The organism is Rhodococcus sp. ARC_M6 (assembly GCF_022810305.1).
GTDB lineage: Bacteria > Actinomycetota > Actinomycetes > Mycobacteriales > Mycobacteriaceae > Rhodococcus_F.
Map to the genome: position 1 here is coordinate 1 of NZ_JALGQH010000008.1, position 55,791 is coordinate 55,791.

The window sequence follows — 55,791 nt, forward strand, 5'->3', positions numbered from 1 at the left end:
TGACGACGACCACGACGGATCCAGAGGTGACGACGACCACGACGGATCCAGAGGTGACGACGACCACGACGGATCCAGAGGTGACGACGACCACGACGGATCCAGAGGTGACGACGACCACGACGGATCCAGAGGTGACGACGACCACGACGGACGTTACGACGACAACCGAGGCTCCGATCGTGCCTCCGGTGACGAACGGCCCAGGTGACGCGTCTTCGACCAGTTCAACGCTCTCGTCGGAATCCGAGGCGTCGACAAGTTCGGAGCAATCCGATGAATCTTCCGCTGTAGTTGCGCCTGCTGGACCGGACAATCCGCAAGGTCCGTCCGCGAATGGTGGGGGACCTGCGCCGGCGCCTGCCGCCGGAGCTGCGTCAGCCTCGGGTGTGACTCTGGCGGCTCCCGTGGTTTTGGCTGCACCTGCACCGATCGTTGTTCCGCAGCAACCTGTTTCGCCGAATGTTGCGGTCTCAGTCGGCTCCGATCCCCAGGCTCTGCCCGTGGTCTTCACACACGGATTGCCTCCGATTCAGAATGCTGCCGCAGTGGTAGGTGGTGTCGTTGGAATGACGTTGGTTGCCGCCGGCGCGGGAGCATTGACGTTCCGAGGTGCGTCGGTACAGAAGGCGCGGTTGGTTCTTGCACGAGCTGAATTCTTGGCTCCTCGGTCCGGAAGAGGTGTCTGAGGCGTGCTGACACAAAGACGGTCGCATCGCCGAGTTCTTGCTGCAGTGGACGCTGTCTGTGATGCCGCTGCGTCCTCGGAAGCTGTGACGTTGTTGACTGTTGTGGAGGCCGTTGCTCTGGAACGTGAGCGACCCATCGAAATTGATTTGGATACTCCGCTCGCAACGGGCGTCTGCGGTCAGCGAAGAGCGTATGACGATCATGATGTGATTGTTCTCGCGCCCGGTCTGCCCAACGTCGAACGGACTCTTGCACATGAGTTGGGGCACATTGTATTTCGGCATGAAGGTGCGGAGATCGCGGAGGCGACGCTGGAAGCCAGTGACGATTTGATCGCTTACATGCTGAGTCAGCGATCCCTTCGCCGCAACGAGCCTGTTCCGATGGACGACATTGCTGAGTGGGAAGCGGAAACTTTTGCATCGATGCTGCTGATGCGACTGAAAACGATGAGTGGCCGGGGAACACCGCTGTCGGTTCTGCGGTATGACGAGGCGATCGGATGATCGCTTGGGCTATTGCCTTGGTGGTGTGGATTGCAGCTGGTGCAAGACTCGGTCGAGTGGTGGCGAGGGCGGCCACTCCGCTGCGCACGGCAATGGTGATCGTCGGCTTCTGTGTTGCCTTGATGGCTACTGTCTTGGTTCCCGGCGTGTGGGACATTGTCGAGCGAGTGGCCCCTGATCAGCATTTTTCGGCAATGGTTGTTGTCGTGCTGTGGGTTTTCTTGTCTGCGTCCAGTGCCGTCGGCGCAGTTTCTGCGTGGCCGGTGATGACGCGTTCGGCGATGGGAGGCATCGCGATCGTGTTGTATACGGTCGGCCTGTTGGTCTCCATCGCGGTGGGATTCGGCTATCCGGTCCCGGCTTTGGTCTTTGTGATCATCTCATTGTCGTTGGTGATCTCTACTGGACTCAGGCACGTGGCGTGGGCTCCGCTGGGTCGTGGAATCGCTTTGATCGTGCTGGGCTCGACAACGCTCTTGATTGTTGTTGTGGTCATGTTGGTCGAAGCGATTCGTGGAACGAATTCACTCGAATCAGGTGTCTGGACGGGTGCCGGCGTGGGATTTGTGTCGGCAGCGAGTTTGTTGATCGCATTGGGTATTACGTGGGTGTTGGCCGAGACCTGGGTGCGCGCACGGTTGGATCTGATGCGGCTGCGTCGTATGCACGAACTGCTGGTGAAGCGTTTTCCCGAGGTTGTTGATGCCGACAGCGCTGCCACTACTTCGGTTCTGCGAGCGTCTGATGTGATTGCGCAGATCATGGATGCGATGTACATCCAGGCAGGTGCCGGCATGTTCGACGTCGGCGGGCGTGAGCCTCCGCGGTCGATTGCATCGCATTCAGGGATTTTGGCAGGGTGGATCGAGGATCCGCTCGGCTCGGATGTTCTTGATACCCGGTGGATTGCACCCCCGGGCGGTATGTCCGCCCGGAGATGGCTCTTGGTTCTGGCTCGAGATCATGAGAAGTTTCGAAGTGATGTGAATACGACAAAAGCAGGTCGATAAGTACTGATCGACCTGCTCAGTGTCGTCCCGGAAGTTCCGAGCCCTCAGTCAGCGTGATGCGTCTGGTGGAACTTCAGGCAGTCCTTCGCTCGCGCGAAGCTTCTCGGCCATCGTTGTGAGAAGGTTCTGCGATTCTTCGGACAGGTCGAATGCTCGGCTCGACAGTCGACGCAGACCGTAGCCCTGGAGCTGCGCGAGCAGTTCGAGGTCATGATCGATCTTCGCGGCGTAGATGTCGTTGAAGAAGTAGTCCGGCTTCACCTTGAAGAAGCGCGCAAAAGCTGCGACAGTCTCGTCCGACGGGTTCGTGCGCTGTCCCGATCGGAGCTGTGAGATGTACGGCTTGGAAATCTGGTGGCCGTCCTCGATCAACGCGGAGGCGACCTCAGCGTTGGTGTGAGGCTTGCGCCCCGGAGGATGGACACTGTCGAACAGTTTGTTCAGTCGTTCTGCAAAGTCAGCCATTGTGAACCGCCCCGTTATCCTCTCTAGCCAGCAATTGTTCTTCCAGCGAATCCTACGATAACACGCGGATAACCGATTGGTAGCTCGCTGTAGTCCGTTTAGTGGACGAATTCTCGAAGGAGGGGCTGCTCGCTTTGTGAAGGTTGGTGTCGGTCCAGTTAGTGGCCGAGGCAATTCTTGTGGCAACTGCTATCGAATTTGGTCCGAGAAAGGGGACTTCTTTAACCTTCCCCATGCAGGGTATTGTCACCATAACAAACCATTTACCCGTTTTGGCCATAGTAGCTAATCGTTAACCCGGTTTTGTAATTCGCCCCAGGCTGAGAAACTGCAGTTCAGGCCACTGTCGGCTCATGTTCATGTGGCGACGCGGGCTAAATGGAGGGTTGACTTGCCGCTGGTCGTGACGTGCGCCACTTCGGGCAAGGTTTGCACGGTGTCAACTATGGCGCCGGTGCTGGCCAAGGCGTGCTGAGCGGTGCAGGATTGTGATATGAAACACACAGTGAGTGACGAGGAATTGCGCCGTGCCATCCGTGCCCTCCAGGACCGCGCACTCGATGCGCGCAAACGAGGTGACGGAGCTGCGGCGGAAGCGATCGAGCGCACCATGCGCGACTATCAAGAGCAGATGGCACAACGCCTGTAGTTGCACACTGCTGAAGTCGCCGGGGTTGTGTGCACTACCTTTTGGCGCTCTGCCTTTCCCTCCGGTACGCAGTTGTCCGTGCGTAGACTTCTCCCATGTCTACAGAGCTAGCGTGGGGGAGAGTCGGGCCATGCCGATAAGGTCGCTCGAAGGAAAGAAGTGCCTGATCACAGGTGCGGGTAGCGGAATCGGGCGGGCAACTGCTATTGCGGCGGGCGCGGCGGGCGCGGAATTGTTTCTGACCGATATCAATGAGTCGGGACTGGACGAGACCGTCGAAGCTATCAGCTCTGCCGGCGGCACGGTCAGCGTTGCGCAAACGTTCGACATTTCCGATTACGAAGCGGTGAAACAGTTCGGTGCGCAGGTGGCCGAGCAGTTCGGGTCGATGGATGTCGTGATGAATATTGCGGGCATCTCTGCGTGGGGAACTATCGAGAATCTCGAGCACCGGCATTGGCGGTCCATGGTGGAAGTCAACCTGATGGGCCCGATCCACATCATGGAGACGTTCATTCCGCCCATGATCAGTGCAGGTAGAGGTGGCCATCTGGTCAATGTCTCGTCGGCTGCCGGCTTGCTGGCGCTGCCCTGGCATGCGGCGTACAGCGCCAGCAAGTTCGGCCTGCGCGGTGTCTCGGAGGTCTTGCGGTTCGATCTGAAGCGCCATGGCATCGGGGTCAGTTTGGTTGTTCCGGGTGGAGTCAAGACGCCACTGGTCGGTACCGTCGAGATTGCTGGAATCGACCGTGACGACCCGCGCGTACGGCGACTGGTGCACCGCTTCGAGAAGCGTGCAGTCTCCCCGGAGAAGGTGGCGTCCTGCATCGTCGCGGGTGTTCAGAAGAATCGTTATCTGGTTTATACGTCGAATGACATTAGATTCGGCTATTGGTGGGCCCGTAAGTTTTCTCCGCCGTATGAATTTGTCATGCAGAAAGCGAACGATCAGTTTGGTAAATTGCTGCGGCGCCCATGATTTGCTACTCGGATAGGACTTTTGCGGATTTCCGCGGGGACTAAGGTCATTGTTATGTCCAAGGGATTTCGATACGACATCGAGTTTAGCTATCCGGTGGCGAAAGTTCACTCGACATTGACTGATCCAAGCTATTGGAAGGTCCGGCTCGGTGAGCTGTATCCGAGCGCAGGCATCGAGGTTGGCGACGGTTCGATCACCGTGTCGGTTGCCGAAGACCTCGACTCGTCGGCGCTTCCCGGATTGGTGTCGAAACTGGCGCCTGATCGGCTCGGCGTCGAGCGAGTCGATCAGTGGGGACCGTTGTCGGGAGGCCGAGCGGATGGTTCCGTGACGGGAACCGCTCACGGCCTGCCGATTCGGATCGAAGCGAGCCTCGAACTGGCGGAAACGGCGCCGTCACACGCAGTCCTCAACGTCGTGGGCAGCGCCGAGGTGAAGATTCCCGTCCTCGGTGGCCAGATCGAGAAGCTCGTGAAAAAGATGGTCGAGGACCTTCTCCATCGGGATCGTGACGCGGTGGAGGCATTTCTCGCCGATCAGCGTGACTTCGACGAGCATGACTCGGAGCAGGTCGACTGAGCGGGACGCTCGGTGCTATTCCTCCGTCACGCGTTGCAACTCGGCGTGCAGGTGATGCGTGAGCGGTGTCTGATCGTGAGCCATCCACACGTCGTACGTCAGTGTGTCGTTGTGTACACGCAGAACCCGGCGTACGTCGAGTACAGGCTTGGCATCCGGTGAGGCCGCCAATGTAAGCAACGTCAATGAGAGTGTGCCGTCGGCCTCGATCAGGCCTCGGTGGATCTCGACGAAGCCGGTGGGCTGTGTGACCAGCAATTCGACGTCACCGCCGGCGACCGGACGCAGATATCCCGATTCCATGTGGAGGGGGCGACCGTCCGGAAGCCCGCGAGTTCGCGAGGTATAGGTCAGAAACGGTTTGGGTGTCGGGGCGAACTCGATTTCTTCGGAATACTCGAAATCGTCGATGGTGGGGAAATGTCCGCTGCCGGTTCCGGCCCAACGGCCACGCAGCATCTCCACTCCTCTTGGTTCACCTTCGGGTCGCTGCTGCTGGGTAGTCATCAATTGTTCCTCTCGCCGGTGTCGGCCATCAGATTACGCATCGACGGGAATACTGTTTGTCCATGAACGGTTCTGGATCCGTCCCGCTCGGTGTCGACTCCGAGGTTGGCAGGCTGCGGTCGGTCATTCTTCATCGCCCCGGCGACGAATTGAAACGGTTGACCCCGCGGAACAACGATCAACTGCTGTTCGACGGTTTGCCGTGGGTGGATCGAGCGCAAGACGAGCATGACCAGTTCGCGGCGGTGTTGCGGGAACGTGGCGTCGAAGTGCTGCTGCTCGCAGAACTGCTCACCGAGGCATTGTCCGTCAGCGGTGCGGCCCGGATCCAAGGCATTGCTGCCGCAGTCGATACGCGCAGGATCGGGCACGCTCTGGGGCAGCATCTGTCGTCGTATCTACGTAGCGTTCCGCCGGCCGAGTTGTCATCGATATTGACGGCAGGCATGACGTTCGACGAGTTGCCGGTCGATACGACGTCGACCTCGCTGGTACGGCGGATGCATCATGGTGGGGATTTTGTGATTGACCCCTTGCCGAATCTCTTGTTCACCCGAGACTCGTCGTTCTGGATCCGCTCGCGAGTGGTCATCACGTCCCTCGCGCTCTCGGCCAGAGCGCGGGAGTCCTCGATCACGGACCTTGTGTACGCGCACCACCCGAGGTTCCGCGGCGTGCGACGGGCGTACGAATCACATACGGCTCCGGTCGAAGGTGGTGACGTCCTGCTGCTTTCACCCGGTGTGATTGCCGTCGGTGTCGGGGAGCGTACTTCGCCGGCCGGCGCGGAAGCATTGGCGCGCAGCGTGTTCGACGACGAACTGGCGCATACGGTGCTGGTGGTTCCGATTGAGCAGCGTCGCGCGTCGATGCATCTCGACACCGTGTGCACCATGGTGGAGGCCGATGCTGTGGTTATGTATCCGGCAATTCAGGATACGTTGTCGGCCTTCACTATTCGACGCGAAGACGACGGTGTCAGTATTCGTGGTGCGGACCCGTTCCTCGAGGCGGCCGCTGACGCCATGGGGATCGGAAAGCTGCGGGTCATCGATACCGGGCTCGACACGGTGACTGCGGAACGTGAGCAGTGGGACGACGGAAACAACACTCTGGCAATCGAACCGGGTGTAGTGGTCGCGTACGAGCGGAACGTGGAAACCAACGCGCGTTTGGAGGCGTCGGGGATCGAGGTCCTGCGGATCGCGGGTTCGGAGCTGGGATCAGGTCGGGGCGGTCCCCGGTGTATGTCCTGCCCGATCGCCCGCGATCCGTTGTGACGGGGTTGCGACCGTTCGGCAATTCGGACGGTTTCGTTGTTCAGTGCAGTTCCAGATAGTTGACAGTCAAGGATCAAACAGCACGGAACGGCCAGAATGTGTCGGACAGTATTGGCTCGGATCCGTGCGGCGACGCGTCAGAGAGTGCCGACCATGGCAATCCGGGTCGGGTGCGAATGCGCCGCATCGTTCGTGTCGGTATGTCGTTGTATCTTGTCGGTTGTCGGGCGATGACCGGCAACAGCACTGACTCTGGGGGGAGTTGACGATCGGATGCCGGACACAACATTTGATGCGAGACCAATCGCCGAAATCGCCGACCCACCGCCGGATCGAACGGTGATCCGGGCGTTCGTGTACGTCCTCGATCCCACCTCCGCCCAGGCCGAGATTAATCAACACTCAAAATGAACGGACACTCAGAGGAGTGCTTCGACCTTGTCGGCCGGCCGGGCGAGGACGGTGCCCTTGTCAGTGACGACAAAGGGGCGTTCGATGAGAATCGGGTGTTCGATCATCGCGTCGAGGATCTCGGACTCGGATGCGTCGGCGAGTTCGAGTTCCTTGTACTCGGTTTCGCGCTTGCGAACTGCGCTGCTGGGGGTGAGTCCGGCGTCGGAGAGGAGTTTTTCCAGCTCTGCGCGGGTAGGCGGGTTATCGAGGTACATGACGACGGTCGGTTCGATGCCGCGTTCGCGCAGGAGTGCAAGGACGGTGCGCGAGGTGTTGCACCGGTTGTTGTGAAAAATCGTTGCGGAGGACATGTTTGTCATTGTGCCTGGTGTGAATGCGCCTGAAGTATCGACATACCTGAAGTATCGAAGTGAGCGGAGAAGATGATGACGGAACATCGGAGTGTCGACGAACGACGAGTTGCGATTGCCGGGGGTCACGGCAAGATTGCGCAACACCTGACGTTTCTGCTGGCAGGGCATGGCGATCGGCCGGTTGCGTTGATCCGCAACCCCGCGCATGAAGGTGCCGTGCGGACATTGGGTGCGTTTCCGATCGTCGTCGATTTGGAATCCGCAACGGTCGACGAGGTGGCAAAGGTGCTTGCCGGGGCCGATGTCGCTGTGTTTGCTGCAGGTGCCGGTCCGGGTAGCGGGATTTCACGTAAGGACACCGTTGATCGTGCGGCTGCAATCCTCTTTGCCGACGCAGCGGAAAAGGCCGGCGTCCGTAGATTCATTCAGATCAGTGCGATGGGCGCTGGTGAACCAGCTCCGGCCGGGACCGACGACGTATTTGCGGCGTATCTCGAGGCGAAGACGGCGGCCGAGGAAGACTTGCGAGGCCGCACGGAACTGGATTGGACAATACTTCGGCCGGGGTTGCTCACCGACGACGATCCGAGTGGCGAGGTAACGCTGGCGGAGCCGCCGAGCTCACGCGGAGCGGTTACGCGGGCCGATGTGGCTGCGGTGATCGAGGCGTTGATCGATGCGCCCGCGAGTATCGGCAAGACGTTGGTTCTGACGTCCGGTCCGGATCTGATTCGTGATGCGGTTGATGCGCTGTGATCACGAATATCGCAATCGATCACAGTTCGTCTGTTGCCCCGTACGACCAACTGCGGCAACAGATTATCGAGGAAGTTCAGTCCGGAGGGTTGATTGCCGGGGCCAAGATCCCGACGGTTCGGGCCTTGGCGTCGGACTTGGGTTTGGCGGCCAATACCGTCGCGAAGGCGTATCGAGTGCTCGGCGAGCAAGGAGTGATCGAGACCCGGGGGAAGCAGGGCACGTTTATCGCTTCGGGGACGGACCCCGTGCGGGCTCGGGCGGAGCAAGAAGCGACGTCTTTCGCGAAAAGTGTGCGGGCGCTCGGGTATTCGAACAACGAGATTGTGGAAATGGTTGAGGCGGCATTGAGGGGTGCGTGAAATCGAGCAAGTTGACGCTTCAACCTAAAGCTGTCAGGCTTGCGCCATGAATTCGTCGATTGCTCGTGACCTCGGAACGCTGATCGCCCGTGTCGGCCTCGGCATCATCTTCATTGCCCACGGCTGGCAGAAGTTCTTCACCTACAAGATCGCCGGAACCCAGGCGGCATTCGAAGGCATGGGTGCGCCGCTGCCCAAGGTGTCCGCGATAGTTGCGGCCACTGTCGAACTCGGTGGGGGAATCCTCCTCATTGCCGGTGTCCTGACCCCGCTCGTCGGCGCACTCCTGTTTCTCGATATGGTGGGAGCGTTCTTCATCGTCCATTCGGGCAACGGCATTTTTGTCGACCAGGGTGGCTACGAACTGGTGCTCGCATTGGGCGTCGGAACGCTCTTGATCGCGACGATCGGGGCCGGACGCATCAGCGTCGACGGATTGATCGGCAAAGGCGACGGCTGGCTGAAACCTGCAGCATAAGAGGGGTGTGGACGCGGGTTCGGCAGGCACCGAGCCCGCTTCTCAGCTTGCTTTTGGCGATTGAAGTGAGCAACGTAGTGACGTATGGTGACGAAATCTGATCGATCCGAACAGAGTTCCGGTGCCAACGAGGAGCAACCCCAAACCGGGTTCGCTCGAGTAGGCGTACGGACCGACTACGTGGTGTTTTCCGTAGCGGCATTAGCAGTGTCGGCAATTGTCGTGTGGGGCCTCGTTGCTCCCGACAATCTGAACTCGGTAACGGGGAGTGTCCTCGACTGGCTGGTGGTCAACATCGGTTGGCTGTTCGTTCTCGCAGCGTCGGCGTTTGTACTGTTCTCCATTTATCTAGCGGTCAGTCGGTTCGGCGACATCCCCCTCGGCAAGGACGGCGAGAAGCCGGAATTCCGAACTGTCAGTTGGATCGCGATGATGTTCAGTGCCGGAATGGGAATCGGCCTGATGTTCTTCGGCGTCTCGGAACCGTTGGCGCACTACGTCAGTCCGCCGCCCGGCACCGACGGCGGAGTGGGAACCGCCATGGCCACCACCATGTTCCACTGGGGATTACATCCGTGGGCGATGTATGCCGTTGTGGGCCTTGCGATTGCGTACGGATCGTACCGGCGTGGCCGCAAGCAGTTGTTCAGTTCGGCATTCATTCCGCTGCTCGGACGCAAAGCGGAAGGCCCCATCGGCAAGATCATCGACATCCTGGCAATTTTTGCCACTCTCTTCGGTACGGCAGCATCTCTGGGCCTCGGGGCGCTGCAGATCGGTTCAGGTTTCGAGGTGGTCGGTTGGATGGAAGAGGCCAGTGTCTTCCTGCTCGTCGCGATTGTCGCCGTGCTGACCTTGGCATTTGTCGCATCGGCAGTATCGGGCGTTTCCAAGGGAATTCAGTGGTTGTCCAACATCAACATGGTGCTCGCCTTGATTCTGGCGCTCTTCGTGTTCGTTCTCGGGCCCACAGTCCTCATTCTCAACCTTCTGCCCACCACAATCGGCGCTTATGTGTCGGACCTGGCGCAGATGTCGGCTCGCACAGGAGCGTCGTCGAATCCGGAGACCGGGGCATGGCTGTCGTCGTGGACGATTTTCTACTGGGCGTGGTGGGTGTCCTGGACGCCGTTTGTCGGAATGTTCTTGGCGCGCATCAGTCGTGGGCGGACGATCCGTCAGTTCATCATCGGTGTCATCGCCGTTCCCACCACCGTGAGCCTGTTGTGGTTCGCGATCTTCGGCGGCGCCGGAATCGGTGAAGAACGCGATGGAATCGACTTGGCGAATCGTGGTTCCGAGGAAGCTCAACTGTTCGGGATGCTCGACAATCTCCCGCTCGCCGGGGTCACGACAATTCTGGTGATGCTGTTGGTGGCCGTGTTCTTCGTTTCCGGAGCCGACGCCGCCTCCATGGTGATGGGCACGCTGTCGCAGCGGGGGACTCTCGAGCCGAGTCGGTGGGTAGTCGTGTTCTGGGGCTTGCTGACCGGCGGTGTCGCGGCATTGCTGCTCTGGACCGGTGGTTCCGAAGCTCTCGACGGTTTGCAGACGATGACGATCATCGCTGCTGCGCCGTTTGTGCTGGTGATGATCGGCCTGTGTTTCTCGCTGTACAAGGATCTTTCGCACGATCCGATCATCGTTGCAGCGCGGGAACAGAAGCGGGCATTGCTGCGGCCGATGAAGGTCAGACGGGGCACAAGACGAGAGTCTTGAGAAGTTACTTCCAACTCGGTAACCACAGATGGCTCTGCCAGGATTCGGGCGTGATCGGCATGGCTGTGAGAATCGGCCACAGATACACGAAGTTTGCGACTACAAGCCCGACGTACAGGCTGACCGCCAGTAGCCCGGTGGTGCGTCGCTCGACGGAGTCAGTCGCCTTGCCGAGTACATCGCCGAGCACCAGCGCAAATCCAATCACCATGAACGGGGCGAGCGCGACGGCGTAGAAGAAGTACATCTGGCGGTCCATCGTCGCGAACCAGGGGAGGTAGGCGGCGCCGTAGGCAGTAAGGACGACGGCGTAGCGCCAGTCGCGTCGTACAAATGTCTTCCAGATCGCCCAGGCCAGCATAGGCAAGGCCAGCCACCACATGGCCGGCGTGCCGATCAGCATGATCGCCTTGACGCAACTGGCGGCGCCGCAGCCTGTCACCTGCTCGCCATCGGCATAGTAATAGAGCATCGGACGCAGACCCATGGGCCAAGTCCAGGGCTTCGATTCCCAGGGGTGATGGTTTCCGGCGGAGTTGGTCAGGCTGGAGTGGAACGTGAGTACGTTTCCGCTGTAGTACCAGAGGGACCGAAGGGCGGACGGAATGAAACTCCAGGTTCCACCTTCGCCGATCTCGTTGCCGACGGCATGGCGGTCGACGCCGGTCTCGCTGGCAAACCAGGCCCAGTAGCTGGCCAGGTAGACGCCGATCGGGATGATGACCAGCGCGTAGAGAGCGGGTCCGATATCGCGGATGGCGGTGCCGAACCACGGCCGCTCGACGCGGTAGGCGCGGCGCGCGGACAAGTCGAAAGCGACGCTGAGGAGTCCGAAGAAGAGAATGAAATACATCCCGGACCATTTTGTGCCGCAGGCCAGTCCGAGCAGAATGCCGGCGCCGAAACGCCACCACCTAAACCCCAGACGGGGACCCCAGGCGGAATCGCCGATCCGGCCCTCGTTGTAAGCCTTCGCCAGTCGCTCACGTACCTGGTCACGGTCCACGATGAGGCAACCGAGCGCCGCGAGAACGAAAAAGGCCAGGAAAATGTCGAGCATGCCCAACCGCGACGAGACAAACGTAACTCCGTCGGCGATCAGCAGAATGCCCGCGAGCGCCCCGATCAATGTGGACCGCGTCATCCGACGGACGATCCGGACGATCAACAACACCATCAGCGTGCCGACAAATGCCGACGCGAAGCGCCATCCCCAGCCGTTGTAGCCGAAAAGTGCTTCACCGATCGCGATCATCTGCTTGCCGATCGGCGGATGAACCACCAATCCGTATCCCGGGTTGTCTTCGATCCCGCCGCCGGTCAAGACCTGCCAGCCCTGCGGTGCGTAATGCTTTTCGTCGAAGACGGGAGTGCCGGCATCCGTCGGATACGCGAGCATCGTGAAACGTGTGATGGCGGCGATAGCGGTAATGACGGCGGTGACTATCCAGCCACGAAATCTATCGGTCGGACCGAAGTCAGGGTCCGGAACGAGCGGTGCCGGACTACGCACTACCCGATCGCCCGTGGCGGGCGTTGGCCGCTCGTCCGTCTGCACAGTCACTCGGCAATCGTAGGCTGTCAGGTATGACTGGTCGCTTGGTACTCGCCGCAACACCCATGGGAGATGTCGGTGACGCGTCTCCGCGCCTACGCGCCGCACTCGCAACCGCCGACGTCGTGGCAGCAGAGGACACCCGACGAACCAAGTCGTTGGCCGCCTCGCTCGACGTGTCGATCACCGGGAAAGTAGTCAGTTTCTACGACCAGGTGGAGGTCGCCCGTCTGCCGGGGTTGGTTGCGGCCGTCGCCGAAGGTAAAACCGTCTTGCTCGTGACCGATGCCGGTATGCCGTCGGTGAGCGATCCCGGATACCGACTGGTCGCGGCGTGCGTTGCCGAGGATCTGAAAGTCACCTGCCTTCCCGGGCCCTCTGCCGTCACCACTGCACTTGCGCTGTCCGGACTGCATGTCGAGCGGTTCTGCTTCGACGGATTCCCCCCGCGCAAGGGTGGGCAACGCAAAACCTGGTTCGCTGGACTCGCCACCGAGCAACGCGCCTGCGTGTTCTTCGAGGCACCGCACCGCCTGGCCGATTGTCTGGCCGACGCCGTCGAGGTACTCGGTTCGGAGCGTCGCGCTGCTGTCTGCCGCGAATTGACCAAGACCTACGAGGAAGTGAAGCGCGGAACGCTCGGCGAATTGGCCGTGTGGGCAGCAGAAGGTGTGCGCGGCGAAATCACCGTGGTTCTCGAAGGCGCCGTTCTGGTGGCGTCGGATCCGGTCGATCTAGTTGACGAGGTGGAACGCCTGGTTGAGGGCGGAGCCGGTCTGAAAGACGCGTGCGCCCTCGTAGCCACGGCCGGGGTGTCCAAGCGGGAACTGTACGAAACGGTGCTCGCCGCTCGTAAGGCCTAGCGGCGCACTGCCGGCGCTGTATTAACGGCGCACTGCCGGCGCACCGGGCCGGAGGTTGGCGTCGTCGGCTGCAGCCTGGCCGGCATGCCAGCCTTCGGCGTCGACAGAGCGTCCGCGCGCTTTTCGGGTTCGCGGAAACATTCGCTCGAATTCGGTGTCGACTGCTGCCGACGTCGTCGCCAGAATCGGCAGGAGGTCGGCGACGTCCATCGATTCTGCGTCGGCGGCCTCAGCGGTGGCTTTGGTGCCGGCGTAGCGCAGACGCTGCCCGATCCGATTGGCGAAACCAGTCAGAAAGCCCTTGCGGAATGACGTTGTGCGGGAGCCGCCGCGGTTGCTGGTATCGGCGAATTGCATTGCGCGAGTGGCTTGCACCAGCAATGAGGTGAACAGCATGTCGACCTGTTGGAGGTCGACGGGGGTGCCGATGACTGTAGCGATGCAGATGTCGCTGAACCACACCGCGCGTACTCGGTTGGCGTCGCCGATTGCTGTGAGGAGATGGACTTTTTCCTTGACGTACGGGTTGTCCAGGTGGATACGCCGGCCGTCGACCGTGGTGTCGGTGACGCCGGTACGTGAGTGCAGGAGCGCGGAATCGATGGCGTATCGCGTCATCAATTCCTGGGCCTTCTCAGTGAAGACCTCGGCTTCTTCAGCGAAGTTGGTGGCCTCGGCTTTGGCGAGGAGGCCACGAATTCTCTTGAGTACTTTGGCATCTACTTCGGTAGCCGCGCCAGAGTAGCTGTTCTCGGTGCGCTGCACCGGCCACGTCGACGGCATGGGAAGCAGGAGGTTCCAGGGAGCGAGGCGCGTCCAGCTCAGGGCCACTTCGGCGACCTGTGAGACGAGGAAGTAGGGGTCCTCGAACAGCAGTCCGGCAGCAAGGGATCGAAAGAGGCTGTCGTCCAAAGTTATTCGGGACGCAATGCGGTGTGAATTGGGGTACTGCTCGCGAATGGACTGAAGTTGACCGACCCATTCGAGCGGTGCGCGATCGTCTGCCTTGGTGGTTGCAGCCTCCAGCAGGACGGTCGTAGCGGCGAGATCCGCGTTCGAGGAATCTTTGCTACGGCGTGCCAGGTGGATGATGTCGGCGGGTTGCCACCCTCGCTCGTAGCTGCCGGTGAGCTCGACCATCAGGGCCCGGGCGGCTGCGACGGACTGAGGGCTGACTTCGTGGGAGGACACGTGGGCTCCGTTCCAGGGCAGTGTCTGCGCCGATGCGGTAGATCGAAAGTATGTTCTATTCGTCGTCATGGACGCAGTGTGCACGTGGGGTCCGACACACTTGATTTCAATCAGGCGTATCGGACCCCACGTGGTGCGTCACTCTTCTACGAAGCGCGGAAAAACAGGTGCCGGAGCCGGCAGAGCCTGGTTCGCGACGATGCGAACGGCAACGTCGGTGAACTGGCGGTGCTCTTCGTCCTGGCCCAGCAGGTCCAGGATCCGCGACGCCGCGTCAGGCATGATCGGCTGCACCAGAATGCCCACGATGCGCACCACTTCGAGCGTCACGTAGAGAACTGTCGCCATCCGCGCCGGATCGGTCTTGCGCAGAACCCAGGGCTCCTGCTTGGAGAAGTAGCGGTTGGTCTCACCCAGGACGGCCCACATGGCTTCGAGAGCCAGATGCAGAGCCTGCACGTCGAACTCTTTGCGGCATTTGGCCAAGAGCGCGTCGGCGGAGGCCAGCATCGCCAGATCGTCCGCGGTGAATTCGCCGGGAGTGGGGACCTGCGCGTCGCAGTTCTTCGCGACCATTGTCAGCGAACGCTGTGCGAGGTTGCCCAGTTCGTTGGACAGATCGGCATTCATACGCGTCACGATCGCCTCGTGGCTGTAGCTGCCGTCCTGGCCGTACGAGATCTCACGGAGCAGGAAGAAGCGGACCGCGTCGAGGCCGTACTGGTCGACCATCGCGATGGGGTCGACGACGTTGCCGACGGACTTCGACATCTTCTCGCCCTTGTTGTACAAGAAGCCGTGGACGAAGACCCGCTCGGGCAGTTCGATGCCGGCGGACATCAGGAATGCCGGCCAGTACACGGTGTGGAACCGGGTGATGTCCTTGCCGATGATGTGCAGGCTGGCCGGCCAGAACTTCTTGAACTCGGCGGTGTCGACGTTCGGGTAACCCACGCCCGTCAGGTAATTGGTGAGGGCGTCGACCCACACGTACATGACGTGATCGGGGTCGCCGGGAACCGGGACACCCCAGTCGAAGGTGGTGCGTGAGATCGACAGATCCTTGAGACCGCCCTTGACGAAACTGACGATCTCGTTGCGACGCGTCACCGGGGCGATGAACTCGGGGTGCTCTTCGTAGAGAGCGAGCAGACGATCCTCGTACGCCGAGAGCTTGAAGGTGTAGTTGGCCTCCTCGGTCCACTCCACCGGGGTGCCGGTCTCGGTGGAGTGGCGGGTGCCGTCGGCCTGAAGCGTGGTCTCGGCTTCGGTGTAGAAAGCCTCGTCACGAACCGAGTACCAGCCCGAGTACGTGTCGAGGTAGATGTCGCCCGATGCGGCCATCTTCTCCCAGATCGCCTTGCTGGCCAGCTGGTGATCGGCGTCCGTCGTGCGGATGAAGCGGTCGTACGAGATGTTCAGGACCTTGTCGAGGTTCTGGAACACGTCGGAGTTGCGGGCAGCGAGGTCGCGGACGTCGATGCCCTCTTTGATCGCTGTCTGCTGCATCTTCAGACCGTGCTCGTCGGTGCCGGTCATGAAGAACACTTCATAACCGTCCAACCGCTTGAAGCGGGCGAGCGCGTCCGAGGAGATGTACTCGTAGGCGTGGCCGATGTGCGGTGCACCGTTGGGATACGCGATCGCGGTCGTGATGTAGAACGGCGATCGATCCGCGCCTTCCTTGGCAGCGGAGTCCGGGCGCGTGGTCTGGGAGGGTGAGGCAGGCACAGTCATGGTGGGCTTACTCTATCGGGCGTGAGCAAAGACCGTCCCGCCCCCGATGCCCCTGAGCCCTTGTCGCCTCTGATCGACGCCCATACGCACCTCGATGCGTGTGGTGCGCACGACGCGGCCACCGTTGCTGCGATAGTCGACAAAGCCGAGGCTGTCGGCGTCGGACGGGTGGTGACCGTGGCCGACGACCTTGATGCTGCGCAGTTTGCCGTCGACGCGGCGAACTGGGATTCTCGTGTGTACGCTGCCGTCGCGATCCATCCGACCAGGGCCAATGTGCTCGACAGTGAGACGAAGGCGGAGATCGAACGGTTGGCTTCGGATCCGCGCGTCGTCGCCGTGGGGGAGACGGGACTCGATCTTTACTGGCCCGGCAAGCTCGAGGGCTGCGCCACCATCGAGGAGCAGGTCGACGGCTTCCGCTGGCACATCGACCTCGCGAAGCGTCTGGGCAAGACGCTGATGATCCACAACCGCGAAGCAGACCAGGACTTGCTGCGGGTGCTGAATGAAGAAGGCGCTCCCGAGACCGTCGTGTTCCACTGCTTCTCATCGGATTCGGAGATGGCGCGGGCGTGCATCGACGCCGGCTACGTGTTGAGTTTCTCCGGCACGGTCAGTTTCAAGAATGCGAAGGCGTTGCGTGAGGCCGCGCTGTTGGTGCCGTCGGATCAGTTGATCGTCGAGACCGACGCACCGTTCCTGACGCCGCATCCGTTCCGCGGCGCGCCCAACGAGTCGTACTGCCTGCCCTACACAGTGCGCGCGTTGGCCGACATTCGCGGCGAGGACCCGCAGGTCTTGGCTGCGGCGTCGACTGCGACAGCGGAGCGCGTCTACAAGCTCTGAGGGCTATTCTGGGTGCACAGGTAGCTCCGCGCCCGGGACCGTCGTGTCCTGGTTCGTCGATTGCGCGGAGTCTTGAAGATGCACAACTTCACCGAGTCGACGCCGGTCGACTCTTCGGTCAAAATCATCATCGTCCACATAGAAACGTGGGAATTCGAGTGCTGTGCGCCGCTGCCGATCGTCGGCGAGCAATCGGCGTGGATGTTGAGTCCGGTTGCAGGCTCGACTTGGTATTCAGGTTCGCGGCACGGTTACGAAAACATCGACGTCACAGCGGGCACGGTTCTGTCGATTCGTCTCGAGCGTGGCGAATTCGTCGAACATGGGACCGGTAATTGGGGCCAGGTGCCGGGCAGTACGGACTACGTGCGGGTTGAAATGTGTCCCCGACACTTTCGTGACACGCGATCGCTGGTTGCCGGTCATCGCGGCTGGATGGAGATTGCGGTAGTCGTCGAACTGGCAATCACGACCACCCCCTGTGCGCCTTTTCGGTAGTGCTGACTACCAAAAAGGCGCACAGGGCCGAAGGCTCTAGAGGACCTTGCCCAGGAAGTCCTGGGTGCGCTTCTGCTGCGGATTACCGAACAGGTCTTCCGGCTTTCCTTCTTCGACGATGTAGCCCTCGGCCATGAAGATGACCCGATCGGACACCTCGCGGGCGAAGCCCATCTCGTGGGTGACGACGACCATCGTCATGCCCTGCTGCGCGAGGTCACGCAGGACCTGCAGAACCTCGCCCACCATTTCGGGGTCGAGGGCGCTGGTGGCCTCGTCGAACAGCATGATGTCCGGGCTCATTGCGAGTGCGCGGGCGATGGCGACACGCTGCTTCTGGCCACCGGACAAGCTGGCGGGCTTGGCGTCGGCCTTTTCTGCGAGACCGACCTGCGCAAGCAGTTTTACCGCAATCTCCCGAGCCTGTTCCTTGGTGGAACGGCCCGTTTGGACGGGTGCGAGCATCACGTTCTCGACGACGCTCATGTGCGGGAACAGGTTGAAGTGCTGGAACACCATGCCGATGTGTTGGCGCACCTTGTCGATGTCGACCTCTTTGTCGGTGAGGTCGAAATGGTCGACGCGAACCGTACCCGCAGTGATGTCTTCGAGGCGGTTGAGGCAGCGCAGGAAGGTGGATTTACCGGAACCCGAAGGCCCGATGACACACACCACTTCACCGTTCTTGATGTCGACGTCGAGGCCTTTGAGGACTTCGTTGTCGCCGAACGACTTCTTCAATCCCTTGACTTCGATTTTGATCTCGGTGTCGGGCTTGCTTGTGTTGACAGCTGTTTCGGTCACTTGTTGATCCTCTTTTCGAGGCGGTTCGAGAACTTGGTGAGCGCCATGATGATGATGAAGTACATGACGCCGATGATCAGCCACATGTTGAAGGACTGGAAGTTGCGCGCGATGATGATGCGCCCGGTCTGAGTGAGCTCGGCGAGCCCGATGACCGACAGGATCGACGTGTCCTTGAGGGTGATGACGAACTGGTTGATGTATGACGGGATCATCGTGCGAATTGCCTGCGGCATAATGACTTTCCGCATGGTCTTCATGTAGCTGATACCGAGGCTGCGAGATGCTTCCATCTGACCCTTGTCGACGGAAAGGACTCCGCCGCGGACGATTTCGGCCATGTAGGCGCCGGCATTCAGCGAGAGCGTGATGACACCGGCAGTGAAGGCTGACATCTGGAAGCCCAGTGCTGCCGGGATGCCGAAGTAGATGAAGAAAGCCTGCACCAATAGTGGTGTGCCACGGAATATATCGACGTACGTCGTGCCTATCCCGCGCACGAAGATGTTGGTTGATACCCGGCAGAGTCCGAAGATGCCGCCGAGGACCAAGGCGATGGCGATCGAGACCACAGATAGGACGATCGTCAGCCAAAGGCCTTTGAGCAGTTGGGGGTACGTGCTCTTGATCAATCCGATGATGGAGTTGTCGGTTTCTGTTGCACCCTGTCCGAGGAACTGCGAGAGGATGTCGTCGTACTGGCCACTGTCACGCAGGTTCTGCAGACCGGCGTTGAACATTGACAGCAGTTCCGCGTTCTGGCCCTTGTTGACGGCGAAGCCGTAGCTCGCGCCGTCTTCCTTCTCGGTCACGGTCTTGAGGCCGTTGCCCTGGGTGATGCCGTAGGCCAGCACGGGATAGTCATCGAAGACTGCGACGGAGTTTCCGGTCTTGACTTCGTCGTACATGCTGGAGGAGTCAGCGAAGTAGACCGTCGTGAATCCGTATTTGTCCTTGATGGATTCGGCGAAGGCGGCGCCTTCGGTGCCGTTCTTGACAGCGACGCGTTTGCCCTTCAAGTCCTCGTAGGACTTGACGTCGTTGTTCGATTCGAGCACAGCCATCTGCACGCCCGACGAGAAGTACGGGTCGGAGAAGTCGAAGACCTGTTTACGGGCCTCGGTGATCGACATGCCGGCGATGACACCGTCGGCTTGGCCGGACGTGACCGCTTGCAATGCCGCGTCGAATCCGAGCGGTTTGATCTCGACGTTGAAGCCCTGGTCCTTCGCGATGGCTCGCAGGAGTTCCATGTCGATGCCGGTGAGATTGCCGTTCGCGTCTTCGAATTCGAATGGAGCAAATGTCGTATCGGTTGCGATCGTGTACGTGCGTCCCGGCTGCGCGGCGGCAATGCCGGGAGCGAACAGCGCTGCGAGGAGCGCGAGCAGGACGGCCAGGATCGGCCACCTCGGGTTACGTAGTCTGTCGAATTTTTTTCGCACTCTCGCCCAGCTTTCGTCTGTCACGCCCGGGATCGCCGGACTACTTATGACCAGACGAGAACATACTGCGTGCCGGCCTGAATCGATACACGGGTAACTGTCCGAGATAGTTACGAATATGCGACACGCCGTTGTCAATCCGTGACAAAGGTCGCAGTTCGTTGCGTTTTGGTTGCCGATACGGTGCTAGGCCGTTACCGTATTGTGACCGAACGTCCGACTGCCTTGGGATTTATTGTGTCGCCTTTTGTCAAGATCAACTCCGCGAAGTCACCGCTTCTTTATTCCATGGTGGCCGCGCTGCTTCTGACGCTGATCGTCGGCGGCACGCTCGCGGTGGTCCAGCACAAGAACATCACCCTTGACGTCGACGGCGAGATGATCTCGCTGTCCACGATGTCGAGCAGTGTCGGTGGCGCTATGGACAAGGCCGGATACGCCGTCGACTCCAAGGACGCTCTCGCACCCAGCGCAGACGCTTCCCTTGCAGACGGTGACACCGTAGTTCTCCGTCGTGCACGTGAGTTGCAGTTGAACGTCGACGGAACGCCTCAGACGGTCTGGACGACAGCGCTGACAGTTGACGAAGCGTTGAAGCAGTTCGACGTGGCCGACGATTTTGCTGTTTCGGCGTCCCGCTCGCATCGTCTCCCGCTCGAACGAACCGAACTTGACGTCATCAGCCCCAAGGTCGTCAAAGTTGCCGACGGCGGCGCACCGGCCACCGAAATCAAGCTTGCAGCCGCAACCGTCGGAGAGCTTCTCGCCGCACGCAATGCGCCGCTCGAGCAAGCCGACACCGTCGTACCGGCCGTGGACACTCCGGTTACCGAGGGTTTGACCATCGAAATTACCCGCGACCGCACCGATACCCGGGTCGAGACTCAACCGATCGCGGCACCGGAGAACAAGATCGAAGATCCTTCGCTGGAGAAGGACAAGACTGTCGTCGAGAATCCGGGTGTTCCCGGTGAGCGCACCGCAACACTCGAGGTCAAGACCGTCAACGGCGTTGAAGCCGGCCGTACCGAAGTTGCTGCCACAGTGGTCAAGGAACCTGTTGCGGCAGTGATCAAGGTCGGCACCAAAGAACCTGCAGTACCGGCCATTTCCAATGCGTCGACGTGGGACGCGCTCGCACAGTGCGAGGCCACGGGCAACTGGGCGATCAACACCGGCAACGGTTTCTACGGTGGTTTGCAGTTCACCCAGAGCACGTGGCAAGCCTTCGGCGGTGGCGAGTATGCATCGCGCGCCGACCTCGCGACACGCGAACAGCAGATCGCGATCGGTGAGAAGGTTCGCGCCGGTCAGGGCTGGGGAGCTTGGCCCTCCTGCACAGGCAAATTGGGCCTTCGCTGATGTCGCCGCTGAGCAAGATCAACGCGACCCGATCGCCGTTGCTCTACTCGATGATCGCCGCGCTGCTCGTGACGCTGGTAGCCGGCGGACTACTGGCGTTGGTCAACCACAAGACGATCACCCTCGACGTCGACGGTGAACAGATCCAGCTCAGCACCATGGCAAGCAAAGTCGACGGCATCCTGGCCGATGCCGGCTACCCGATCGGTGACAAAGACGCAGTCGCACCGGCATCCGATGCGTCGCTGTCCGACGGCGACACAGTTGTTCTACGACGAGCTCGTGAAATCACGTTGACTGTCGACGGTCAGCCTCAGCAATTGTGGACAACAGCTCTCACGGTCGACGACGCCTTGAAGCAGTTGGATGTCGCTGCCGACGTTCATGTTTCAGCTTCACGCTCGCAGCGTCTGCCGCTCGACGGTGCGGCGCTGGACGTTCTGACGCCCGTCGTCGCAAAGCTGGTCGACGGAGCGCAGCCTGTTGCCGACGTCCGGATTGCCGCGCCCACCGTCGGTGAGTTCTTGACCGCCAACGGAACTCCGCTGGAACCGACCGACACGGTAGTTCCCGCGGTGGATGCGCCGTTGACCGAAGGCCTCGAAATCACGGTGACGCGCAATCGCACCGAGAGCAAGATGGAGACGTTGCCGCTCGATCCGCCGGATCAGCGCGTCGAGGATCCCACTATGAATCAGAGCCGCACGATTGTCGAAAATCCGGGCGTGCCCGGAGTTCGCGACGTTACTTTTGCCGTCAATCTGGTCAACGGTGTCGAAACCGGCCGCACTCCGGTTGCCGAGACGATCACCACACCGGCGCAGCCCAAGGTTGTCCGTGTCGGCACCAAGCCGGGCACTGAAGTTCCGCCGGTTCAAAACGGCAGCACCTGGGACGCTCTCGCGCAGTGCGAGGCCACCGGCAACTGGGCTATCAACACCGGCAACGGTTTTTACGGCGGCGTGCAGTTCGACCAGAACACCTGGGAGCGTCAGGGCGGCCTCAAGTACGCAGCCCGCGCAGACCTCGCCTCCCGTGAGGAGCAGATCGCGATTGCGACGCAAACCCAGCGCACCCAGGGCTGGGGCGCATGGCCGTCGTGCTCGGGCCGCCTCGGACTGGGTTAAGTTCTTACCTGTGTCAGACGTCGAATCGAACCAACCCATCGCCACCCCTCGCGGGCAGGCAGCGCTGCTCGGCCCGGCCGAGGTGCGCGCGCTCGCCGAGGAATTCGGTGTGCGCCCCACAAAGCAGTTGGGGCAGAACTTCGTTCACGACGCCAACACCGTGCGACGCATCGTCAATGTCGCCGGGGTCACCCGCGATGACGTCGTTCTCGAAGTCGGGCCGGGCCTCGGCTCGCTGACGATGGCTCTGATGGACGTCGTCGAGCAGGTCATTGCGGTCGAGATCGATCCGAATCTCGCAGCTCGTCTGCCCAAGACTGTTGCCGAGCGTGCGCCTGAACTGGCTGACCGGCTGACGGTCGTGGAGGCCGACGCGATGCGCGTGCTGCCTTCTCAGATTCCGGGGGAGCCGACGGCCCTGGTCGCAAACCTTCCGTACAACGTGGCCGTGCCGGTGTTGTTGCACCTCTTTGCTTCGCTCCCGAGCCTGCGCACTGCGCTGGTGATGGTGCAGGCTGAGGTCGCCGATCGTTTGGCGGCTGATCCGGGTAGCAAGATTTACGGTGTTCCCAGCGTCAAAGCCAACTTCTTCGGTGAGGTGCGCCGCGCGGGAGCCGTCGGGCGCAACGTGTTCTGGCCGGTGCCCAAGGTGGAATCCGGACTGGTGCGAGTCGACCGCTACGCCGAGCCGCCGTGGCCGATGGACGAGCAGCATCGCAAACGAGTATTTGCGGTAGTCGATGCCGCGTTCGCGCAGCGCCGAAAGACGTTGCGGGCAGCGCTGAGTGGTTGGGCAGGCTCGCCCGCTGAAGCTGAGCGTCGGCTCCTTGCCGCGGGTATCGAGCCGCAGTTGCGTGGCGAAATGCTCGACGCCGCAACATTTGTTCGACTGGCTGCAGTAGAGGCGTAGCGCCCTGTGCGCCGTTTTGGTAGTAACCACTACCAAAACGGCGCACAGGGGCGAAGCCCCTACTTGAACCGGCGCAGCCTCAGGCTGTTGCTGACGACGAACACACTGCTGAATGCCATTGCGGCACCGGCAAGCATCGGGTTCAGCAGGCCGGCAGCGGCCAGGGGGATTGCCGCCGCGTTGTAGGCAAAGGCCCAGAACAAGTTGCCCTTGATGGTCTTCAAGGTCTTACGTGAGAGCCGAATCGCGTCGGCTGCCGAGCGCAGGTCGCCGCGGACCAGCGTGATGTCGCTCGCTTCGATCGCGACGTCGGTACCCGTGCCCATAGCCAACCCGAGATCGGCTTGAGCCAGCGCGGCTGCGTCGTTGACGCCGTCGCCGACCATTGCAACGATGCGGCCCTCAGCTTGCAGTTTCTTGATTGCATCGACCTTGTCGGCGGGCATGACCTCGGCAAATACTGTGGTGATCCCGACCTGATCGGCCACGGTGCGGGCGACGGTCTTGTTGTCGCCGGTCAGCAGAACCGGTTCGAGGCCGAGTTCCTTGAGCTGGCGGATGGCCTCGGCGCTGGTGTCCTTGACGGCGTCGGCGATTACGAGAACACCGCGTGCCGCTCCGTCCCAGCCGACGGCGATGGCCGTGCGTCCGGCTTCTTCTGCAGCGGCCTTGGCGGCCCGCAGATTTTCGGGAAGCGTCATCGACCAGTCGGTGAGGAGTGCCTCTCGGCCGGCAACGACGGCGTATCCGTCGACGATGCCCTGCACTCCGAGACCTGCGATGTTTGCGAAATCTTCGACGGGGGGAAGCTCGCCCACCTTTTCGGCGGCGCCCTTGGCAATTGCGGCGGCAATGGGGTGTTCGGAGCGATGTTCGAGTGCTCCGGCCAACCGCAGAACTTCTTCGGGGGATGTCCCTTCTGCCACGACGGTGTCGAGCAGTGTCATCTGCCCGGTGGTGACGGTTCCGGTCTTGTCGAGGACGACGGTGTCCACTGCGCGAGTCGATTCCAGTACTTCCGGTCCCTTGATCAGGATGCCCATTTGAGCGCCCCGTCCGGTACCGACCAGCAATGCCGTGGGCGTTGCCAATCCGAGCGCGCAGGGGCAGGCGATGATCAGGACAGCGACTGCGGCGGTGAAGGCCATCTCGATGGGGCTTCCCGTACCGAGCCAATAGCCCAGGGTGGCAACGGCAATCGCGATGACGATCGGTACGAAGATCCCGGAAATCCGGTCGGCAAGGCGCTGAACTTCAGCCTTGCCGTTCTGGGCATCCTCGACCAGTGCGGCCATTTGTGCGAGCTGTGTGTCACTGCCGATGCGAGTGGCTTCGACGGTGAGTGTGCCGCCCACGTTGACGGTTGCTCCGACGACACTGTCGCCGACGCCGACTTCCTCGGGTACCGATTCGCCGGTCAGCATGCTCATGTCGACGGCGGATCGGCCCTCGGTGATGACACCGTCGGTGGCGATCTTCTCGCCGGGACGGACGATAAAGATATCGCCGGCCACGAGGTCTTCAGCGGGAATACGTACTTCGGTGCCGTCCCGCAGCACGGCGACGTCTTTTGCGCCGAGTTCCATGAGTGCGCGCAGTGCGGCGCCGGAGGTGCGCTTGGATTTGTGCTCGAAGTAGCGTCCGGCCAGTACGAAGGTGACGACGCCGGCAGCGACCTCGAGATAGATGTTGGCGCTACCGTCCATCCTGTCGACGGTGAAGCTGAACGCGTGCTTCATCCCGGCTTCGCCGGCAGTTCCGAAGAACAGTGCGTACAGAGACCACAGGAACGCCGAGATGGTGCCCAAGGAGATGAGTGTGTCCATCGTGGCGGCGCCGTGACGCAGGTTGACCCAGGCAGCCCGGTGGAAAGGCAGTGCCGCCCAGACGATGACCGGTGCGGCCAGCGTCAGGGAGAGCCACTGCCAGTTGGTGAACTGGATGGCGGGGATCATCGCCATGGCGATGACAGGCACGGACAGGACTGTCGAGACGATCAGCCGATTGCGCAGCTCGCGAAGGTCGCGGTCCTGAGTGGTTTCGGTGTCGTCGTCGACGGAGGCTGCTGATGTCCGCGGCTTGGGTAGCGCAGCGGAATAGCCGGCGTTTGCGACGGTGGCCAGCAACTCGTCAGTGGATACCGTGTCGGGGTAGGTGACCTTCGCCTTCTCGGTGGCGTAGTTGACTGTTGCCGTCACACCGTCGATCTTGTTGAGCTTCTTCTCGATTCGGGCCGCGCAGGAGGCGCAGGTCATTCCCGTGATCGCGAGCTCAACGCTGTCTACAGCGGTAGGCGTAGTCATCAGTGACCTCCGGTGTGATTCTCGGGTGCTACAGGTGTTTCTGCGGGTGTTCCTGCGGTGACCGTGAATTCGGCTGTGCGGACGACGCCCCCATGTTGGAAGTCGAGGAAGAAGCGGTAGGTGCCTTCGCTCGGTGCCTGCGCGTGGAAGGAGATGTCGGGACCGGCGGCTGTGACGCCGTCGCCCGGCTCGCCTTCGGGATGAACGTGCAGGTAAGCGAGGTCTCCGGTGCGCAGCGCCACGAGGTGGCCGTAGGCGCCGAGGTACGGGTCGAGATCGGTGACCGGGACGCCGTCCCTCGCGACGTTCAGCGTGATCGGGCCTCCGGTGGTGGTGAGATCACCGTCGAGGGTGACGGTGTAGCCGTCGACCGACGCGGTTGTGGATACCGGAGGTAGGGGAGCCGGTGTGAATTCGCCTGCCACGTCGATGTTTCGGCCAAGCGTCAGCTGGGTGCCGTCGGTGGGGTCGAAGTCCGCGAAGACTCGGTAGGTACCCGCGCTGGGCCAGGTCCAGTCGATGGACCAGGTGCCGTCGGCGGCGAGAACCGGGTGTACGTGGCGGAACTCGGTGGTGTCGCTGCGAACGACGATCAGGTGGAGTTTCTTCTCGTGCAGGGTATCGAAGTCGACTACCGGCTGGTTGTGGCTGTCTAGGATGCGAAAGCTCAGAGTTCCTGCCGCGCCCGACCTTTCGGGGGCAGTGACATCACTGAGTGTGTATCCGCCGGAGGAGACTTCGAGTCCGGCAGGTGTTGCGGCGTCTGCGCCGGGCATGGATTCGTGGGTGCTGTGCGAGGTGGTGGACATGTCTATCGGGCTTCCGATTACGGCCCCCACGCCGAGGGCGGCGCCGAATACGGCGACCAGCCCTACAGCGTAGGTGGCAAGTGTTGTGGAGGTGCGCACGGCTGACTCAGCTTGGTACGACGGAGTAGCCGGCTTCGTCGACTGCTGCGACGATATCGGCTGCGGGGACGGGTGCGTCACTGATGACGGTGACTCGTCCGCTCGCCAGGTCGACGTCCACTGCGGTTACGCCCGCAATGTTGCCGACTTCTTCCTTGACGGATCCGACGCAGTGTCCACAGGTCATCCCGGAAACGGTGTATTCGGCGGTGGTCATGGCGAGCCCCTTCGGTTGATTAACTCTATTGTACGGATACCCGGTGTGGGTATCGCTTCGAGATTTAAGGTACCCCCGGGGGGTATGCCTGTCAATGGGGCGGGTGGTGATCTGGGACTCAAACGAGACAAAGCTGCAGATCTGTGATCTACTTGTGTTGGTCGTAAGTGTTTGTGTTTGTGGTTCCACGCTCGCAAATGGTTAAGTTGCGGACGTTTGGACATCCTCCACGGATTTGTCTCAGAACGGTCGTAGTAAGTGGCCCGGGCGGTCGCAGTGACTGCCTGTAGACACTGTGTTAGAGGAGATTTACATGGCAGAGGGCATCGTGAAGTGGTTCAACTCCGAGAAGGGGTTCGGCTTCATCGCTCCCGAAGACGGCAGTGCTGACGTCTTCGTTCACTACTCCGAAATCCAGAGTGGCGGCTTCCGCACGCTCGAGGAGAATCAGCGCGTAGCGTTCGAGATCGGTCAGGGCAACAAGGGCCCGCAGGCCACCGGCGTTACCCTGATCTAAGACGCACATGACCTTCGGGTAAAACCGAAACATGACGTATATCAAGAAGGCCCCAACTCTTCGGAGTTGGGGCCTTCTTGTTTGGAGATTTTGCAGCATCTTCGAAAGATGTTCTCACGCTTCAAGATAGCGCTGCACGACCACTCGTTGTTCGTCCGCGATTGCGCGGCACTCGTCGCGCAACTCGGGTGGGCTCACGATCGTGAAGTCGACATCGAAGGCTCGTAGCCAGTGCGCGATCGAGCGCAGTGAAGTGCCGGAAAGTGCTACTACACAACGACCTTCGTCAGAAGACTCGACTGATCCCCACTGCTCGCCGACCATCGGTGCGACCTCTTCGATCGGGGCATGAAGCAAAACTGTTGCGCGCGTAGATGTGTACGCACGATTAACGCCGGCCGATACGTATTCCGCAGCTCCGCCTGCCGGTAGTTCTCGCGGTGCAAAGCGCGGGCCCGTCGGAATTTTGGGCTCCAGGCGGTCGACGCGGAACGAGCGCCAGTCGTCGCGGCTCAGATCCCAGGCAACCAGATACCATCGCAATCCCGAACGCACCAGTCGATAAGGTTCCACCTCGCGTCGGCTGGTGGCGCCGCCGTGCGCGGTGTAGTCGAATCTCAGACGCTCATGGTTGTGACAGACGGACGCGATCGCGGTCAGCACTCCGGCGTCCACGGCACTCGCTGCCGGAGGCGTGGAAACAACGTCGATCTGCAGGGATTCGAGTCGGTGACGCAACCGCGACGGCATGATCTGACGCAGTTTTGTCAGTGCGCGCATCGAGGCCTCGCCGATACCGACTACTGATCCGGTGGCACCGGACTGCAATGACAGCGCTACGGCTAGTACTTCCTCGTCGTCGAGTTGAAGCGGCGGCATCTCGGCACCGGCGCTGAGGCGGTAGCCGCCGCCCACTCCGACGCTGGCGTCGACGGGATACCCCAGGTCGCGGAGCCGATCGATGTCGCGGCGAACTGTGCGAGGGGTGATGGCGAGCCGATCCGCAAGCTCGGCACCGGACCAGTCCCGCCGGGTTTGAAGCAGGGACAGCAACCGCAGTAGGCGAGCCGACGTCTCTTTCATGAATCCCAGTTTTGCAGAGATTGAGGACCGTAATGGTCCGCAATTGATTTTACGCTGAACTCCCACCGGGCCAATCGAGAGAAAGCGGGGCCGACATCGTGAGTTACAGCGGGCCGATGATCGAGACGAAGGCGCTGACCAAGCACTTCGCGCAGGGAAAGAAGCTGGTCGAAGCGGTGAAAGGGGTCACCCTCGATGTTGCCGAGGGAGAGTTGGTGGCGTTACTTGGACCTAATGGGGCTGGTAAATCGACAACCCTACGGATGTTGACGACGCTGCTCGAGCCTACTTCCGGCACGGCAAAGGTTGCAGGTTTCGACGTGTCCGACGCTCGTAGCGAGGTGCGATCGAGGCTCGGCTACGTCGGGCAGGGAAACGGAGCCGGTCACAACCAGCGCGTTCGGGACGAGTTGGTGACGCAGGGGCTTTGCTACGGAATGACGAAGCCGAATTCGCAGGTCCGCGCCGACGAATTGCTCGGCGACCTCGAACTCGAGGAATTGGCGACTCGTAAGGTCAGCACCCTTTCGGGCGGGCAGCGGCGGCGGCTCGATATCGCCTTGGGCTTGGTGCATCGTCCACCGCTCCTTTTTCTCGACGAGCCGACGACGGGGATGGACCCGCAGAGTCGGGCAAATCTGTGGGAGCACATTCTGCGGTTGCGCCGCGAGATGGGCACGACGATTGTGCTGACGACGCACTATTTGGAAGAAGCGGATTCGATGGCCGAGCGAGTCATCGTGATCGATGAGGGAACGGTAATCGCGGACAATACGGCGTCTGCACTCAAGGCGGATTTGGCCGGAGATCATCTTGTCGTGACCTTCGAGACCGAGGAAGAAGCCAAGATTGCGGCGTCGGCAGCGCAGCAGCTCGTCACGGTTCGCGAGATCGAAGTTGAAGGATCACGTTTGAGTATCCGTGCAAGCCAGGGAGATTCGACTCTTCCTGTACTTTTGCGTGAATCCGAATCCCGCGGAGCTCAGGTACTGACCGCCGATATCACGCGTCCAACACTTGACGACGTGTTCCTTACCCTCACCGGCCGTAGCTTGCGCGAGAGCGCTGCAGCGGCTGCGTCCTGAATGTCGACGACAAAGGATATGACGATGACTATTGCTCTTGATGATCCAGCTGTAGTGCGCGGCAACATTGTTCGGGACAGTGCCATTGTAATGGGTCGCGAGTTGCGACCGATGCTGCGTGACCCTGTCAGTATCATTTTCAGCCTGATTCAACCGCTGATCTTGCTTGCCCTGTTCGGTCCGCTACTCAAGGGTGTTCCGGGAACCGGTGACGGCGTGTGGAATTGGTTCATCCCCGGTGTTCTGGTGATGATCGCGATCTTCGGAACGACTATGACCGGATCGAACCTGCTCCTGGAAATGCAACAGGGATCTCACGAACGCATGCTGGTGACGCCGCTGCGACGTTCGTCGTTGTTGATCGGTCGGGCGTGTAAGGAGATGGTTCCGCTTGCAGCACAGGCGATTCTCATCATTCTTGTTGCCCTGCCACTCGGCCTGGACGTGAATGCGGCCGGTGCAGCTGTCGGCATCGTTCTTCTCGGAGTATTCGGCGTCGGTCTCGGAGCCTTGTCTTACGCTTTGGCTTTGGCTGTGCGTGAGCAGGATTGGATGTTCTGGGTGGTGCAGCAGACGCTGATGTTCCCGCTTCTGATTCTGTCGGGAACCATGCTTCCGCTCGACGACGCGCCAGGTTGGATGAAGGTTCTCGTGAACATCAATCCACTGGGTTACGTCGTTGATGCGGAGCGCGCGCTGTTTGCCGGCGACTTTGCATCGGGAAGTGTGCTCGCCGGAGTGGTTGCTGCAGTCACTGTGGCAATTGTCGGAATTGGGGTTGGGGTGCGCGCAGTGAAGTAGAGAATTGCCGGTCAGTCGGTATGCGTTCGCAACGTGAATGGGTACTGACCTCTCGTTAACTGATTGTTCGCTCTACACTGTTGCGTGGATGAAATCAACGGTTGACGAAAGTGCTGTGCTTGGGATTACATCTAAGCCCTAAGTGATTGAGCGCTTAGGTAATTTCATTCATTCGCGGAGGAAACTTATGACCATGGCCTCGCAGAGCACCGCGCGAGCTGCAGAACTGATCAGCGCCCGCCTCGAGCGGTTACCGATGAGCAGATGGCATGTGAAGGCCCGCGTGATCGTCGGCGCGGTCACCTTCTTCGACGGATTCGACCAGTTGATGATTGCCTACTCGCTTCCGCAGCTCGCGCCGAAGTGGGACCTCAGCGCGACGGACATCGCTTGGGTCATTGCAATCGGCGGCATCGGAATGCTCATCGGCGCGCTCGCTGGCGGGTGGCTGGCCGACCGTGTCGGACGCCTCAACGTGATCGTCTATTCGCTCGCTTTGTACGCAGCGATGAGCCTGGGCATGGCACTGACGGACAGTCTGGAGTTATTCCTCGTTTTCCGATTCATCCAAGGAATCGGCCTCGGTGCCGAGGTGCCGGTGGCGGCGAGCTACATCGGTGAGATCACCAAGGCGCACGGCCGTGGACGATTCGTACTGATGTACGAGGTCATTTTCCCGATCGGCCTGGTTGCGTCGGCTGTCGTGTCTGCGTGGATGGTCCCCAACTTCGGCTACAAGTGGTTGTTCGCCCTCGGTGCGGTTCCCATCGTTCTCCTGCCCTTGTTGAAGCAACTTCCGGAATCCCCGCGATGGCTGGCATCACGAGGCCGAATGGACGACGCCGAGCGCGCGATGGCGCAGATCGAACACGATGTCAGCGTCAAGTACGGAAAGACGCTTCCTGAGCCGGAGCCGATTGTCGGTGCTGATCTGCAGCTCAAGCGCGCTCGATTCGTCGAACTGTTCCAGGGCATCTATCTTCGACGGACGCTGATGTTGGCGACGATCTGGCTGACCGCATACTTCGTCAACTACGGCATTGCGTCATGGCTACCGACGCTCTACCGCAAGTCCTTCAATGTCAGCGTGGACACGGCATTGCACTACAGCATCCTGACATCGGTGGCAGGTTTGATCGGCTGCGTCATGGTCGCTCTGCTGATCGACAACGTCGGGCGTCGAATCTGCATCTCAGTATCGATGGTTCTGTGCAGCACCATGCTGTTCATGCTCGCATCCACCGGCGCGGATACCGCTACCAAGGTTCTGTTCTGGTCCGCCGGCTCAGCTCTCTTCGTCTTCGCGGTCAATATGGCCCTGTACGTCTACACCGCTGAGCTGTACCCCACCAGGATGCGCGCTCTCGGTTGTGCTTTCGGTGGCGCCGCCGGCCGTCTCGGAATTGTTGTCGGACCCCTCGTCGTCGGGTTCATCATCGATCGCGGCAACTCGTTGAGCTTCCTGTTCACAATGTTCGGAATCGTGTCACTGGTCGGAGCTGTCGTCGTTGCGATCTTTGCAGTCGAGACCAAGCAGAAGACGCTCGAGGAGATCTCACAGTGAGCGGCGAATTCGAATCGGTTCCCAACGAAATCTTTCTTGGTGGAATCTGGAAGCGCGGCAGCGGTACAACAACATCGGTGATCGATCCGAGCGACGGTCGGGTCCTGCAAGAGATTGACAACGCAGTGGTCGCCGACGTTGACGAGGCCGTTCTACGCGGCAGCGCTGCCGCGTCGGACCCGCAGTGGCGAGACATGTTGCCTCACAACCGTGCGCGATACCTCCACAGAATTGCCGACTCGATCGAAAGCAATGCTGCGCGTTTGGCATTGCTGCAGAGTTTCAACACGGGAAAGTCGTTGGCCGAGACGGCGGGCTTGGTCGCCAGTGCGGCTGGGACCTTCCGATACTTTGCTGCCGTGCTGGAAACTGCGGACGCAGATCTGACGACACCGCGCGGCAACTACCTGACGATGAGTGTGTACGAACCGATCGGCGTGGTCGGCGCCATTGCGCCCTGGAACTCACCCATCGCCAGTGATGCGCAGAAGATTGCGCCGGCTCTCGCTGCCGGCAACGCCGTGATCCTCAAGCCGGCAGAGTGGACTCCGCTGGTTTCGCTGGCTCTGGCTCGCTTGATCGACGAGTCGGGTCTGCCGGCGGGCCTGTTCTCGGTGCTGCCGGGGAGGGGTTCGGTAGTGGGGGGCGCGATTGTGCGTCATCCCGCGGTGGGCAAGGTGACGTTTACCGGAGGTACGACGACGGGGCGCGCACTTGCGCACCTGGCAGCGGAGAAGTTGATGCCGATTTCTCTCGAACTCGGAGGCAAGTCGCCGACGATCGTCCTCGACGATGCGGATATTGAACTAGCTGTCAATGGTGTTGCCTACGGAGTCTTTTCGTCGACCGGACAGAGTTGCGTTGCTGGTTCGCGCTTGTTCGTGGACGCGTCGATCTACGACGTGTTTGTGGAGAAGTTGGTAGCCAAGACCCGTTCGTTGACGGTCGGCCCCGGGCGTACGCCCGGAACGCAGGTTGCATCGATGGTGCATCATCGCCACCGTGACTCGGTTGCGCAGTTCGTCGATCTGGCACGTGAGGAGGGCGGACAGGTCCTGTGCGGCGGCGGCATCCCGCAGGATCCGGCGTTAGCTGACGGCGCATACTATCTCCCGACCATTATTTCCGGATTGAGCAACGACGCGAAAGTTTGTCAAGAAGAGATCTTCGGACCGGTACTCGTTGTGCTGCCGTTTCGGGGCGAGGAAGACCTTGTCGCGCAGGCGAATGACTCGGTCTACGGGTTAGCATCGGGCATCTGGACTCGAGACTACAAGCGGGCGTGGTCGCTGGCTAGACGCTTGCAGGCGGGCACTGTGTGGATCAATACGTACAAGCAGTTCAGCATTTCTACGCCCTTCGGCGGGGTGAAGCAGAGCGGACTCGGGGTTGAGAAGGGTCGGGCCGGTATTGCGGCCTACTCGCGTCAAAAGAGCATCTACTGGGGTCTGGACGAGCAGCCCAATCCTTGGGCGGACTGAACCGGCCTGAAGAGGAATCATCTTCGAACCTCTTGCGCTCATTTATTTGAGCGCTAAGATACTGATATATCAAGCATAAGGAGTGGGCATGAATGAACCGATTGCACGACTGCGCGCGTTGCGGTCAGTCGAACTCCGTACGACTGCCTGCGTGGACTCCGTAAATTTCTATTCCGAGGTTTGGGGTCTTCAGGTCGTGGAAGCCGGGGCTGATCGTGCGTGGCTTCGGGGGACAGGGGACCAACATCACGCAGTGCAGTTGACTGCAGCTGAGCGAAACGGTTTGGGACGGATCACGTTTGCCGTCAGCACTCCGCGTGAGATCGACGAGGCAGCTCGGCGACTCGAAGCCCGCGGAATCGCCATCGTCGGCGGTCCGGGGCAGGTCGACGCAGTGGGCGGCGGATATGGACTGCAGTTCGTGGACCTTGAAGGCCGGGTCATCGAATTGCTGGCAGACACCTTCGCCGTCGCGAAGATCGCCACCAGCGACGCAGTTCCTGTCGGTGTCACCCACGTCGTACTCAACACGATCGATATCGACGCAGCCGTCGAATTCTACAGTGACGTACTGGGAATGCGGGTCTCCGATTGGTCCGAACACCAGATGGCGTTCTTGCGGTGCAACACCGATCACCACAGCATCGCGTTCAACCAGGCGCCGTGGACTTCGGTCAATCATGTGGCCTATGAGATGTCGACGGTCGACAATTTCATGCGCGGCATCGGGCGGTTGCGTCACCACGGTGTCCTGCCGCTGTGGGGTCCGGGCAAGCACGGGCCGGGAGACAACACGTTCTCTTACTTCGGCGACCCGGCAGGACTGGTGTGCGAGTACACCTCCGGAATCGCTCAGGTCGAAGAGGACCGCTGGTTGTGCAAGGTGTGGCGGCGCGTGCCGGAGCTATCCGACCTCTGGGGGACAGCCGGTCCGCCGTCGGCCGAAGTGCGCGAACGTATGGCCGGTATCGCGGATCCGGGTGCATTCGAACGCTTTCCGGCATCGAACGCGACGCTCTCATGAGTCCCGACATCCGGGTCAGCGTTATCGGACATGGCAGTATCGGACGGACAGTTGCAGATCGACTGTTTTCCGGCGCCATGCCGGGAGTTACGCTGGTATCCATCGTGGACAGTGCCCCGGTCACGAATGCACCGGTACCGCAGGTTGATCTGGACAAGGCAATCGAAATCAGTGACGTTCTGATCGAATGCGCCGGCCAGTCCGTCGTTTTCGACCATGCTGAGGCAATTCTCGGGGCGGGGCGCGGTCTGGTGATCTCGTCTGCCGGCGCATTGTCCGATCCGGCCTTCGTGGCTCGGTTGCAGGCTTGTCCAGGCCGAATGCTCTGCACCACAGGCGCAGTCGGTGGGCTTGATCTGCTGGGCGCAGCTTCCGATGCAGCACCGTTCGACTCGGTGGCGGTGCAGACGACCAAGCTGCCCGGATCGCTTGTGCAGTCTTGGATGTCGGAAGAACGAGCAGATGAGGTTCGGTCGACACAATCGGCTCTGACCGTCTTCGAAGGCGGCGCCGAGGAAGCGTCGCGGCTGTTTCCACGTTCACTGAACGTGGCAACCGCAGTGTCGTTTGCAGTGTCCGACCGTGATCTCGTTCAGGTGAAGCTGATAGCCGATCCGGCAGCGACGTTGACGAGGCACGAGGTGATCGCGCGGGGACCCGTCGGAAACTATCAATTCACACTCGAAAACCTTCCCAGCCCGGAGAACCCCAGGACCAGCGCGATTGTGCCCTTCGCTGTGCTACGTACCTTGGGAGTTCTCCTGGGGCGCACCGGATTGATCGGATAGCGGCGATGACCATGCCCCTCGAAAAGCTTCATATCCGTGACGAAGGTACGGGACCTGCCGTGATGATGCTGCACGGAATCGGTGGTAGTTCGGATTCTTTCGCCCCGCAATTCGAGGAACTCGCCGGTGAGCTCAGAATGCTCGCCTGGGATGCTCCGGGATACGCCCGATCGGCTGATCCGGGTCACGAGAACACCCTCGACGATTATGCAGATCTTGTTGCCGCCGTTGTTGCGGAGCGTTGCGGTGAGCGAGGTGCGCATCTCCTCGGAATGTCCTGGGGCGGTGTGATTGCTACCCGAGTGGCGCTTCGCCATCCCGAGTTGGTGCGCAGTCTCGTTCTCGGCAGTTCGACGGTCGGGTCCGGTGCAACCGAGGAGGGTGCCACCGGGATGCGTGCGAGAGTTGACCAGCTGAACGCACTCGGTGCGTCGGCTTTCGCTCAGGCACGCGCACCGAAACTTCTTTCTGCGCAGGCTGGTCCGGAAGAAATACAGTCTGCCGTGGATCTCATGGGCCGTTCGATTCGGCCCACCGGGTACAGCGGGGCGGCAGCCTCCATGGCTGCAACCGATCACACATCGGTGCTCGACCGGATCAAAGTTCCCACGCTTGTCCTGTGCGGAGATGAGGACACCATCACCGGAATGCCGGCCAGCCAGAAGTTGGCCGGCGGTATCGAAAGCGCGGTGTTCGTCACGGTCAACGGTGCGGGCCATCTGGCAAATCAGGAACGGCCACAAGCTTTTAATGCCTGGTTCTATTCCTTCGTCTTCATCGCCGAACAGCTACGCAATCACTGATACTGCGAGACCGCTACAACCACTTGATCAAAGGAGACCAACATGGACTACGACACCGCTGACCTTGCGGCATACACTAATTCGCTGATCCTGACCAAGGACAGCCGTCATGAGGACTGGGACACCCTCGGATTTCAGGCCAAAGCCGGAGATCAGTTCAAGCGTGCGCAGATTCGCTATGTAGGTTCCGGAGCCACCGGCAACCACGAGTCCGACAACCGCACCATTGCATCGCAGGGATTCACCTTCTCGAACATGCTGCTTCCTCCCGGCGCCGAGGGGCCAGAGCACACGCACCATGACGTCGAAGAGGCTTTCTTCGTGTTGGAAGGTGAGGTGGAGGTCGGAATCCATCGCGACGGTACCGTCGAGAAGCGGACTCTGGGTTACCGCGACATGATCGTTGTTCCCGCCGGTGTGCCGCGCAGCCTCAAGAACAACGGTGAAATCAACGCCCTGTTCTGCGTCATCATCGGCGCGCAGAAGCCGCAGATTCCGACGTACCCGGAAACGTCTGCGATGCACGGAATCACGCGCGACTGATGGCACTTCACGGAAGGTCGATCCTCGTCACCGGCGCCGGGCGAGGACTGGGCCTGGCCATTGCTGCCAGGCTCGGAGTCGATGGCGCCACACTCTGGCTTGCTGACATCCGTGTGGACTGGGGTGAGGCCGCTGTCGAGAAACTGCGTGCCGACGGTGTGGATGCGCGGTTCGTACAGGTTGACCTCCGTGACGAAACGTCGGTAGCGGCAATGGCAACGGCCGTCACTGCCGATGGCCCGCTCTACGGCCTTGTCAACAACGCAGCGTTGGCAGACGGGGTGGGAGGCAAAGCGATACACGAGCTTTCCGTTGAGGAATGGGATCGTGTTCTCGGGGTGAACCTCCGTGGCACATTCTTGGTATCCCGCGCCGTAATCCCTTCTCTGATCGAGAACGGAAGCGGACGGGTGATAACAATCGGATCCGACGCGGCCCTGTACGGCTCGCCCAAATTGGCGCATTACATCGCATCGAAAGGTGGCGTCTCGGCTCTCACCCGAGCAATGGCGCGCGACCTCGGGCCGTACGGGATCACAGTCAACACAGTCTCTCCGGGGCTCACGGAATCCGAATCGGCTGAGAAGGTGCCCGGTCACCGGCACGAACTCTACCGACTCAACAGGGCATTGGAGAGGCCACAGCAACCATCGGATCTGGTTGGCGCCGTCGCGTTCTTGATGGGGGACGAGGCGTCGTACATCACGGGTCAACAACTGGTGGTCAACGGCGGGTTCGTCCTGCACTAGTACGAACCACTGAGATCAACTGCACGCGAAGGGGTTTGCTCGATGGATTTACAGATGAAGGACCGCACGTACTTGGTGACCGGTGGAAGTTCGGGAGTCGGACTTGCCACGGTGCAATCGCTACTCGAGGAGGGTGCCAACGTCGTCACCTGCGCTCGGGACGAAGAGCGGTTGCGCGGTGTCATTGCAGGATTGCCGGGGGGCGAGCGAGTTCTGGGACTTGCTGCCGACGTACGGAATCCGGAATCTGTGACCGCTTTGGCTCGCGCTGCCGAAGCTCGGTTCGGCGGGATCGACGGCGTAGTCAACAACGCCGGAAACTCGCGTATGAAGCCTCGCAATGAAGCGACTCTCGACGACTGGCGGGACGAGATGGATCTCAAGTTCTCCAGCGTCCTGAACACCGTCGATGCAACCCTTCCGATGCTACGACGCTCCGGCGTCGGGTCCATCGTCAACATCAGTGCGGTGTTGGCGCGCCAGCCCGAGGTCCGCCTCGTCACCACGAGCGCGGCCCGGGCCGGCCTACTGAACTTGAGCAAGTCGCTCTCGATAGAGCTTGCACCCGAAGGTATTCGAGTAAATTCTGTTTCTCTTGGACTCGTCGATACCGGTCAATGGCGTCGACGCTACGAGGAGTCGGGCACCTCCGAAACTTTCGCAGAATGGGAAGCGGAAATTGCCGCCGACCGCGGAATTGGCCTCGGCCGATTCGGCCACGCCGAAGAGGTGGCCGCAATGATCGTGACCTTGCTTTCGCCGCGCTCGTCCTATGTGACGGGTACCAGTCTCGACGTCTGTGGCGGCGTCGCACGTTATGTCTGAGAGGACTTGCTATGTCTGAGAAAAATGGTGGAGACCTGCTGGTCCAGGTACTTCGTGAAGCCGGCGTCGACACCGTGTTCGGCATCGTCAGCGTGCACAACCTCCCGTTGGTGGAAGCTGTGTGCCGCGAGTTGCGCTTCGTCCCCGTTCGGCACGAGGCGACTGCTGTCAGTGCTGCCGACGGATATGCCCGGGCTACCGGGGGACTCGGCTGCGCGTTGACAAGCACCGGAACCGGCGCCGGCAATGCTGCTGGTTCGTTGATCGAATCGCTCAGTGCCGGAACATCGGTCCTGCATATCACCGGTCAGGTGGAGAGCCAGTACCTCGGCTCCGGGCGTGGATTCATCCACGAGACCAAGGATCAGTTGTCGATGTTGCGCGCGGTATCCGCGTCGGCGGAGACCATTCTCGACGCCGACAGCGCCGGGAAAGTACTGCGAGAGAGTGTTGCTCGCGCTTTGGCCGTTCCCGGCGGCCCGGCCAGCGTCGAGTGGCCGATCGATCTTCAGTACGCAGCGCACACGGTCGATGTGGCTGAACCGATTGCTGCGGTGCCGTCGGTTCTCGTCGCCGAGCAGATGGAAGCTGCGCGAGAAGCAATTCTGGCTGCACGCCGTCCGGTGATCTGGGCAGGCGGCGGAGTCGCACGGGCAGGCGCCGAACTCACGGCGTTGGTGGAGCAGTTGGGCGCGCCGCTGATCAGCAGCAACTCGGGTCGAGGCGCGGTCCGTGAGGATCACCCGTTGTGCGTCGGAAACTACGCCACTTCCCCGGTCGCTCGAGCCCTGCTTGCGGACGCAGACTTGTTGATCTCGTTGGGAACTCACTTCCGTTCCAACGAGACGGGCGACTACGCCATCACCGTCCCGGATGCTCACGTTCAGATTGATCTGGATCCGGCTGCGCCGGGTCGTGTCTACTCCGCAAGTGTTGGTGTCGTCGGTGAAATCGGTCAGTTCGTCAAGGCGTTGCTGGAATCGGATTCGCTCGGTGACGCGGTTGAGGACGGCTGGACAGATCGAGCCCGCGCTACCCGCGACGAGGTCCGTGCAAAGCAGCGGGCGGGGCTCGGCGATCATGCTGTCCTCAGTGACGCTGTGCGGGAAGCATTTCCCGAGGGTTCGGTGATTGCACGTGATGTGACAATCGCATCGAGTTCCTGGGGTAACCGGTTGTTGCCCATGTTTGATCCGCGCAGCAATATCTTCCCCCGCGGCGGCGGGATCGGACAGGGCCTCGGTATGGCGATCGGCGCGGCCTTGGCCGACGAAACCCGCCCGACGCTCGCGTTGGTCGGAGACGGCGGTCTCGCAGTACATTTCGGCGAGATCCTGACAATGGCGCAGGAGAAGCCGTGGATGGTATTGCTCGTGTTCAACGACGGCGGCTACGGCGTCCTTCGGAACATGCAGCAGAGCAGCGGATCCGACGAGTATGCGGTGGACCTGCTGACTCCGGACTTTGCACTTGTGGCAGCATCGATCGGCGTTCCACACTTGATGATTCGGAATGCTGACGAAGCGCACCGGGTCATGAAGGAAGCAGTGCAACTCCAGGCTCCGGTGATCGTGGAGGTCGACCTGGCGTCGTACGGTCCGATGCCGACTCCGTTCACACCTCCGGTGACTGTTCCGGGGAAGTAGTGGAAGTGAGCACGCTTCCGGGTTGATCTTGCTATGGCGCAGGACACACTTTAGCGCTAAGCTATTGAGCATTAAGATATATCGTGGCGGGTTGAGGAGGATCGTTTGATGAACACAACCGAACTGGTGGTTCGCCAGATGCGCTGGGAATCGCAAGATGTCATGTCGGTGCGTTTCGAGAAGGCAGACGGTTCGTCGCTCGCCGGGTGGACGCCCGGGGCGCACCTCGACATTCACCTCGGCCCGGATCTGGTTCGTCAGTACTCTCTGTGCGGCGATCCTGACGACAAAACCTCCTATCGAATTGCGGTATTGCGTGATTCGGCCAGCCGGGGTGGTTCGAAGCACGTACATGACTCGTTGCGTCCGGGGCAGCTGGTCACGGTCAGCGAGCCGCGAAACAACTTCGAGTTGATCGATTCGCCGCACTACCTGTTTATCGCCGGTGGTATCGGAATAACTCCGATTCTGTCGATGGTTCGTGAGGCCGATCGCCGCGGCGCGAAGTGGGAATTGCACTACGGCGGCCGGTCTCGGCGTGGCATGGCGTTTCTCGAAGAGCTTGCAGAGTTTCAGGGCAGTGTCGACGTTGTTTGTGAGGACAGTTCCGGCATCCTGAATCTTCCGGAGCTTCTGTCGGTTCCACGTGCCGACACTCTCGTCTACACGTGCGGTCCGGAGGGGCTGCTCGGGGCGGTCGAGAGTCACGGAGTCGATTGGCCCGAAGGGACGATTCAGCTCGAACGATTCAAACCCAAAGTGGTGGATCCTGTCGACGCCGGGGGGGACCGTCCGGTGCGGGTCGTCTGCTCCCGCTCGGGGATCAGTGCTGTGGCTGCTGCGGACAAAAGCATTCTCGACACCCTTGAAGAAGCCGGCCTGGATCTCTCCAACTCGTGTCGTGAAGGTATGTGCGGCAGCTGTGAAACCCCTGTGCTTGAAGGAATTCCGGACCACCGCGACTCCGTACTCTCGGCTGCCGAGCAAAGTTCCGGGAAAACGATGATGATCTGCGTTTCGCGCGCTCAGACCGACGAGCTCGTACTCGACCTGTAGGAGAAAACTGATGAGTCTCTATCTTGTTGAACACCAGGCACGTTCAGTGCCTCCCACGCCCTATGAGCTCAAGCTTGCGGGCGCGATCGAAGAGATTTTCGGCAGTGGCCGACATGACCTGGACGGACTCGTCGACGGTCTCAATCAGCTCGGAATTCATGCGCCGAACGGGGAACCCTGGACGGCAGACATTTTCAGTGTAGAGATAGCTCGAATGGGAGCGCAGTAATGGCAAATGTCTTGAAACGTGGACCATTGACCAGCGACGAAATCTTTGCGACCGGAATGCGAGATCAGTGGCACGCCATCTGTCCTTCGCATTTTGTCGAGCGCGGGGGGATGCGCCGGATCACCAGGTGGGGTGAGGATTGGCTGCTGTTCCGTCAGGCGGACGGAACGCTGCGAATGCTCGCCGACAGGTGCCCACACCGTGGCGCGCCGCTCTCCCACGGCCAGCATCTCGGGGATCGAATCGCGTGCAAATATCACGGCGTGCAGGTCGACGGCGAAGGCACCGTGGTGTCGGTCCCCGGGATGCCTGGTTGCAACCTCGAAGGCAAATCCTTGGTAACCAGCCTTCCGGTTCAAGAGGTGGCGGGTGCGGTCCTCGCGTGGTTCGGCAGCGACCCGAGTGCGCCTGCCGGCCCCCTCGAATTGCCGAATCCTTTGATGGAAGAAGGAGTTTCGGCATTCCTGTGTTACGCAGAATGGAAGTCGCCGTGGCGATACACGCTTGAGAATCTCCTCGACCCCATGCATGGCGCCTTCTTGCACCGTGAATCGCATTCGATGTTCGGCGGAGATACGTCGGCGCGCTTCAGGATTCGTGAGACCGAACGAGGATTCTATTTCGAGAAGACGGACCAACGCGGCGTCAATTTCGACTGGGTCGAGTTCTGCCGCACGGGGGCGGACTGGGTTGATCTCGAAATCCCTTATCCTCCAACGGCCGGCCCTGGAGGGTCGTTCGGCATCGTCGGCATGGGAACGCCGATCGACGCGGAGACTACTGCGGTGTTCTTCTGGCGCTACCGCCGAGTCACAGGCTGGGAACGCGACGTTTGGCGCTTCCTCTATCGCGTCACACTCGAAGAGCGTCATTGGGTAGTGCTGGAGCAGGACCGGGTGATGCTCGAGGCAATGGCCGCCGACGCTGATCAGGCCGAGAACTTGTACCAGCACGATCTGGGTGTCATTCGGCTACGACGGTTGTATCGAGCGCAAGCCGACGAACAGGCGGCAACGCAAGCTCAGGGGGTCGGGGCAGGAGTTCGCTGACCGGCACATTCAACTGATGGCGGGTTCCCTCTCCGAAAGGTTTCGGAGAGGGAACCCGCCATCAGTGTTCGGCGTAGACGCGTTCAGGCCGATGCGCTGCTGTCGGCGCCAGTTTCACTGGCCACGATCGAACGTTCGAGCTTGCGGAACAAATCGGCGAGCTGTTTCCGTTCCGGTGCGTTCAAACCGGCCAGCATGTGGTTCTCGTTCTCGAAATGCTCTTTGGCGGCGGCGTCGAAAACTTCTTTTCCCTTTGCCGTCAATCGCGCGTAGACAACTCGTCGGTCGGTGGCGTCTCGTTCGCGCTCCACCAGGCCGGCTTGTTCCAGACGATCGACTCGGAGTGTGACCCCGCCCGTCGTGACCAGTGACATCTCGGCCAGTTGGCCGGATGTCATCTGGTACGGCGGACCGGATCGGCGTAGCGCAGCGAGTACGTCGAATGACGCGACATTGATTCCGTGTTTTTCGAATACAGCAGACAGCGATGACTGATACCGCAGGTAGCTGCGGTGCATTCTGCCGAAGATATGGAGCGCGGAGACGTCCAGATCCGGCCACTGACGTGCCCACTGGAGGACGATGTCGTCCACCGCATCGGGTTCGATTCGATCGCTCACGTGTTCCACCTTTGCTCGCCTGATTTGCTCGTTATGCGAACAGTTGAGTGCCAAGACGTTTTTAGGCTACTCGGTGGCGACGGCCTACGGTGCCAGCTATGGCCTCTGTCGCGCCACCGCGTCAATTTCAACGGTTGCCCCATAAGGAAGGTTGCTTACTTCGAGAAAAGTGCGGGCGGGTCGAGGTTCGGTGAAAAGACGCTCGAACTGCTGATTCGCCTCGTCCCGGAGTGTGACGTCGGTGACGAAGTAGGTGAGTTTGACGACGTCGCTCAGTTCTCCGCCGACAGTGGCCAGTCGCTCACACATCCGGTCGATCGCGGCGTCGAGAGCGGGCATGCGTCCGGCAACGGCAATTCCTTCGCTGTCGATAGACAATGCACCGGAGACGAACGCGAGTCCGCCTGCGGTCACTGCGGGACTGTAAGGATGCTGCGCCGAACTGGTCATCGGGTATCCGCTTTCGTTGGGGGATAGGTGAAGTGGTACATCGAGAAGGATACCTTAGCGCTAAGATAATGTGAAGGATCTGTGCTGCAATCCACGACTTGACGGATATCGGCGGACGCACTGATGCTCGAGTGTTTTCGCCCAGGTGTTCGCAGCGCCTATTGTTGTTCCTTGTGCTCTCCGTCGTCCCTCGCCCAGTTATAGTCCGGGCCCCGTCCAAGGTGAATCTCCACCTGGCTGTCGGGGACCTGCGCGCCGACGGTTACCACGATCTGACTACCGTCTTCCAAGCTCTGTCGCTCGCTGACACCGTCACCGTGACGCCGTCCGACGGCCTGTCCGTGATCGTGACCGGAGACGACGCTACGGCGGTTCCCGTCGACCGCAGAAACCTCGTCTGGAAGGCCGCAGAACTGCTCGCTGCCGAAGCTGGAGTGGATACCGACGTCGAGATTCGCATTGACAAGGGAATTCCCGTCGCCGGCGGCATGGCCGGTGGAAGCGCTGATGCGGCGGCAACGCTGGTCGCGCTCAACGCGCTGTGGAAGCTGGAACTTTCGCGTCGTGATTTGGACAGTTTTGCAGCCAGGCTCGGTAGCGATGTTCCTTTTTCCCTGCACGGGGGTACCGCATTGGGGACAGGCCGCGGCGAACACCTGGTGTCGGTACTGACCCGGAGTACCTTCCACTGGGTGCTGGCGTTGGCCAAGGACGGATTGAGTACGCCGGTGGTATTCCGAGAACTCGACAAACTGCGAAGCGAAGGCTCACCGAAACGACTTGGTGACGCGGACGAGCTGATCCACGCGCTCACGACCGGCGATCCACGACAACTTGCACCACTGCTCGGAAATGATCTGCAAGCGGCGGCGTTATCGCTCAATCCGGCACTACGGCGGACGCTGCGCGCGGGTGTCGACGCCGGTGCTCTGGCCGGCATGGTGTCCGGATCCGGGCCGACATGCGCTTTTCTTTGCAGCAACGCTCAGTCCGCGGTGGACGTGAGCGCAGAACTTGCGGGAGCGGGGGTGTGCCGCACCGTTCGCGTGGCGAGCGGACCCGTACCCGGAGCACGAATACTCGACAAAGCGGCAAAGGGACAGCACTGATGGCTAACTTGATCAATCTGGAAAACGTGTCGAAGTCATTCGGCGTCAAGCCGTTGCTCGACGGAGTGTCGATGGGCGTCGAGGAGGGCGAGCGCATCGGCGTCGTCGGCCTCAACGGTGGCGGCAAGACGACAATGCTCGAGGTCCTCGCGGGCGTCGAAGAGCCCGATTCCGGTCGGGTCAGCCGAGTCGGCGGATTGCGGATGGCGGTCGTCACGCAGCGCGGTGTGCTGCCTCCCGGATCCACTGTCGGCGACATCGTTCTCGGGCCGCTGGGCGTCGCTCAGCATGAATGGGCCGGCAATGCCCGCATCCGCTCGGTGCTCTCGGGAATCGGAATCGATAACCTCGGTGCCGGCGGCGAGCGATCTGCGCTCGACGCCAAGGTAGACGGCCTCTCCGGTGGTGAGCGTCGACGCGTAGCTTTGGCTGCCGCTCTCGTTCAGGATCTGGACCTGCTCGTACTTGACGAGCCCACCAACCACCTCGACGTCGAAGGCGTCCAGTGGCTGGCCGAGCATCTCGTGTCGCGTCGTAGCGCGCTGGTGGTCGTGACGCACGATCGCTGGTTCCTCGACACCGTCGCAACTCGCACGTGGGAAGTTGTCGGCGGTGGCGTCGAAAGCTACGAGGGTGGCTACAACGACTGGGTGTTCGCCCGCGCCGAGCGTTCCCGTCAGGGTGACGTTGCCGAAGAGCGTCGTCGCAACCTGGCGCGCAAGGAATTGGCCTGGCTGCGACGCGGTGCTCCGGCCCGCACCTCCAAGCCTAAGTACCGCATCGAGGCTGCCGAGGCTTTGATCGCCGACGTACCGGCACCTCGCGACGCGGTGGCATTGGCGTCGTTCGCTCAGCGCCGGTTGGGCAAGGTTGTCATCGAACTCGAAGACGCTCGTCTCGAGACCCCGGACGGCCGGATGCTGGTCGAAGATCTGACGTGGCGTCTTGCTCCCGGCGAGCGGGTCGGTCTGGTCGGCGTCAACGGCTCGGGTAAGACGACGCTTCTGCGTACCCTCGCCGGAGAATTGGAACCTGCTGCCGGACGGCGCATTCAGGGTCAGACCGTTCACATCGGTTGGCTCAAGCAGGAACTCGACGATCTGCCGACCAACATGCGGGTGCTCGACGCGGTCAAGGATGTTGCCGAGCGAATCACCCTGGGTGACAAGGAAGTATCTGCCGGTCAGTTGGCCGAGCGGTTGGGCTTCACGCCGGCACGTCAGCGGACGCCGGTGGGTGACCTGTCGGGTGGTGAGCGTCGACGCTTGCAGCTGACGCGTGTTCTCATGGCGGAGCCCAACGTTCTGCTCCTCGATGAGCCCACCAACGATCTTGACATCGACACGCTTCAGCAGCTCGAGGATCTGCTCGACGGCTGGGCCGGAACGATGGTCGTGATCTCGCATGACAGGTACCTGATCGAACGAATCTGTGACACCACCTGGGCGCTCTTCGGCGACGGCAAGCTCACCAACCTGCCACTCGGTATCGAGGACTATTTGAAGCGGCGTGCAGCCATGGGTGACGGTGACAACCCGTCGGTGGCCTCCACGGCCAGCGGTGCGTCCAAGAGCAAGCAGGTGCGTGACGGCGCTGCGGATCGTGCTGCCCGCAAGGAACTTTCGAAGCTCGAGCGTTCCATCGCCAAGTTCGACGATCGTGAGAAGCAGCTGCATGCGGCACTCGCCGATGCGGCGACCGACCCGGACAAGCTGCAGGCACTCGGTGCGGAACTCAAGTCAGTCATCGCGAGTAAGGAAGCTGCCGAAGAGCAGTGGATGGAGTTGTTCGCTGACCTCGACGGCTAAACGTCAGATGGTCGAATTTTAGCGCAGGTTGAAGTCGGGTCGTCGTGCATCGGAATGATGTGCGGCGACCCGGCTTTGTTGTTGCGGCTAGGGCAATTGCTTGGATAGATGGACCAGCGCATAGCCTGCCGGCGTTGGTGTGCGATGGGTTTCCTTGTAGCCGAACCGTTCGTAGAGTCGAAGATTGCCGGTGCTGAACTCGCCGGTGAACAACCGCAAATCCGTCACCGTTGCCGGGAGGCGACTCTCCGTCAGTCCGAGCAGTCGACTGCCAAGCCCCCGGCCTTGCCTGTCCGGCGCCACGATCAGCCTGCCGAGTTCTGCCACGCGTGGAACTCGCCGGCGTCTTCTATCCTCAATGTCACGATCGATTCCATGAACAGAGACTATTCCAGTCCATCGTTCATGGCGTCCTAGCATTGTTGATGATCTTGCCCGAACCTTCGAATGCTCTTGTACATCAATAACTCTCGAGCAAAACTTCTCGAAAACCTGTCTGAAATGTCCCTAGGAATCGAAATCCTGTTCGATTAGAATTAGCGCATGGGGAATCGGGAAGCATGGCAGCTGGACGGCGAGGGACTCAAAGCAGAGGTTCTCGACATGGTCCGCGGCCGGCACGACATGCAATCGCGCATGGTGCACCTCGTTGTCGAGATGTTCACTCGTGACGCTCTTCCCGACACAGGCTTCCGCGCTATCGCCCAGTGGTTGCACCGATCCACCAACCTCGAGATCGGCGAATGCAGCCAACTGGTCAGCCTCGCACGGTTGTTCATGTTCGAACCCGTAGTCGCACAATCCTTTCACGACGGTGATATCGATATGCAGAAGGCACGGCAGGTGGCCCAGTTCTGCCAGCACCCACCCAAGAACATGCATACCGCGGACATCGAGAAGGCCCGCGACATCCTGCTGGACCTCGCTTCGAAGAAGGTTTCCGACTGCGACGGAAGTCCGAGCGGCCATCCGGCGTATCGAAAAGAAGTATGGCAATCGCGACGACGGAGTCCCCGTCGGGGAAGATTCTTCAGCGTAACGAGTTCTACGCCTCCAAAGGTTTGTACGGCCGCGTCAGCGTGAAAGGTGACCTCGACGCCGTCAGCGGTGCCCGGTTGATCGCGCTACTGTCCGGACTGTCGAAGCCGACTCCCGAAATTGACGGCGTGAAAGATGCTCGCACCCCGGCACTTCGACGCGCCGACGGTTTCTGCGAACTCCTGCGACGCTTTGAGATGGCCGGCCTCGGCCCCGTCGAAGGTGGCGTCAAACCGCACCTGACGATTACGGCTACCGCGAAAGACCTCACGGACCTGCAAGCGTTGAAAGATCTGTTGCCGTCCACCGAAGAACTCGGCTACGCGATCACCAACTGGGCCGGCCCCATCAGCCTCGACAGTGCCCGCATGCTGGCCTGTGACTGCACGGTCACCCGAATCCTGCTCGACCAGAACGGTGTTCCGCTCAATCATGGGCTCGACGAGCGAACGGCGACGGTCCCGCAGCGGCGAGCTTTGGCCGCCAGAGATGGCGGATGCGCATTCCCTGGCTGCGGCACTCCGGCCGGATGGTGCGACGCCCACCATATAGTTCATTGGATGGACAGTGGCCCAACGGATTTCGATAATCTTATCTTGCTCTGTGGCCATCATCACCGGTTGTTGCACCACACCGAGTGGAGTATCGAGATCGGGGATGATCGGAGAGCCCGGTTCTATCCGCCGATGTCGGTGGATCCGTATCAGGTTCCGATACCGGGGAACAGTCCGCCGACAGCAGCCTGAACAACCGAATAGTCAACGTGTACACCGGGGAAGAACCACGCCCCCGGTGTACACGACTGTAGCTGTCAGAACATGAGCGTGAGCTTTCCGTTCTCGTCGACGATATGAACTGTGCGACCAATGGCGGCAGGGTTGTTGCCACTGAACTGCGTTAGCTCTGCCGCATTCTCGGCTCCGGTGTGGCCGGCCACGCGCCCGCCGTCCGGTGTTGTGGCGATGACAAATCCGGTTTCCGGTTCACCGCCTCGGCCGTATTCCACCGTGGCCGTGATGATTTCCGCGTTGCCACTGTATCCGGTGACAAGTTCGGGCGCGTCCGCGGAAAGCGAGCGAGCTTCCGGATCCCCGATGTATCCGTCCGCATGAGCGGACGCGGACAGTAGTACAGCGTGTTGGTGGGTCAGGAATCCGCCATTGCCGTGGACCAGTGCGAGTTCGCCGTCTGCTCGGAGTCTTCGTGTCACTTCCGCGATGGAATGCAAGGTGTAGCTGTTGAGCGGTCCACCGAAGAAAGAGTGCCCGCCCGTGACGCTGGGGATCGTGTTGTCGGGAAGGCCGAGTTCGCGGATCAGTAGTTTCGGAACGATCGGGAAGCAACTGTAGGCGTCGACGATATCGAGAGCATCAGCGCCCACTCCTGCGCTGTCGAGCGTGCGGTCTACTGCGTCATGCATCGCAGCAGATGCGTGGAAATTGTTGCGGCTCAATATGTCCAGTGGATCGGTGGCGCCGGCCCCGCCCCAGAGATAGACCAGCTTGTCTTCGTCGACGCCGAACTCACGGGCCTTCTCGAGAGAGCAGACCACAACGGCCGCAGCCTGATTGACAAACGGCATGGCGTTGAGCATCAGTGGATACGGCTCGGAGACCATGCGGTTGCCCGGTCCGATTGTGCTGATTTCTTCTACGGTACGGACGTCCGGCGTCCACGATGCCGGGTTCTTTGCTGCAAGCTCGGAGAACGCGGCATACATTCGCGCTGACCAGGTCAAGGACTGTGCAGCGTCGTGGCCGATGGTTGCGCTGAAACTGTTTTCGAACAACGGGTAGACGCGCGTCGGAACTATGAATCCGGCACGCTGCATCTCGGGACTACCCAAGTCGGTGGGATCGAAGCCGGGAGGTCCGCCCGGTGCGGCAGTCCACCCGATGGAGTCGGGAGTGACGCCGGACTTTCGCAGCACGGTTGTGCTGGCATGCGATTCACCGCCGGCGAGCAGTGCCACGGAGGATTCGCCGGCTGCAATTGCCGCGCCAATGCGATCGAGAAGTGCAGCAGGCCAGTGCCCGCCGATCGGCGAGGTGGCGGTGCTCCTCGGCGTCGCCCCCACACGGGCGGCAAGGAGGCCAGGGAGGTCGTCGTAGGACCAGCTGACGGTCTTGATTGCGTACACGGAGTCGACATGTTCGCCGAGGGAGGGTTGCCCGCTGTCCGATAGTGCCGCAACAGTTGCCTCATGAATCAGATCGAGAGGTTCACGGTGCCCGTCGACAGGGTTCCATCGCAGGTCGCCGACACCGACGATGACCGGTATGCGTGACGTGTCAACCATCGTGTACCTCATTCTCGGGAGTGAACGGCAGCAAAGGGATCCCAGTTCGGATCGGTATGAACCTCGAGTTCGGCAGCTTTGGTGATTGCATCGGCGATCTCGCTCCCACACAATCGGGCGAGGAGGGCGGCCGCCATGTCGATTCCAGCTGCAACGCCGGAGGATGTCCAACGGTTCTGGTCTTCGACCCACCGCGCACGGGCAACCCAGGTCACCGATGATCCGTGCGATGTCGCCCATTCGTAGGCGCGCTTGTTGGTGGTCGCTCGATAGCCGTCCAGTAGTCCGGCCGCGGCAAGGACGGCGGACCCGGTACAGACCGAGGTCACGAGTTGTGCGTCCGTCGCCCACGCGTTCAGCCAATCGAGGAAGGCGCGGTCTACAACAGCACGCCGGGTTCCCTGTCCGCCCGGCACCAGAACGATGTCGGGGAGTTGGGCGTCTTCGTAACCCACCGTTGCGATGACTTTGGTCCCTTGACTGCTTCGAACCGGTCCGGCAGCCGGCCCGACCAGTTCGACGGAAATCGCCTCCGGCACCACGCCGAACAGCCCGAGCGGGCCGAAGACATCGAGCAGTTCGAATCCCTCGAACAGGACGATCGACAGGCGTCGACGCGATTCGTTCATGCGTGCATCATCGCAGATCTCGGCTTCGCATCTTCTGTGGCCAGCTGATACCCGGCGGCAATGCTTGCAGTGCAACGACTTCCGATGTTTGAGTCACGTATCGATAGCCGCGTTCCGAAAGGCAGGATTACCAGGAGAGTTGGAACAAGATCACGATCACGATCGATGGTCGTGAATTGCGTGTTATCCGCCGAGATTTGCACTAACTTTGAGAGTAATGCCCGCTTCGGCGCACTGCAGGTTAAGGTCCAGGTAGATGCGGGTGGTGGCTCCACGAGAGGCAGGGATCATGGATCTCGAAGCGATACTTCTGATTCAACGACTCAAGTACCGGTATGCGCGTGCGCTCGACACCAAATCGTGGGTTGAACTCGCCGATACATTGACGGTCGACGCGACCGCGATCTACGGCGAGCAGCTCAGCTTCGATTCCCGTGATTCATTTGTGTCCTTCCTCGAGAACACACTCGGCTCGCACATCATCACCGAGCATCAATGTGGGCAACCGGAGATCGATGTCGACGGTGACACCGCTACCGGGGTGTGGTGTCTCGCGGATACCGTCGTGGTGCCGGAGGACGGAATGTTGCTGCGGGGGTCCGCTTTTTATCACGACCGGTATGCATTGTGCAGTGACGGGAAGTGGCGGATTTCGCACACCAGTTACGAGCGGACGTGGGAGTCGGTCGTGTCGTTGTCCGACATGCCGAGCTTCCGGTTGACGTCGAACAAGTGGGCAATGCTGCAGCCGTCGTCGTTGGGTAATTCGGTAGTGCGCAACGTGTCTTGATCGCGACTATTACAGTCGTCGGATGGCCGAGGACGTTTCACCCGAGTTGGATACACGCGCGTGGATGCGAGGCATTCCGGCACTGACCGGCGTCGCACCGGATGCCCCGACTGAATTTCCGTCCACACCGAGTGCCTTGTTTCTTACCTGGCTGCGCGAAGCCGTCGACGGCGGAGCTGCAGAACCGCACGTGTGTGCGTTGTCCACTGTTGACGACGAAGGCATGCCGGATTCCCGGTTCCTCATCCTTAAGGATGTCGGCGACCGCGGCTTTTGGTTTTCGGGATCGGCTCGATCGCCGAAAGGTGTTGAACTCACAGCCCACCCGCGTGCTTCGTTAGCTTTCTACTGGCGCGAGAGCGGTCAGCAGATACGTGTGCGCGGTGTGGTCCGCGAAGGGGACGAGCCGGTGCGGGCGCGAGACTTCGTTGAACGGTCTGTGACGGCACGCGCAGTGGCAACGGCGAGCCGACAAAGTCAAGAACTGGCAGACTCGCGTGACTACGAGCGCGCGGTGGCCAGTGCGGTCGACATCATCGAGGCTGATCCGGCATTCGTTTCCGACGATTGGCGGGCGTGGTGTCTCGAGCCGGAGTCCGTCGAATTTTGGCAAGCAGACCCGGGCCGTCGACATCTACGGTGGTTGTACCGGCGCACGTCAGACGGGAGATGGACGGTCACGAACTTGTGGCCGTGACCGACCACGGAAATCCCCCCCCGGGTGCACTCAGGTTGCGCTGATCTCCGGCGACACGAGATTGACGACGATGGACTGGCCGCCGAGTTTGGCATGGATCTCGGGGTGCTCGAAGCCTGAGGACAGCAAGTAGCTTCCCAGCATTGTCAGCAGTTCATCCAGATTTATCGTGGGATCGGATGAATAGGTGCTGGACGGTGAGGAATGGTTGGCCATGAGTTCGGTGTGGGTGAGGCGCCCGGCGACGCGAACCGCTGCTACACCCATCGCGTCGCGCCGGACGACGGTACGGCTGCGAGTCTCGAGGGTTCGTGACGATTCACGTGACGGTGTGGGGGTTGGGGCAGGCATGGAAGGGTCCTCTCCGCTGCTGTGTGCGGCCGTGCTTCGGTCGGGGAGCGGAAAAGTGAAGGCACCTGTCGGCCCGGTCGAGAGTGCGTCTTCGGCCGGCCTGGCAGCCAGGGTTTCTGTGGTTGCCGTGGAACTGCTCGTTCGTGAGCCGTTGGATCCGTTGGACCCATTGGACCCATTGGTGAGGCCGTTGGTTGTACCACCGTTTGTCGAACCACCGTGGCCGTTTGCTCCATGCGAAGTCTTGTCTTCCATTGTTTCGCTCCTGATGCCCGTAAACAGACCGTCGGTTTGCATAGTGCTGGCAAACATACCAGGAGTTGGTTTCGGGTCGCACTCCCTCGGTGGGCGGAGCTACGGCAGGGTTGATGCTCGCTACGCGAGGGCGGGTGTCCGTCGTTGAATTCGGAGCCATGACCAGAATCCCCAGAGAACAAAAAATGCGTAGACGAGATAGAGGATTGCGGACGGGTAGTAACCCGCCCGGAAGAGTAGGGGAACACCCACGGCGTCGACGCCGATCCAGATGAGCCAGAACTCGGTCCATCCGCGGGCCATGCCGTAGGTGGCGAGGATGGATCCGGTGAAGATCCAGGCTTCAGCCCAAGCGCCATACGAACCCAGGGTGTCGAATATCCAAGCGAAAATAACTGTGCCGCTTATCATTACGACAACCATTGTCAGCCGCTGGTGCGTGGACGCCCAATGCGGCAGGACCGCGTTTCCGGAGTTCTGCGCCCCGCGTCGCCACTGCGTCCAGCCGTAGATGCTGACGGTGATGAACAGCAGTTGGCGGCCGGCCTGTCCGTACAGATTGAGTTCCTGCGGCGTATGGAACAGTGCACCCATGAAGACGGTGAACAGCAGGGCATTTCCGGCGATACCGACCGGCCAGGCCCACACCGAACGCCGTGCCCCGGCAATGGCAGACCCGATGCCGAAGGTGTTGCCGATGATCTCCCGCCAGAGAATCGTGGCGCCGCCGATGTGAAGTTCGGCGTCGAACAGCGCCTCGATCAGACTCATCAGTCAGAAGCGGCGACGAGTGGTTCGAGCGTCAGATCGGGAAGTTCCTTCTGGATGTACTGCAAGCGCCACTTGTCGCTGACAAGAGCGAGCATGACGCCGTCGGAACGGGTGAAGACCTCGACGCCGCGCTGACGGTTGAGCTCCACCTCGGACTCGGCATCGGTACGACGCGCGAGCGCGTAGCCGAGCGGTTCCATCTTTGCCTCGACGTTGAACTCCGACTTCATGCGGGCCGCGACAACCTCGAACTGCATGGGGCCGACGGCCGCCATGACCGGGGAAGCGTCGCCGCGGATGTCGTTGCGGAGAATCTGTACGACGCCTTCGGAGTCGAGCTGGTCGACTGCGCGCCGGAACTGCTTGTACTTGCCGGCGCTCTCTGCGCGCAGGATCGAGAAGTGCTCCGGTGCAAACGACGGAATGGGCGGGAACTCCACCTTCTTGTCGCTGTACAGCGTGTGACCGGGGGCGAGGGCGGTTGCGTTCACCAGACCCACGACGTCACCGGGGAACGCGGATTCAACGGTAGAACGCTCACGGCCGAAGACGGTCTGGGCGTACTTGGTGGTGAACGGCTTGCCGGTCTGCGCGTGCGTGACAACCATGCCGCGCTCGAACACTCCGGACACGATGCGCATGAACGCAAGACGGTCGCGGTGTGCGGTGTCCATGCCGGCCTGAACCTTGAAGATCACGGCGCTGAACGGATCGGTGACCTCGCGAGGCTTGCCGTTCACGTCGTCTCGTTCGCGCGGCGGCGGCGCCAACTCCACGAGGGTGTCGAGGATCTGACGGACACCGAAGTTCAGCATCGCGGACGCGAAGATGACGGGCGACGTCTGACCAGCCAGGAACATTTCCTGGTCGTGATCCTGGCCGGTGGCCGAGAGCAGTTCACTCTCCTCGGCGGCGGTCTCCCACTCGGAACCTTCCTTGGCCAGGGCGGCGTCGGCGTCCATGATTTCTTCAGGGGCGATTTTGGCGCCACCGGCGGTACGAGTGAAGCGGACGTACTCACGAGCTGCGCCGTCTTCACCGCGTCGCAGCAGACCGCGGAAGTCGCCGGCAATGCCGACTGGCCAGTACAGGGGAGTGGGGGTGAGGCCGATGCGTTCGCTGATCTCGTCGAGCAGTTCGAGCGGCGTCTGACCGGGACGGTCCCACTTGTTGATGACGGTGATGACCGGGATGCCGCGGTGACGGCAGACCTGGAAGAGCTTGAGCGTCTGCGGTTCGAGGCCCTTGGCCGCGTCGATAAGCATGACGGCCGCGTCGACAGCAGTCAGGACGCGGTAGGTGTCCTCGGAGAAGTCGGAGTGACCGGGGGTGTCGACGAGGTTGATGACGTTGATGGTGTCGTCAGCTGCCTCGGACGAGTGGTAGTTGAACTGCAGCGCCGTGGAGCTGACGGAGATGCCTCGGGCCTTCTCCATCTCCATCCAGTCGGAGACTGTGGACTTGCGCCCGGCCTTGCCGTGGACCGCGCCGGCCTCGGAAATCTTCTTGGCATGCAGCGCGAGCGCTTCGGTGAGCGTCGACTTACCGGCGTCGGGGTGAGAGATGACAGCGAAGGTGCGACGACGGGTGGCTTCGGCAGCCAGGCCCTTCGTCGTGGTGGGGATCGACGTCGTCGCTAGGCCCGCTGTGTCTTCGCCCGTGGCGTCGGACTGGACAGTCGAGTCGGTAGGGACAGTCGAGTCGGACGGGGTAGTCAACGAAGAACCTCTCGCAAGTGGGTACAGCGCGCGGTGGAGCAAGGGGCGCAGAGTGCGGACGCACAACAGAGAAAGGATACTCGCCGCCGCATTACCGGTAACACTCGGCGAACTTTGTCTGATTATCTCCATGGGTATGCGCTACATCACATGGCGTTCGAATGGGTACAACAACTGCATCAAAGCGTTCTTAGGAGTTGCGTTGAGCAAATTCACCGACGAAATGTATGCGAGTGCCGCAATCAGCAATCGCGGCTTGGTGACGGGTGAACCGGAGCGCCCGTTTCGACAGACCTGGGGTGACATCCATCAAGACGCACGACGGATGGCGGGTGGGCTTTCCGACGCCGGAATCGCTCACGGGTCCGCGATCGCAGTCCTTGCCGGTCAGCCGGTGGACATCGCGCCGGCGTGCCAGGCGAGTTGGATGCGTGGCGCTTCCGTGACGATGCTCCATCAACCGACGCCACGTACCGATCTGGCGGTGTGGGGGCAGGACACACAGACGGTGATCGACATGATCTCTGCGAAGGTGGTCATTCTCGGAGCCCCGTTCGGTGTGGCGAAACCACTCCTCGAGGAGCGCGGTATCACCGTCGTGACTGTGGAGGAACTGCGGAAAGGTTCCCCGATCGATCCGGTACCGACTGCAGAGTCGGATATCGTTTTTCAGCAGCTGACGTCCGGTTCGACGGGTTCTCCGAAGGCGGTGCAGATCACGCACGAGAACTTCTACGTCAACGCCTACTCGATGATCAACCGCATCAAGTTCTCGATCGACGACGACGTGATGGTGAGTTGGCTTCCGCTCTTCCACGACATGGGGATGGTCGGATTCCTGACGGTCCCCATGCAATTGGGGGCCGAAATCGTCTCGATCACTCCGTTGGACTTTCTCCGTAGCCCAATTCTGTGGGCAGAGTTGATGGGAAAGTATCGAGGAACTGTTACGGCTGCACCGAATTTCGCGTATTCCCTGCTGGCTCGTCGGCTTGCCCAGGCGCCGGACGGCGCTGTTGATCTCTCGAGCGTCCGGTATATGTGGAATGGAGCCGAGCCGGTAGATCCGGACACCATGGTTGCTCTCGCCGAAGCCGGCGCTCGGTTCGGCCTCGATCCCACTGCGCTTGCACCCTCGTACGGAATGGCAGAAACAACGCTGGCAGCGTCGGTCCCCGATCCGAATCAGGGACAGGTTCTCGACTACGTCGATCCGGATTTTCTCGAAGCGATGTCCCGCGCTGTTCCGTCGACCCGGCCGAATGCCCGGGCGATGGCGACCCTGGGGCGGATGGTTCCGGGATTGGAAGGGCGCGTTGTCGACAGCGAGGGGCAGATTCTGCCGGCGCGCGGAGTCGGAATCATCGAAGTTCGCGGACGGGCGGTCACCGCCGGCTATCTCACCGTGGACGGACCCAAACCGGCGCAGGACGCCGACGGTTGGTTCGACACTGGTGATGTCGGCTACTTCACCGAAGAGGGTCTTGTTGTTGT

60 protein-coding genes (1 of these 60 only partly in view) are annotated in these 55,791 nt (G+C 61.0%); 40 read left to right on the plus strand and 20 right to left on the minus strand.

Translation table 11 applies throughout. The features are described from left to right. The 4 genes from MTX36_RS11265 to MTX36_RS11280 all read left to right on the plus strand — a co-directional run. The coding region (locus MTX36_RS11265) for a hypothetical protein (RefSeq protein WP_243619839.1) at window positions 1-211 on the plus strand (211 nt) is incomplete at its 5' end. Beyond that, window positions 192-689, plus strand: a complete 498-nt coding sequence (locus tag MTX36_RS11270) for a hypothetical protein (protein ID WP_243619840.1) — start codon at window positions 192-194, stop codon at window positions 687-689. The genes MTX36_RS11265 and MTX36_RS11270, both read left to right, overlap by 20 nt. 6 nt (window positions 690-695) lie before the next feature. Next, window positions 696-1,196, plus strand: coding sequence for an ImmA/IrrE family metallo-endopeptidase (locus MTX36_RS11275; RefSeq protein ID WP_243619995.1), 501 nt, complete (start codon window positions 696-698; stop codon window positions 1,194-1,196). Further along, the gene (locus MTX36_RS11280; protein WP_243619841.1) at window positions 1,193-2,206 is read left to right on the plus strand and encodes a hypothetical protein; all 1,014 of its coding nucleotides are present in this window, start codon (window positions 1,193-1,195) and stop codon (window positions 2,204-2,206) included. Before MTX36_RS11275 ends, MTX36_RS11280 begins: the two co-directional genes overlap by 4 nt. A 48-nt stretch (window positions 2,207-2,254) precedes the next feature. Here the strand turns inward: MTX36_RS11280 and MTX36_RS11285 are convergent, their stop codons facing one another. Continuing rightward, entirely contained in the window at window positions 2,255-2,671 is a 417-nt protein-coding gene (locus MTX36_RS11285; RefSeq protein WP_033234244.1) for a helix-turn-helix domain-containing protein, read from the minus strand. Window positions 2,672-3,164: 493 nt separating this feature from the next. Between MTX36_RS11285 and MTX36_RS11290 the strand changes: the two genes are divergently transcribed. The 3 genes from MTX36_RS11290 to MTX36_RS11300 all read left to right on the plus strand — a co-directional run bounded on the left by MTX36_RS11290 (window position 3,165) and on the right by MTX36_RS11300 (window position 4,881). Then, the gene (locus MTX36_RS11290; RefSeq protein WP_243619842.1) at window positions 3,165-3,320 is read left to right on the plus strand and encodes a hypothetical protein; all 156 of its coding nucleotides are present in this window, start codon (window positions 3,165-3,167) and stop codon (window positions 3,318-3,320) included. Between the two features lie 130 nt (window positions 3,321-3,450). Next, window positions 3,451-4,299 (plus strand): SDR family oxidoreductase, encoded by an 849-nt coding sequence (locus MTX36_RS11295; protein WP_243619843.1) that lies wholly within the window; start codon window positions 3,451-3,453, stop codon window positions 4,297-4,299. Between the two features lie 54 nt (window positions 4,300-4,353). Next, entirely contained in the window at window positions 4,354-4,881 is a 528-nt protein-coding gene (locus tag MTX36_RS11300) for a DUF2505 domain-containing protein (RefSeq protein WP_243619844.1), read from the plus strand. 15 nt (window positions 4,882-4,896) lie between these two features. Here MTX36_RS11300 and MTX36_RS11305 read toward each other — a convergent pair whose 3' ends face one another. Next, a complete protein-coding gene (locus MTX36_RS11305; RefSeq protein ID WP_243619845.1) occupies window positions 4,897-5,388 on the minus strand; it encodes an FABP family protein in 492 nt (163 codons plus the stop codon). Between the two features lie 62 nt (window positions 5,389-5,450). Here MTX36_RS11305 and arcA point away from each other — a divergent pair, with 62 nt between their 5' ends. Continuing rightward, window positions 5,451-6,668, plus strand: coding sequence for an arginine deiminase (gene arcA, locus MTX36_RS11310; RefSeq protein WP_243619846.1), 1,218 nt, complete (start codon window positions 5,451-5,453; stop codon window positions 6,666-6,668). Window positions 6,669-7,087: 419 nt separating this feature from the next. On the opposite strand, the gene arsC is transcribed toward arcA, so the two are convergent. After that, window positions 7,088-7,441 carry an arsenate reductase (glutaredoxin) gene (arsC, locus tag MTX36_RS11315; RefSeq protein ID WP_243619847.1) on the minus strand — a complete coding sequence of 118 codons (354 nt, stop codon included), beginning with the start codon at window positions 7,439-7,441 and terminating at the stop codon, window positions 7,088-7,090. A 66-nt stretch (window positions 7,442-7,507) separates the two neighbouring features. On the opposite strand from arsC, the gene MTX36_RS11320 reads away from it, so the two are divergent. The 4 genes from MTX36_RS11320 (at window position 7,508) to MTX36_RS11335 (ending at window position 10,750) form a co-directional block, all read left to right on the plus strand. Next, on the plus strand, window positions 7,508-8,191 hold the full coding sequence (locus MTX36_RS11320) for an SDR family oxidoreductase (protein WP_094275235.1): 684 nt from the start codon (window positions 7,508-7,510) through the stop codon (window positions 8,189-8,191). After that, window positions 8,191-8,553 carry a GntR family transcriptional regulator gene (locus MTX36_RS11325; RefSeq protein WP_243619996.1) on the plus strand — a complete coding sequence of 121 codons (363 nt, stop codon included), beginning with the start codon at window positions 8,191-8,193 and terminating at the stop codon, window positions 8,551-8,553. The genes MTX36_RS11320 and MTX36_RS11325 overlap by 1 nt, the downstream gene beginning before the upstream one ends. A 46-nt stretch (window positions 8,554-8,599) precedes the next feature. After that, the gene (locus MTX36_RS11330; RefSeq protein WP_243619848.1) at window positions 8,600-9,031 is read left to right on the plus strand and encodes a DoxX family protein; all 432 of its coding nucleotides are present in this window, start codon (window positions 8,600-8,602) and stop codon (window positions 9,029-9,031) included. A gap of 84 nt (window positions 9,032-9,115) precedes the next feature. Beyond that, on the plus strand, window positions 9,116-10,750 hold the full coding sequence (locus MTX36_RS11335; protein ID WP_243619849.1) for a BCCT family transporter: 1,635 nt from the start codon (window positions 9,116-9,118) through the stop codon (window positions 10,748-10,750). A 4-nt stretch (window positions 10,751-10,754) separates the two neighbouring features. Here MTX36_RS11335 and MTX36_RS11340 read toward each other — a convergent pair whose 3' ends face one another. Next, window positions 10,755-12,314, minus strand: coding sequence for a dolichyl-phosphate-mannose--protein mannosyltransferase (locus tag MTX36_RS11340; protein WP_243619850.1), 1,560 nt, complete (start codon window positions 12,312-12,314; stop codon window positions 10,755-10,757). A 23-nt stretch (window positions 12,315-12,337) separates the two neighbouring features. Between MTX36_RS11340 and rsmI the strand changes: the two genes are divergently transcribed. Beyond that, window positions 12,338-13,168, plus strand: coding sequence for a 16S rRNA (cytidine(1402)-2'-O)-methyltransferase (gene rsmI, locus MTX36_RS11345; RefSeq protein WP_243619851.1), 831 nt, complete (start codon window positions 12,338-12,340; stop codon window positions 13,166-13,168). Window positions 13,169-13,189: 21 nt separating this feature from the next. Here the strand turns inward: rsmI and MTX36_RS11350 are convergent, their stop codons facing one another. Together MTX36_RS11350 and metG are read right to left on the minus strand one after the other, a co-directional pair. Next, complete coding sequence (locus MTX36_RS11350; protein WP_243619852.1) at window positions 13,190-14,359, minus strand: DUF2786 domain-containing protein; 1,170 nt, start codon at window positions 14,357-14,359, stop codon at window positions 13,190-13,192. A gap of 138 nt (window positions 14,360-14,497) precedes the next feature. Then, the gene (gene metG / locus MTX36_RS11355; RefSeq protein ID WP_243619853.1) at window positions 14,498-16,096 is read right to left on the minus strand and encodes a methionine--tRNA ligase; all 1,599 of its coding nucleotides are present in this window, start codon (window positions 16,094-16,096) and stop codon (window positions 14,498-14,500) included. Window positions 16,097-16,117: 21 nt separating this feature from the next. Here metG and MTX36_RS11360 point away from each other — a divergent pair, with 21 nt between their 5' ends. Beyond that, window positions 16,118-16,945 carry a TatD family hydrolase gene (locus MTX36_RS11360; RefSeq protein WP_243619854.1) on the plus strand — a complete coding sequence of 276 codons (828 nt, stop codon included), beginning with the start codon at window positions 16,118-16,120 and terminating at the stop codon, window positions 16,943-16,945. Window positions 16,946-17,023: 78 nt separating this feature from the next. Beyond that, window positions 17,024-17,443: a DUF6578 domain-containing protein gene (locus MTX36_RS11365; RefSeq protein WP_243619855.1), complete on the plus strand. Its 420-nt coding sequence runs from the start codon at window positions 17,024-17,026 to the stop codon at window positions 17,441-17,443. Window positions 17,444-17,479: 36 nt separating this feature from the next. On the opposite strand, the gene MTX36_RS11370 is transcribed toward MTX36_RS11365, so the two are convergent. Both MTX36_RS11370 and MTX36_RS11375 read right to left on the minus strand, forming a co-directional pair. Continuing rightward, the gene (locus MTX36_RS11370) at window positions 17,480-18,247 is read right to left on the minus strand and encodes an amino acid ABC transporter ATP-binding protein (RefSeq protein WP_243619856.1); all 768 of its coding nucleotides are present in this window, start codon (window positions 18,245-18,247) and stop codon (window positions 17,480-17,482) included. Continuing rightward, window positions 18,244-19,692 (minus strand): amino acid ABC transporter substrate-binding protein/permease, encoded by a 1,449-nt coding sequence (locus tag MTX36_RS11375; RefSeq protein ID WP_243619997.1) that lies wholly within the window; start codon window positions 19,690-19,692, stop codon window positions 18,244-18,246. Before MTX36_RS11375 ends, MTX36_RS11370 begins: the two co-directional genes overlap by 4 nt. Window positions 19,693-19,929: 237 nt before the next feature. Between MTX36_RS11375 and MTX36_RS11380 the strand changes: the two genes are divergently transcribed. Genes MTX36_RS11380 through rsmA form a run of 3 tightly spaced genes read left to right on the plus strand, consistent with a single transcriptional unit; the run spans window position 19,930 to window position 23,091 of the window. Continuing rightward, entirely contained in the window at window positions 19,930-21,054 is a 1,125-nt protein-coding gene (locus tag MTX36_RS11380; protein ID WP_243619998.1) for a resuscitation-promoting factor, read from the plus strand. Next, window positions 21,054-22,181 carry a resuscitation-promoting factor gene (locus tag MTX36_RS11385; RefSeq protein WP_243619857.1) on the plus strand — a complete coding sequence of 376 codons (1,128 nt, stop codon included), beginning with the start codon at window positions 21,054-21,056 and terminating at the stop codon, window positions 22,179-22,181. Before MTX36_RS11380 ends, MTX36_RS11385 begins: the two co-directional genes overlap by 1 nt. A 10-nt stretch (window positions 22,182-22,191) precedes the next feature. Continuing rightward, complete coding sequence (gene rsmA, locus MTX36_RS11390; RefSeq protein WP_243619858.1) at window positions 22,192-23,091, plus strand: 16S rRNA (adenine(1518)-N(6)/adenine(1519)-N(6))-dimethyltransferase RsmA; 900 nt, start codon at window positions 22,192-22,194, stop codon at window positions 23,089-23,091. A gap of 59 nt (window positions 23,092-23,150) precedes the next feature. Here the strand turns inward: rsmA and MTX36_RS11395 are convergent, their stop codons facing one another. From MTX36_RS11395 to MTX36_RS11405, 3 genes are read right to left on the minus strand one after another with little or no spacing between them, the layout of a single operon-like run. Continuing rightward, window positions 23,151-25,394, minus strand: a complete 2,244-nt coding sequence (locus tag MTX36_RS11395; protein ID WP_243619859.1) for a cation-translocating P-type ATPase — start codon at window positions 25,392-25,394, stop codon at window positions 23,151-23,153. Continuing rightward, the gene (locus tag MTX36_RS11400; protein WP_243619860.1) at window positions 25,394-26,302 is read right to left on the minus strand and encodes a DUF748 domain-containing protein; all 909 of its coding nucleotides are present in this window, start codon (window positions 26,300-26,302) and stop codon (window positions 25,394-25,396) included. Before MTX36_RS11400 ends, MTX36_RS11395 begins: the two co-directional genes overlap by 1 nt. Window positions 26,303-26,309: 7 nt before the next feature. Continuing rightward, window positions 26,310-26,519 carry a heavy-metal-associated domain-containing protein gene (locus tag MTX36_RS11405; RefSeq protein WP_094274397.1) on the minus strand — a complete coding sequence of 70 codons (210 nt, stop codon included), beginning with the start codon at window positions 26,517-26,519 and terminating at the stop codon, window positions 26,310-26,312. Window positions 26,520-26,832: 313 nt separating this feature from the next. Between MTX36_RS11405 and MTX36_RS11410 the strand changes: the two genes are divergently transcribed. Further along, on the plus strand, window positions 26,833-27,036 hold the full coding sequence (locus MTX36_RS11410; RefSeq protein WP_072689769.1) for a cold-shock protein: 204 nt from the start codon (window positions 26,833-26,835) through the stop codon (window positions 27,034-27,036). Between the two features lie 114 nt (window positions 27,037-27,150). On the opposite strand, the gene MTX36_RS11415 is transcribed toward MTX36_RS11410, so the two are convergent. Next, window positions 27,151-28,119, minus strand: a complete 969-nt coding sequence (locus MTX36_RS11415) for a YafY family protein (protein ID WP_243619861.1) — start codon at window positions 28,117-28,119, stop codon at window positions 27,151-27,153. A gap of 116 nt (window positions 28,120-28,235) precedes the next feature. Between MTX36_RS11415 and MTX36_RS11420 the strand changes: the two genes are divergently transcribed. From MTX36_RS11420 to MTX36_RS11485, 14 genes are all read left to right on the plus strand, one after another. Then, window positions 28,236-29,204 (plus strand): ABC transporter ATP-binding protein, encoded by a 969-nt coding sequence (locus tag MTX36_RS11420; protein ID WP_243619862.1) that lies wholly within the window; start codon window positions 28,236-28,238, stop codon window positions 29,202-29,204. A 24-nt stretch (window positions 29,205-29,228) separates the two neighbouring features. Continuing rightward, entirely contained in the window at window positions 29,229-30,005 is a 777-nt protein-coding gene (locus tag MTX36_RS11425; RefSeq protein WP_243619863.1) for an ABC transporter permease, read from the plus strand. 193 nt (window positions 30,006-30,198) lie between these two features. Beyond that, complete coding sequence (locus tag MTX36_RS11430; protein ID WP_243619864.1) at window positions 30,199-31,569, plus strand: MFS transporter; 1,371 nt, start codon at window positions 30,199-30,201, stop codon at window positions 31,567-31,569. A 29-nt stretch (window positions 31,570-31,598) separates the two neighbouring features. Continuing rightward, entirely contained in the window at window positions 31,599-33,050 is a 1,452-nt protein-coding gene (locus tag MTX36_RS11435; protein ID WP_374230471.1) for an aldehyde dehydrogenase, read from the plus strand. Window positions 33,051-33,138: 88 nt separating this feature from the next. Further along, on the plus strand, window positions 33,139-34,074 hold the full coding sequence (locus MTX36_RS11440) for a VOC family protein (protein WP_243619866.1): 936 nt from the start codon (window positions 33,139-33,141) through the stop codon (window positions 34,072-34,074). Then, window positions 34,071-34,862 carry an aspartate dehydrogenase domain-containing protein gene (locus tag MTX36_RS11445; protein ID WP_243619867.1) on the plus strand — a complete coding sequence of 264 codons (792 nt, stop codon included), beginning with the start codon at window positions 34,071-34,073 and terminating at the stop codon, window positions 34,860-34,862. The genes MTX36_RS11440 and MTX36_RS11445 overlap by 4 nt, the downstream gene beginning before the upstream one ends. Before the next feature lie 5 nt (window positions 34,863-34,867). Next, entirely contained in the window at window positions 34,868-35,665 is a 798-nt protein-coding gene (locus MTX36_RS11450) for an alpha/beta fold hydrolase (RefSeq protein ID WP_243619868.1), read from the plus strand. Between the two features lie 42 nt (window positions 35,666-35,707). Beyond that, window positions 35,708-36,208 (plus strand): cupin domain-containing protein, encoded by a 501-nt coding sequence (locus MTX36_RS11455; protein WP_243619869.1) that lies wholly within the window; start codon window positions 35,708-35,710, stop codon window positions 36,206-36,208. Continuing rightward, complete coding sequence (locus MTX36_RS11460; RefSeq protein ID WP_243619870.1) at window positions 36,208-36,957, plus strand: 3-oxoacyl-ACP reductase family protein; 750 nt, start codon at window positions 36,208-36,210, stop codon at window positions 36,955-36,957. The genes MTX36_RS11455 and MTX36_RS11460 overlap by 1 nt, the downstream gene beginning before the upstream one ends. A gap of 42 nt (window positions 36,958-36,999) precedes the next feature. Next, complete coding sequence (locus MTX36_RS11465) at window positions 37,000-37,782, plus strand: SDR family oxidoreductase (RefSeq protein ID WP_243619871.1); 783 nt, start codon at window positions 37,000-37,002, stop codon at window positions 37,780-37,782. Window positions 37,783-37,793: 11 nt separating this feature from the next. Continuing rightward, window positions 37,794-39,428 (plus strand): thiamine pyrophosphate-binding protein, encoded by a 1,635-nt coding sequence (locus tag MTX36_RS11470; protein ID WP_243619872.1) that lies wholly within the window; start codon window positions 37,794-37,796, stop codon window positions 39,426-39,428. A gap of 108 nt (window positions 39,429-39,536) precedes the next feature. Continuing rightward, window positions 39,537-40,484: a PDR/VanB family oxidoreductase gene (locus tag MTX36_RS11475; protein ID WP_243619873.1), complete on the plus strand. Its 948-nt coding sequence runs from the start codon at window positions 39,537-39,539 to the stop codon at window positions 40,482-40,484. A 10-nt stretch (window positions 40,485-40,494) separates the two neighbouring features. Beyond that, on the plus strand, window positions 40,495-40,713 hold the full coding sequence (locus MTX36_RS11480) for a recombinase-like helix-turn-helix domain-containing protein (RefSeq protein WP_243619874.1): 219 nt from the start codon (window positions 40,495-40,497) through the stop codon (window positions 40,711-40,713). Beyond that, window positions 40,713-41,762, plus strand: coding sequence for an aromatic ring-hydroxylating dioxygenase subunit alpha (locus MTX36_RS11485; protein ID WP_243619875.1), 1,050 nt, complete (start codon window positions 40,713-40,715; stop codon window positions 41,760-41,762). The genes MTX36_RS11480 and MTX36_RS11485 overlap by 1 nt, the downstream gene beginning before the upstream one ends. Window positions 41,763-41,845: 83 nt before the next feature. Here MTX36_RS11485 and MTX36_RS11490 read toward each other — a convergent pair whose 3' ends face one another. Next, complete coding sequence (locus MTX36_RS11490; RefSeq protein ID WP_243619876.1) at window positions 41,846-42,382, minus strand: MarR family winged helix-turn-helix transcriptional regulator; 537 nt, start codon at window positions 42,380-42,382, stop codon at window positions 41,846-41,848. A gap of 96 nt (window positions 42,383-42,478) precedes the next feature. Further along, complete coding sequence (locus MTX36_RS11495; RefSeq protein ID WP_243619877.1) at window positions 42,479-42,832, minus strand: RidA family protein; 354 nt, start codon at window positions 42,830-42,832, stop codon at window positions 42,479-42,481. A 173-nt stretch (window positions 42,833-43,005) separates the two neighbouring features. Here MTX36_RS11495 and MTX36_RS11500 point away from each other — a divergent pair, with 173 nt between their 5' ends. Beyond that, window positions 43,006-43,941 (plus strand): 4-(cytidine 5'-diphospho)-2-C-methyl-D-erythritol kinase, encoded by a 936-nt coding sequence (locus MTX36_RS11500; protein WP_243619878.1) that lies wholly within the window; start codon window positions 43,006-43,008, stop codon window positions 43,939-43,941. After that, window positions 43,941-45,749, plus strand: coding sequence for an ABC-F family ATP-binding cassette domain-containing protein (locus MTX36_RS11505; protein ID WP_243619879.1), 1,809 nt, complete (start codon window positions 43,941-43,943; stop codon window positions 45,747-45,749). Before MTX36_RS11500 ends, MTX36_RS11505 begins: the two co-directional genes overlap by 1 nt. Before the next feature lie 87 nt (window positions 45,750-45,836). Here the strand turns inward: MTX36_RS11505 and MTX36_RS11510 are convergent, their stop codons facing one another. Further along, window positions 45,837-46,169, minus strand: coding sequence for an N-acetyltransferase (locus tag MTX36_RS11510; protein ID WP_243619880.1), 333 nt, complete (start codon window positions 46,167-46,169; stop codon window positions 45,837-45,839). 123 nt (window positions 46,170-46,292) lie between these two features. On the opposite strand from MTX36_RS11510, the gene MTX36_RS11515 reads away from it, so the two are divergent. Beyond that, window positions 46,293-46,832, plus strand: a complete 540-nt coding sequence (locus MTX36_RS11515) for a hypothetical protein (protein ID WP_243619881.1) — start codon at window positions 46,293-46,295, stop codon at window positions 46,830-46,832. Further along, window positions 46,739-47,533 (plus strand): HNH endonuclease signature motif containing protein, encoded by a 795-nt coding sequence (locus MTX36_RS11520; RefSeq protein WP_243619882.1) that lies wholly within the window; start codon window positions 46,739-46,741, stop codon window positions 47,531-47,533. Before MTX36_RS11515 ends, MTX36_RS11520 begins: the two co-directional genes overlap by 94 nt. 65 nt (window positions 47,534-47,598) lie before the next feature. Here the strand turns inward: MTX36_RS11520 and MTX36_RS11525 are convergent, their stop codons facing one another. Continuing rightward, window positions 47,599-49,086, minus strand: a complete 1,488-nt coding sequence (locus tag MTX36_RS11525) for an acetyl-CoA acetyltransferase (RefSeq protein ID WP_243619883.1) — start codon at window positions 49,084-49,086, stop codon at window positions 47,599-47,601. A gap of 8 nt (window positions 49,087-49,094) precedes the next feature. After that, complete coding sequence (locus MTX36_RS11530) at window positions 49,095-49,715, minus strand: DJ-1/PfpI family protein (protein WP_243619884.1); 621 nt, start codon at window positions 49,713-49,715, stop codon at window positions 49,095-49,097. A gap of 289 nt (window positions 49,716-50,004) precedes the next feature. On the opposite strand from MTX36_RS11530, the gene MTX36_RS11535 reads away from it, so the two are divergent. Beyond that, on the plus strand, window positions 50,005-50,505 hold the full coding sequence (locus tag MTX36_RS11535) for a nuclear transport factor 2 family protein (RefSeq protein WP_094275230.1): 501 nt from the start codon (window positions 50,005-50,007) through the stop codon (window positions 50,503-50,505). A gap of 22 nt (window positions 50,506-50,527) precedes the next feature. Further along, window positions 50,528-51,202 (plus strand): pyridoxal 5'-phosphate synthase, encoded by a 675-nt coding sequence (locus MTX36_RS11540; protein ID WP_243619885.1) that lies wholly within the window; start codon window positions 50,528-50,530, stop codon window positions 51,200-51,202. Between the two features lie 30 nt (window positions 51,203-51,232). Here the strand turns inward: MTX36_RS11540 and MTX36_RS30245 are convergent, their stop codons facing one another. The 3 genes from MTX36_RS30245 to MTX36_RS11555 all read right to left on the minus strand — a co-directional run bounded on the left by MTX36_RS30245 (window position 51,233) and on the right by MTX36_RS11555 (window position 54,204). Next, entirely contained in the window at window positions 51,233-51,553 is a 321-nt protein-coding gene (locus MTX36_RS30245; RefSeq protein WP_308198218.1) for a hypothetical protein, read from the minus strand. A gap of 375 nt (window positions 51,554-51,928) precedes the next feature. Next, window positions 51,929-52,579: a nicotinamide riboside transporter PnuC gene (pnuC, locus tag MTX36_RS11550; protein WP_243619887.1), complete on the minus strand. Its 651-nt coding sequence runs from the start codon at window positions 52,577-52,579 to the stop codon at window positions 51,929-51,931. Continuing rightward, the gene (locus tag MTX36_RS11555) at window positions 52,579-54,204 is read right to left on the minus strand and encodes a peptide chain release factor 3 (protein WP_243619999.1); all 1,626 of its coding nucleotides are present in this window, start codon (window positions 54,202-54,204) and stop codon (window positions 52,579-52,581) included. The genes pnuC and MTX36_RS11555 overlap by 1 nt, the downstream gene beginning before the upstream one ends. Before the next feature lie 295 nt (window positions 54,205-54,499). Between MTX36_RS11555 and MTX36_RS11560 the strand changes: the two genes are divergently transcribed. Next, a protein-coding gene (locus MTX36_RS11560) for a fatty acyl-AMP ligase (RefSeq protein ID WP_243619888.1) crosses the window boundary here: on the plus strand, window positions 54,500-55,791 show its 5' portion. Its footprint extends 343 nt past the window's final position; the window shows 1,292 of its 1,635 coding nt (coding positions 1-1,292); its start codon is at window positions 54,500-54,502; its stop codon lies beyond the right edge, outside the window.

Coding starts and splice junctions, on each gene's coding strand:
- arsC (WP_243619847.1), bottom strand. CDS start 7,441: ATGACAAACATGTCCTCCGCAACGATTTTTCACAACAACCGGTGCAAC.
- MTX36_RS11455 (WP_243619869.1), top strand. CDS start 35,708: ATGGACTACGACACCGCTGACCTTGCGGCATACACTAATTCGCTGATC.
- MTX36_RS11460 (WP_243619870.1), top strand. CDS start 36,208: ATGGCACTTCACGGAAGGTCGATCCTCGTCACCGGCGCCGGGCGAGGA.
- MTX36_RS11300 (WP_243619844.1), top strand. CDS start 4,354: ATGTCCAAGGGATTTCGATACGACATCGAGTTTAGCTATCCGGTGGCG.
- MTX36_RS11510 (WP_243619880.1), bottom strand. CDS start 46,169: ATGCTAGGACGCCATGAACGATGGACTGGAATAGTCTCTGTTCATGGA.
- MTX36_RS11530 (WP_243619884.1), bottom strand. CDS start 49,715: ATGAACGAATCGCGTCGACGCCTGTCGATCGTCCTGTTCGAGGGATTC.
- MTX36_RS11415 (WP_243619861.1), bottom strand. CDS start 28,119: ATGAAAGAGACGTCGGCTCGCCTACTGCGGTTGCTGTCCCTGCTTCAA.
- MTX36_RS11320 (WP_094275235.1), top strand. CDS start 7,508: ATGACGGAACATCGGAGTGTCGACGAACGACGAGTTGCGATTGCCGGG.
- MTX36_RS11365 (WP_243619855.1), top strand. CDS start 17,024: ATGCACAACTTCACCGAGTCGACGCCGGTCGACTCTTCGGTCAAAATC.
- MTX36_RS11385 (WP_243619857.1), top strand. CDS start 21,054: ATGTCGCCGCTGAGCAAGATCAACGCGACCCGATCGCCGTTGCTCTAC.
- MTX36_RS11475 (WP_243619873.1), top strand. CDS start 39,537: ATGAACACAACCGAACTGGTGGTTCGCCAGATGCGCTGGGAATCGCAA.
- MTX36_RS11280 (WP_243619841.1), top strand. CDS start 1,193: ATGATCGCTTGGGCTATTGCCTTGGTGGTGTGGATTGCAGCTGGTGCA.
- MTX36_RS11515 (WP_243619881.1), top strand. CDS start 46,293: ATGGGGAATCGGGAAGCATGGCAGCTGGACGGCGAGGGACTCAAAGCA.
- metG (WP_243619853.1), bottom strand. CDS start 16,096: ATGACTGTGCCTGCCTCACCCTCCCAGACCACGCGCCCGGACTCCGCT.
- MTX36_RS11420 (WP_243619862.1), top strand. CDS start 28,236: ATGATCGAGACGAAGGCGCTGACCAAGCACTTCGCGCAGGGAAAGAAG.
- MTX36_RS11520 (WP_243619882.1), top strand. CDS start 46,739: ATGGCAATCGCGACGACGGAGTCCCCGTCGGGGAAGATTCTTCAGCGT.
- MTX36_RS11440 (WP_243619866.1), top strand. CDS start 33,139: ATGAATGAACCGATTGCACGACTGCGCGCGTTGCGGTCAGTCGAACTC.
- MTX36_RS11540 (WP_243619885.1), top strand. CDS start 50,528: ATGGCCGAGGACGTTTCACCCGAGTTGGATACACGCGCGTGGATGCGA.
- MTX36_RS11405 (WP_094274397.1), bottom strand. CDS start 26,519: ATGACCACCGCCGAATACACCGTTTCCGGGATGACCTGTGGACACTGC.
- rsmI (WP_243619851.1), top strand. CDS start 12,338: ATGACTGGTCGCTTGGTACTCGCCGCAACACCCATGGGAGATGTCGGT.
- MTX36_RS11410 (WP_072689769.1), top strand. CDS start 26,833: ATGGCAGAGGGCATCGTGAAGTGGTTCAACTCCGAGAAGGGGTTCGGC.
- MTX36_RS11290 (WP_243619842.1), top strand. CDS start 3,165: ATGAAACACACAGTGAGTGACGAGGAATTGCGCCGTGCCATCCGTGCC.
- MTX36_RS11305 (WP_243619845.1), bottom strand. CDS start 5,388: ATGACTACCCAGCAGCAGCGACCCGAAGGTGAACCAAGAGGAGTGGAG.
- pnuC (WP_243619887.1), bottom strand. CDS start 52,579: ATGAGTCTGATCGAGGCGCTGTTCGACGCCGAACTTCACATCGGCGGC.
- MTX36_RS11430 (WP_243619864.1), top strand. CDS start 30,199: ATGGCCTCGCAGAGCACCGCGCGAGCTGCAGAACTGATCAGCGCCCGC.
- MTX36_RS11330 (WP_243619848.1), top strand. CDS start 8,600: ATGAATTCGTCGATTGCTCGTGACCTCGGAACGCTGATCGCCCGTGTC.
- MTX36_RS11505 (WP_243619879.1), top strand. CDS start 43,941: ATGGCTAACTTGATCAATCTGGAAAACGTGTCGAAGTCATTCGGCGTC.
- MTX36_RS11525 (WP_243619883.1), bottom strand. CDS start 49,086: ATGGTTGACACGTCACGCATACCGGTCATCGTCGGTGTCGGCGACCTG.
- MTX36_RS11535 (WP_094275230.1), top strand. CDS start 50,005: ATGGATCTCGAAGCGATACTTCTGATTCAACGACTCAAGTACCGGTAT.
- MTX36_RS11495 (WP_243619877.1), bottom strand. CDS start 42,832: ATGACCAGTTCGGCGCAGCATCCTTACAGTCCCGCAGTGACCGCAGGC.
- MTX36_RS11285 (WP_033234244.1), bottom strand. CDS start 2,671: ATGGCTGACTTTGCAGAACGACTGAACAAACTGTTCGACAGTGTCCAT.
- MTX36_RS11465 (WP_243619871.1), top strand. CDS start 37,000: ATGGATTTACAGATGAAGGACCGCACGTACTTGGTGACCGGTGGAAGT.
- MTX36_RS11395 (WP_243619859.1), bottom strand. CDS start 25,394: ATGACTACGCCTACCGCTGTAGACAGCGTTGAGCTCGCGATCACGGGA.
- MTX36_RS11485 (WP_243619875.1), top strand. CDS start 40,713: ATGGCAAATGTCTTGAAACGTGGACCATTGACCAGCGACGAAATCTTT.
- MTX36_RS11335 (WP_243619849.1), top strand. CDS start 9,116: ATGGTGACGAAATCTGATCGATCCGAACAGAGTTCCGGTGCCAACGAG.
- MTX36_RS11480 (WP_243619874.1), top strand. CDS start 40,495: ATGAGTCTCTATCTTGTTGAACACCAGGCACGTTCAGTGCCTCCCACG.
- MTX36_RS11450 (WP_243619868.1), top strand. CDS start 34,868: ATGACCATGCCCCTCGAAAAGCTTCATATCCGTGACGAAGGTACGGGA.
- arcA (WP_243619846.1), top strand. CDS start 5,451: ATGAACGGTTCTGGATCCGTCCCGCTCGGTGTCGACTCCGAGGTTGGC.
- MTX36_RS11470 (WP_243619872.1), top strand. CDS start 37,794: ATGTCTGAGAAAAATGGTGGAGACCTGCTGGTCCAGGTACTTCGTGAA.
- MTX36_RS11445 (WP_243619867.1), top strand. CDS start 34,071: ATGAGTCCCGACATCCGGGTCAGCGTTATCGGACATGGCAGTATCGGA.
- MTX36_RS30245 (WP_308198218.1), bottom strand. CDS start 51,553: ATGCCTGCCCCAACCCCCACACCGTCACGTGAATCGTCACGAACCCTC.
- MTX36_RS11425 (WP_243619863.1), top strand. CDS start 29,229: ATGACTATTGCTCTTGATGATCCAGCTGTAGTGCGCGGCAACATTGTT.
- MTX36_RS11295 (WP_243619843.1), top strand. CDS start 3,451: ATGCCGATAAGGTCGCTCGAAGGAAAGAAGTGCCTGATCACAGGTGCG.